General features: G+C 46.6%; 48 protein-coding genes (2 of these 48 cut by a window edge). 17 read left to right on the top strand and 31 right to left on the bottom strand.

What is annotated here, in order from left to right; all coding sequences use genetic code 11:
• The 4 genes in view from MTR11_RS16155 to MTR11_RS16140 are tightly spaced (at most 12 nt apart) and all read right to left on the bottom strand, a layout consistent with a single transcriptional unit that may run on beyond the window.
• On the bottom strand, positions 1–675 hold the 5' portion of the coding sequence (locus tag MTR11_RS16155) for an ABC transporter permease (protein WP_074189833.1). It extends 114 nt beyond the left edge of the window; the window shows 675 of its 789 coding nt (coding positions 1–675); it begins with the start codon at positions 673–675; the stop codon falls past the left edge of the window.
• Between the two features lie 2 nt (positions 676–677).
• Positions 678–1,568, bottom strand: coding sequence for an ABC transporter permease (locus MTR11_RS16150; protein ID WP_085343277.1), 891 nt, complete (start codon positions 1,566–1,568; stop codon positions 678–680).
• Positions 1,565–2,389: an alkaline phosphatase family protein gene (locus MTR11_RS16145; protein ID WP_046873802.1), complete on the bottom strand. Its 825-nt coding sequence runs from the start codon at positions 2,387–2,389 to the stop codon at positions 1,565–1,567. Before MTR11_RS16145 ends, MTR11_RS16150 begins: the two co-directional genes overlap by 4 nt.
• Positions 2,390–2,401: 12 nt before the next feature.
• On the bottom strand, positions 2,402–3,469 hold the full coding sequence (locus MTR11_RS16140) for an ABC transporter substrate-binding protein (RefSeq protein WP_005392695.1): 1,068 nt from the start codon (positions 3,467–3,469) through the stop codon (positions 2,402–2,404).
• A 210-nt stretch (positions 3,470–3,679) separates the two neighbouring features.
• On the opposite strand from MTR11_RS16140, the gene MTR11_RS16135 reads away from it, so the two are divergent.
• Complete coding sequence (locus MTR11_RS16135; protein WP_167427276.1) at positions 3,680–4,408, top strand: UTRA domain-containing protein; 729 nt, start codon at positions 3,680–3,682, stop codon at positions 4,406–4,408.
• A 62-nt stretch (positions 4,409–4,470) separates the two neighbouring features.
• On the opposite strand, the gene MTR11_RS16130 is transcribed toward MTR11_RS16135, so the two are convergent.
• Positions 4,471–6,057: a BCCT family transporter gene (locus MTR11_RS16130; RefSeq protein WP_005392697.1), complete on the bottom strand. Its 1,587-nt coding sequence runs from the start codon at positions 6,055–6,057 to the stop codon at positions 4,471–4,473.
• A 304-nt stretch (positions 6,058–6,361) separates the two neighbouring features.
• Between MTR11_RS16130 and MTR11_RS16125 the strand changes: the two genes are divergently transcribed.
• Complete coding sequence (locus MTR11_RS16125; protein WP_243328040.1) at positions 6,362–8,770, top strand: beta-mannosidase; 2,409 nt, start codon at positions 6,362–6,364, stop codon at positions 8,768–8,770.
• Between the two features lie 101 nt (positions 8,771–8,871).
• Here MTR11_RS16125 and MTR11_RS16120 read toward each other — a convergent pair whose 3' ends face one another.
• From MTR11_RS16120 to MTR11_RS16100, 5 genes are all read right to left on the bottom strand, one after another.
• Positions 8,872–9,126: a hypothetical protein gene (locus tag MTR11_RS16120; RefSeq protein ID WP_046875806.1), complete on the bottom strand. Its 255-nt coding sequence runs from the start codon at positions 9,124–9,126 to the stop codon at positions 8,872–8,874.
• A 185-nt stretch (positions 9,127–9,311) separates the two neighbouring features.
• On the bottom strand, positions 9,312–10,814 hold the full coding sequence (locus MTR11_RS16115; protein WP_243328039.1) for an efflux transporter outer membrane subunit: 1,503 nt from the start codon (positions 10,812–10,814) through the stop codon (positions 9,312–9,314).
• The gene (locus tag MTR11_RS16110) at positions 10,811–13,873 is read right to left on the bottom strand and encodes an efflux RND transporter permease subunit (protein ID WP_243328038.1); all 3,063 of its coding nucleotides are present in this window, start codon (positions 13,871–13,873) and stop codon (positions 10,811–10,813) included. The genes MTR11_RS16115 and MTR11_RS16110 overlap by 4 nt, the downstream gene beginning before the upstream one ends.
• Before the next feature lie 10 nt (positions 13,874–13,883).
• Positions 13,884–14,966, bottom strand: a complete 1,083-nt coding sequence (locus MTR11_RS16105; RefSeq protein WP_193447421.1) for an efflux RND transporter periplasmic adaptor subunit — start codon at positions 14,964–14,966, stop codon at positions 13,884–13,886.
• Between the two features lie 104 nt (positions 14,967–15,070).
• Positions 15,071–15,952, bottom strand: a complete 882-nt coding sequence (locus MTR11_RS16100) for a LysR family transcriptional regulator (protein ID WP_005392703.1) — start codon at positions 15,950–15,952, stop codon at positions 15,071–15,073.
• Between the two features lie 112 nt (positions 15,953–16,064).
• Between MTR11_RS16100 and MTR11_RS16095 the strand changes: the two genes are divergently transcribed.
• Positions 16,065–16,424, top strand: coding sequence for a DUF6559 family protein (locus MTR11_RS16095; RefSeq protein ID WP_193447420.1), 360 nt, complete (start codon positions 16,065–16,067; stop codon positions 16,422–16,424).
• A gap of 78 nt (positions 16,425–16,502) precedes the next feature.
• On the opposite strand, the gene tyrS is transcribed toward MTR11_RS16095, so the two are convergent.
• From tyrS to ppsA, 4 genes are all read right to left on the bottom strand, one after another.
• On the bottom strand, positions 16,503–17,762 hold the full coding sequence (tyrS, locus tag MTR11_RS16090; protein ID WP_193447419.1) for a tyrosine--tRNA ligase: 1,260 nt from the start codon (positions 17,760–17,762) through the stop codon (positions 16,503–16,505).
• An 82-nt stretch (positions 17,763–17,844) separates the two neighbouring features.
• The gene (locus tag MTR11_RS16085) at positions 17,845–18,651 is read right to left on the bottom strand and encodes a response regulator transcription factor (RefSeq protein ID WP_041853148.1); all 807 of its coding nucleotides are present in this window, start codon (positions 18,649–18,651) and stop codon (positions 17,845–17,847) included.
• A gap of 193 nt (positions 18,652–18,844) precedes the next feature.
• On the bottom strand, positions 18,845–19,624 hold the full coding sequence (locus MTR11_RS16080; protein WP_006741381.1) for a hypothetical protein: 780 nt from the start codon (positions 19,622–19,624) through the stop codon (positions 18,845–18,847).
• A gap of 169 nt (positions 19,625–19,793) precedes the next feature.
• Positions 19,794–22,166: a phosphoenolpyruvate synthase gene (gene ppsA / locus MTR11_RS16075; RefSeq protein ID WP_006741382.1), complete on the bottom strand. Its 2,373-nt coding sequence runs from the start codon at positions 22,164–22,166 to the stop codon at positions 19,794–19,796.
• Positions 22,167–22,417: 251 nt separating this feature from the next.
• Here ppsA and MTR11_RS16070 point away from each other — a divergent pair, with 251 nt between their 5' ends.
• Entirely contained in the window at positions 22,418–23,254 is an 837-nt protein-coding gene (locus MTR11_RS16070) for a pyruvate, water dikinase regulatory protein (protein WP_005392709.1), read from the top strand.
• A gap of 76 nt (positions 23,255–23,330) precedes the next feature.
• Here MTR11_RS16070 and ansB read toward each other — a convergent pair whose 3' ends face one another.
• Positions 23,331–24,395 (bottom strand): L-asparaginase 2, encoded by a 1,065-nt coding sequence (ansB, locus tag MTR11_RS16065; RefSeq protein ID WP_005392710.1) that lies wholly within the window; start codon positions 24,393–24,395, stop codon positions 23,331–23,333.
• A 371-nt stretch (positions 24,396–24,766) separates the two neighbouring features.
• Positions 24,767–26,023: an adenylosuccinate synthase gene (locus MTR11_RS16060; protein ID WP_005392711.1), complete on the bottom strand. Its 1,257-nt coding sequence runs from the start codon at positions 26,021–26,023 to the stop codon at positions 24,767–24,769.
• Positions 26,024–26,128: 105 nt separating this feature from the next.
• On the opposite strand from MTR11_RS16060, the gene MTR11_RS16055 reads away from it, so the two are divergent.
• The 3 genes from MTR11_RS16055 (at position 26,129) to MTR11_RS16045 (ending at position 28,088) form a co-directional block, all read left to right on the top strand.
• On the top strand, positions 26,129–26,998 hold the full coding sequence (locus MTR11_RS16055) for a LysR family transcriptional regulator (protein WP_243328037.1): 870 nt from the start codon (positions 26,129–26,131) through the stop codon (positions 26,996–26,998).
• 3 nt (positions 26,999–27,001) lie between these two features.
• Positions 27,002–27,394 carry a ribosome recycling factor family protein gene (locus MTR11_RS16050; protein WP_237284856.1) on the top strand — a complete coding sequence of 131 codons (393 nt, stop codon included), beginning with the start codon at positions 27,002–27,004 and terminating at the stop codon, positions 27,392–27,394.
• Between the two features lie 79 nt (positions 27,395–27,473).
• Positions 27,474–28,088, top strand: a complete 615-nt coding sequence (locus MTR11_RS16045) for a LysE family translocator (protein WP_243328036.1) — start codon at positions 27,474–27,476, stop codon at positions 28,086–28,088.
• 95 nt (positions 28,089–28,183) lie between these two features.
• On the opposite strand, the gene MTR11_RS16040 is transcribed toward MTR11_RS16045, so the two are convergent.
• From MTR11_RS16040 to doeA, 10 genes are all read right to left on the bottom strand, one after another.
• Positions 28,184–28,705, bottom strand: a complete 522-nt coding sequence (locus MTR11_RS16040; RefSeq protein ID WP_006741387.1) for a DUF2058 domain-containing protein — start codon at positions 28,703–28,705, stop codon at positions 28,184–28,186.
• A gap of 47 nt (positions 28,706–28,752) precedes the next feature.
• On the bottom strand, positions 28,753–29,529 hold the full coding sequence (locus tag MTR11_RS16035; RefSeq protein ID WP_048624768.1) for an Asp/Glu racemase: 777 nt from the start codon (positions 29,527–29,529) through the stop codon (positions 28,753–28,755).
• A 56-nt stretch (positions 29,530–29,585) separates the two neighbouring features.
• Entirely contained in the window at positions 29,586–30,545 is a 960-nt protein-coding gene (locus MTR11_RS16030; protein ID WP_182037090.1) for a cyclodeaminase, read from the bottom strand.
• 14 nt (positions 30,546–30,559) lie between these two features.
• Positions 30,560–31,534: a hydroxyectoine utilization dehydratase EutB gene (eutB, locus tag MTR11_RS16025; RefSeq protein WP_114323416.1), complete on the bottom strand. Its 975-nt coding sequence runs from the start codon at positions 31,532–31,534 to the stop codon at positions 30,560–30,562.
• Positions 31,535–31,620: 86 nt separating this feature from the next.
• The gene (locus MTR11_RS16020; protein ID WP_199804230.1) at positions 31,621–33,027 is read right to left on the bottom strand and encodes an aspartate aminotransferase family protein; all 1,407 of its coding nucleotides are present in this window, start codon (positions 33,025–33,027) and stop codon (positions 31,621–31,623) included.
• A gap of 41 nt (positions 33,028–33,068) precedes the next feature.
• Positions 33,069–34,589, bottom strand: coding sequence for an NAD-dependent succinate-semialdehyde dehydrogenase (locus MTR11_RS16015; protein WP_243328035.1), 1,521 nt, complete (start codon positions 34,587–34,589; stop codon positions 33,069–33,071).
• A gap of 155 nt (positions 34,590–34,744) precedes the next feature.
• Positions 34,745–35,224, bottom strand: a complete 480-nt coding sequence (locus MTR11_RS16010; protein ID WP_006741393.1) for an Lrp/AsnC family transcriptional regulator — start codon at positions 35,222–35,224, stop codon at positions 34,745–34,747.
• A gap of 91 nt (positions 35,225–35,315) precedes the next feature.
• Complete coding sequence (dctP, locus tag MTR11_RS16005; RefSeq protein ID WP_243328034.1) at positions 35,316–36,329, bottom strand: TRAP transporter substrate-binding protein DctP; 1,014 nt, start codon at positions 36,327–36,329, stop codon at positions 35,316–35,318.
• A 332-nt stretch (positions 36,330–36,661) separates the two neighbouring features.
• On the bottom strand, positions 36,662–37,669 hold the full coding sequence (gene doeB / locus MTR11_RS16000; protein WP_243328033.1) for a N(2)-acetyl-L-2,4-diaminobutanoate deacetylase DoeB: 1,008 nt from the start codon (positions 37,667–37,669) through the stop codon (positions 36,662–36,664).
• 54 nt (positions 37,670–37,723) lie between these two features.
• Positions 37,724–38,911: an ectoine hydrolase DoeA gene (gene doeA / locus MTR11_RS15995; protein ID WP_005392731.1), complete on the bottom strand. Its 1,188-nt coding sequence runs from the start codon at positions 38,909–38,911 to the stop codon at positions 37,724–37,726.
• Between the two features lie 273 nt (positions 38,912–39,184).
• Here doeA and MTR11_RS15990 point away from each other — a divergent pair, with 273 nt between their 5' ends.
• The 3 genes from MTR11_RS15990 to MTR11_RS15980 all read left to right on the top strand — a co-directional run bounded on the left by MTR11_RS15990 (position 39,185) and on the right by MTR11_RS15980 (position 42,582).
• A complete protein-coding gene (locus MTR11_RS15990) occupies positions 39,185–40,618 on the top strand; it encodes a PLP-dependent aminotransferase family protein (RefSeq protein WP_243328032.1) in 1,434 nt (477 codons plus the stop codon).
• A 132-nt stretch (positions 40,619–40,750) separates the two neighbouring features.
• Positions 40,751–41,308 carry a TRAP transporter small permease gene (locus MTR11_RS15985; RefSeq protein WP_243328031.1) on the top strand — a complete coding sequence of 186 codons (558 nt, stop codon included), beginning with the start codon at positions 40,751–40,753 and terminating at the stop codon, positions 41,306–41,308.
• The gene (locus MTR11_RS15980; RefSeq protein WP_005392736.1) at positions 41,305–42,582 is read left to right on the top strand and encodes a TRAP transporter large permease; all 1,278 of its coding nucleotides are present in this window, start codon (positions 41,305–41,307) and stop codon (positions 42,580–42,582) included. Before MTR11_RS15985 ends, MTR11_RS15980 begins: the two co-directional genes overlap by 4 nt.
• A gap of 63 nt (positions 42,583–42,645) precedes the next feature.
• Here the strand turns inward: MTR11_RS15980 and MTR11_RS15975 are convergent, their stop codons facing one another.
• Positions 42,646–43,647: an AraC family transcriptional regulator gene (locus tag MTR11_RS15975; RefSeq protein WP_243328030.1), complete on the bottom strand. Its 1,002-nt coding sequence runs from the start codon at positions 43,645–43,647 to the stop codon at positions 42,646–42,648.
• A gap of 131 nt (positions 43,648–43,778) precedes the next feature.
• Here MTR11_RS15975 and MTR11_RS15970 point away from each other — a divergent pair, with 131 nt between their 5' ends.
• Genes MTR11_RS15970 through MTR11_RS15960 form a run of 3 tightly spaced genes read left to right on the top strand, consistent with a single transcriptional unit; the run spans position 43,779 to position 46,165 of the window.
• Positions 43,779–44,540, top strand: coding sequence for an SDR family NAD(P)-dependent oxidoreductase (locus tag MTR11_RS15970; RefSeq protein ID WP_243328029.1), 762 nt, complete (start codon positions 43,779–43,781; stop codon positions 44,538–44,540).
• 49 nt (positions 44,541–44,589) lie between these two features.
• Entirely contained in the window at positions 44,590–45,102 is a 513-nt protein-coding gene (locus MTR11_RS15965; protein WP_085343257.1) for a 2,4'-dihydroxyacetophenone dioxygenase family protein, read from the top strand.
• A 4-nt stretch (positions 45,103–45,106) separates the two neighbouring features.
• Positions 45,107–46,165 (top strand): zinc-binding dehydrogenase, encoded by a 1,059-nt coding sequence (locus MTR11_RS15960; protein WP_085343256.1) that lies wholly within the window; start codon positions 45,107–45,109, stop codon positions 46,163–46,165.
• Between the two features lie 83 nt (positions 46,166–46,248).
• Here the strand turns inward: MTR11_RS15960 and MTR11_RS15955 are convergent, their stop codons facing one another.
• The gene (locus MTR11_RS15955; protein WP_243328028.1) at positions 46,249–47,373 is read right to left on the bottom strand and encodes an alkene reductase; all 1,125 of its coding nucleotides are present in this window, start codon (positions 47,371–47,373) and stop codon (positions 46,249–46,251) included.
• 10 nt (positions 47,374–47,383) lie between these two features.
• Positions 47,384–48,013 (bottom strand): glutaredoxin 2, encoded by a 630-nt coding sequence (gene grxB / locus MTR11_RS15950; protein ID WP_085343255.1) that lies wholly within the window; start codon positions 48,011–48,013, stop codon positions 47,384–47,386.
• 198 nt (positions 48,014–48,211) lie between these two features.
• Between grxB and MTR11_RS15945 the strand changes: the two genes are divergently transcribed.
• A complete protein-coding gene (locus tag MTR11_RS15945) occupies positions 48,212–49,147 on the top strand; it encodes a LysR family transcriptional regulator (protein ID WP_085343254.1) in 936 nt (311 codons plus the stop codon).
• Here the strand turns inward: MTR11_RS15945 and MTR11_RS15940 are convergent.
• Positions 49,100–50,011 (bottom strand): LysR family transcriptional regulator, encoded by a 912-nt coding sequence (locus MTR11_RS15940; protein WP_005392753.1) that lies wholly within the window; start codon positions 50,009–50,011, stop codon positions 49,100–49,102. The genes MTR11_RS15945 and MTR11_RS15940 overlap by 48 nt on opposite strands.
• A gap of 220 nt (positions 50,012–50,231) precedes the next feature.
• On the opposite strand from MTR11_RS15940, the gene MTR11_RS15935 reads away from it, so the two are divergent.
• The gene (locus tag MTR11_RS15935; protein WP_085343253.1) at positions 50,232–53,111 is read left to right on the top strand and encodes an MGH1-like glycoside hydrolase domain-containing protein; all 2,880 of its coding nucleotides are present in this window, start codon (positions 50,232–50,234) and stop codon (positions 53,109–53,111) included.
• Positions 53,112–53,216: 105 nt separating this feature from the next.
• Here MTR11_RS15935 and MTR11_RS15930 read toward each other — a convergent pair whose 3' ends face one another.
• Positions 53,217–54,785 (bottom strand): DEAD/DEAH box helicase, encoded by a 1,569-nt coding sequence (locus tag MTR11_RS15930; protein ID WP_085343252.1) that lies wholly within the window; start codon positions 54,783–54,785, stop codon positions 53,217–53,219.
• 717 nt (positions 54,786–55,502) lie between these two features.
• Between MTR11_RS15930 and MTR11_RS15925 the strand changes: the two genes are divergently transcribed.
• A complete protein-coding gene (locus MTR11_RS15925; protein ID WP_167427295.1) occupies positions 55,503–56,858 on the top strand; it encodes a diguanylate cyclase domain-containing protein in 1,356 nt (451 codons plus the stop codon).
• Positions 56,845–57,671: the 5' portion of a glycosyltransferase family 2 protein gene (locus MTR11_RS15920; RefSeq protein WP_167427296.1), read on the top strand. It continues 490 nt past the right edge of the window; the window shows 827 of its 1,317 coding nt (coding positions 1–827); its start codon is at positions 56,845–56,847; its stop codon lies off the right edge, out of view. Before MTR11_RS15925 ends, MTR11_RS15920 begins: the two co-directional genes overlap by 14 nt.

The raw sequence follows: 57,671 nt of genomic DNA, 5'->3' as shown, positions 1-57,671 counted from the left end.
ATACAAGTAGATTTGCAAGGTTTCATAACGTGTGCCGACCAAAATATTGGCGAACACAAACTCTCCCAGTAGAAATGAAAATGAAAGGAAAAGCGATGCCATCAGCCCTTTCTTGAGGTTGGGTAAAATGACCATCAAGAACGCTTTGGTTGTGCTTGCCCCTAGTAAGTGTGCCGCGTCCATTAAATCATTGAGGTTAATTGCTTCGAAGCTATTGGAAATCGCACGATACATGAACGGTAACGCGATGGTGAAGTAAGTGCCTATTAAAATCCAAGGGGTACCGATAAGAGATATTTCACTGTCAGCATAAAGTTGAAGCAAGCCGACGGACGACACGACTGGTGGTACAGCGAATGGTAGCAAAATCAATACGTTCATGAGCTTATCGAGCTTCGGAAAGTAGTAAAACACCACGAATATCGCTGGCAGAACCAGAAGCACACTGAGGGTTAGCGAAGCAATACAAATAAACAGCGAACGCCCAAACGCTTGCAAAAAACGTGGGTCGGTCAGCAATTTAACGTACCAATCAAAAGTGAAACCATCCGGAAGCACCGTGGCGCCCCAGCGTGATGAAAGCGAATAGACAAAGGTCGCTAAAATCGGGATGAGCATGATCCCAACAATGGAATAAACCACTGTTTTATGGAATCGAGTATTAACGTTGTGCATGACTACTTCCTACCTGCATAGCTTTTCGAAATGAGCCATTGGTTAATCACTGTGATAAAGGCAAGTAACGCCATTAGAATCACCGAAATCGCAGCGGCGAGATTCGGTTCAAGGAACAGGTCTCCCGATACCAGACTCGCGATTCGAATTGTGATGACGTTATAGTTACCGGAGGTCAACGCATAAACACTCGCATATGCGCCAATCGCGTTGGCTATTAAGATAATAAAGGTACCGAATAAGGCTGGTGAGAGCACTGGCAGAGCGATTTTCGCCCAATACTGCGATGTTTTGGCTCCCAGTAGCGCAGCAGCGGCTTGCCAATCATCACTCAACGCGTCGAACGCAGGGTAGAGCAACAACACCGCCAGCGGGATTTGGAAGTAGATGTAAATGGCCAGCAGGCCCCATTTACCATAAAGGTCGAAATCACCGAGTAAGCCATACTGTTTGAGCAAAAGGGTAATTGCCCCGTTGGTGCCTAAAATAATAATAAAAGCGAATGACAGAGGTACGCCTGCAAAGTTGCTGCTCATGTTCGTAAACGCAATCACACCGTCGCGGACTTTAGAATCGACTCTGCGTAGAGAAGAGACCAACAAAGTCGCAATGGCTAAGCCAAAAATGCTCGACCACACCGCTAACCACAAGCTATTGCCAAACGCCTGCATCATAAAGGCAGAGTCGAGCACTTCAATGTAGTTATCTAAGGCAAACTCGCCATCGTAGATAAAGCTGTTTAACAGTACCCAAATCATCGGTGCGAGTTGAAATAGGTAGAAAAACAGCGCGAAAGGCACTAACCAAATGGCTGGCTTAAAGCGCTTTAACCAAGTACTTGCCAAATTTGAGCGAGATTCGCTAGAGCTTGGGGAGAGGACAGAACTGCTCATAGTGCTAACAATTCCTGAGTGTATGGCTTCGTGTGGTCAAGGTTTAGCAATTGACAAACGGTGCCACAAATATCAGTTTGCTTAATATGACAATCCTGATGGGTAAACTTATCGCCAATGACAAACAGAGGAACTTCTCGCTCTTCAGGTAAAATCCCACCGTGAGAAAGATCGTTGTTCATGCCATGATCGCTGGTCACAATGATTTGATACCCATCAGCAAGCCATTGTTCGATGTAGTTGGAAAGAATAATGTCTGCACCTCGCGCACAATTGCGGTATTGGCGAGAGTCTAGGCCAAACTTATGTCCTGTATCGTCGATATTCATCGGGTGGATCAGTAAGAAATCAGGTTGATAGTTTCGACGTAAATACTCTGCGTCCAGGAACAAGGCTTCATCAGGATAATGATCCCAATGGTAAAAGCAGCCGTGCTGGATATTCAGGGTTTCATCATGCGTGAAACGATCGCGAACAGGTTCAAATGGCGCGCGATTATAAAGCTCACTTACCCAGTGGTAGGCAGCCGCAGCGGTAACTTTGCCTTGGGCTTTTGCCAAACTGAAAATGGAATCGTGTTTGGATAGACGAACGATATTGTTGTTTACGATGCCGCTTTCTACAGGGCGAACGCCCGTTAAAATGCACTCATAAAGTGGGCGAGACATAGAGGGCAGCTCACATTGCACAGGATAAAGCGTTGCGCGAGTTTCTTGTTGGGAACGACTTTGTTCTAGAAGACCATTGAGGTAGCCCATACAATCACGGGCTACCTGATAGTTCAGTCCATCTAGAACAACAAGGATGACCTTATTGCTCATAACGACTTACTCTTATTGCTGGTGGATTAAGACACTTTCTTGCCATTGACGTGGCAGCTTACGCGCGGACTTTTCCCAAGCTGAGAAGTCAGTCACTGGGTGAACATTGCTGTATTGGTCGTTAGCAATTAGCTTGTCTTGCACTGCTTGAGGCAGTGTGATGTTGGTGCGGATTGGACGCGCATAACCTTCTGCTAAGTTGATTTGCCCTTGATCGCTGAAGATGTACTCACGAGCAAGTTTTGCTGCATTAGGGTTCTTCGCATATTTATTGATTATGGTTGTATAACCAGAAATCACAGAGCCATCTTGAGGAATGCTCACTGTAAAGCGATCGCGGTCAATTTTGTCGCGATAGTTCAACGCATTGAAGTCCCACATGATCGCCACTTCCACTTCGCCTTTTTCTAGGTTGGCGATGTTCGGATCAGTAAATGAAAGACGACCTTGCTTCGCGAGTTCAGAAAAGAACTTGAGCGCAGGCTTGAGGTTGGATTCGTCCCCACCGTTGGCGAACGCTGCGGCGAGAACCGCGTTGTTTGCCTGTGCTGCTACGCCGACGTCACCTACGGTCACTTTGTAGTCGCCTTTTAATAGGTCATCCCACGTTTTTGGCGCGTCTTTTACGAGGTTATTGTTGGAGATAAAAGAAATAGTGCCAGTGTAAGCAAGTGCCCAATGACCATCTTCGTCTTTTGCCCAATCTGGAATGTCATTCCAAGTTGTTGGTTTGTATGGCTGAGTGACGCCTTTTTTAACCGCTACACGTGCGAAGGCAAAGCCTACGTCACCAATGTCTGCGGTCGCGTTTTTCTTCTCAGCTTCGAATTTTGCGATTTCTTGAGCCGAGCTCATATCCGTGTCTTGGTGCTTAAGGTTGTAGTTTGACTTTAAATCAGCCCAAGTGTCTTTCCAGTTCGCCCAACTATCGGGCATACCTACACTGTAAACCGCCCCTTCTTTTTGTGCTGCGGTAACCAATGACTCAATATCGGCTTCTTTCGCTACTGTTGGTGCTGCAAGCGTTACCGCGATGATTGCCGCTGGTGCGGTAATTGAACGACTTAGCAAAGTTTTCATTGTCTCCATCCTTCTGGACTAGGTCAGTAAGTTCGCTTTGTATGCTATGGATGGAATGTGACGATTTAGCGCAAGTAATTTGACAGTTTTTATGAATTTCTATGGCACTTATATTTCATACGCTCAATATGTGTTCTGTTGATTAATGTCATATTTTTGTTACGTACACGCCTTATGTTGTTCATCAAATTATCGTTGGACTAGATCAGAATGAGAGCGACAGGCACCAGCCAATTTGGTACCCAATTAGGAAAAATTAGAAGCAGCTTAAAGCAGCAGATTCTTTCCGGCATCATGTCGGAAGGACAAAAATTGCCATCAGAAAGAGAGCTCAGTGAACTATTTTCTACGACTCGAATCACTATCAAAGATGCGTTGGTGTCTTTGGAAACCGAAGGCCTGATTTACCGAGAAGAGCGTCGTGGCTGGTACGTATCTCCGGGGCGTATCTGTTACAACCCGTTGTCTCGTTCTCACTTCCATCAAATGATTCGAGAGCAGCATCGTATTGCGGAAACCAAATTACTCAACGTACGAAGTGAAATGGCCGCAGGTGAGTATGCAAAATCGTTAGAGGTTGAGCGAATTACCCCAATTTATGTGATTGAACGGTTACGTTTTATTGATGGGCGAGCGGTATTGTTTGTTGAAAATATACTCAAAGCAGCACTGTTTGAAGGTATATTGTCCGAGAACCTCACCATGTCACTGACAGGTATTTATCGTGAGAAGTATGGCTACGAGACAAAGCGCTCTCGTTTTGATGTGATTCCAACGTCAGCGCCTGCTCATGTCGCTAAGGCGTTGAACCTAGCTGAAGGACAACCCGTCCTGAAAATTCGTCGAGTAAACTACAAACAAGATGGCAAATTAATGGACTGCGAATTCGAGTATTGGCGTCCAGATGCAGTGATGATTCGCATTGATAGCGTAGGATAAAGCGCAGAATTAAAAAGAGCCCAATGAAGGGCTCTTTTTCGCATATTGGTTAGAGAGGCGGTTTAAACGAGGCCTTGCTCTTTTGCCATTTTACTTGCTATGCCAGGCGCTTTCCAAATGCTTGGCAGCAAAATGAAAGACACAGGTACGGCGGTAATTACAATGAAAGACTGCAATGCAGAAATACCACCAGAGCCCATTGAGATAAGCGCAATAGCGACAATACCCATCATCAAGCCCCAGAATGAGCGAATCACTGCGTTTGGTTCCGTAGAGCCCGTCATTACCACACTGATTGTGTAAGTCATCGAGTCACCTGTCGTCACGATAAATGTTGTCGTTAAGATCAGGAACAGAACCGAAATGATCATTGGGTAAGGTAATTCACCGGTAATCGCTAGCAGTGCTGCAGGCAAGTTAAAGCCTTCAAACGCAGATGAAATCAAGCCAGGGTTATCAAGCTCAAACGCAAGGCCACTGCCGCCAACAATACTAAACCAGAAGCAAGTAATCAGCGGTGCTGCGATGCTAATAGACATGATCAGCTGGCGAATTGTACGACCACGAGAGATACGAGCAATAAAGATCGCCATCATTGGGCCATAACCGATAAACCAACCCCAGAAGAATACTGTCCACCAGCTTAGCCAGCCCGTATCACCACGGTAAAGCGCCATTGGGAAGAAGTTATCTACCATGCGACCAACGCCTTGTACATAGCCATCAACAATAAAGCTTGTCGGTCCAAAGAACAGGATGTAACCAATTAACAGCACAGACAAAATAATGTTGTAACGACTGACGATTTGAATACCTTTGCTTAAACCGCTTAGTGCGGAAAGGGTATACATCAGGATCGCTGCCATGATAACCATGCTTTGCGTTACGAACGTATCTGGCAGGCCAAACAATGAATTTAGCGCGTAGCTAATTTGTAAACCTAAGAAGCCTATAGGGCCGATTGTTCCTGCTGCTACGGCAATAATGCTACATGCGTCAGCAACATCACCAATCCAGCCTTTAATGGCTTTATCGCCAAACACAGGGTAAAGCAGAGTACGCGGCTTAAGAGGCAGGCCTTTATCGTAATGCAAGTGCATTAAGACAATGGAAGATAGACCACCAAGGATCGCCCAAGCTAAGAAGCCCCAGTGCATAAAAGACTGAGATAGAGCATTGATTGCGGCAGTTTTCGGTGAAGCTTCACCGTATAAAGGTGGGGCAGTCACAAAGTGCGCGATAGGCTCAGCAGCGGCCCAGAAAACACCACCACCTGCAAGTAGGGTACAGAGTACAATTGACAACCACTTAAAGTTATCAATATCAGGTTTCGCTAGACCACCTAGACGCACATAACCAGTGCGACCAAACGCAAGAGCCAAACCAATAAGGAAATTCAGAAGAAGCAGTACTTGCCAGTAAGCTCCGAAATATTTAGTAGCAAAGCCGAAGCCGGTGTTAACCATTGCGGTTAGAGAGTCGGTATTCGTTAGGGCAAGTAAAACGAATAGAGTGAGGAAGCTACCACTTAACCAAAAGACAGGATTGGTGAGTTCGAGGCGCTTGAGCAGAGATGGGGGATGAATAGCAGAATAGTCAGCATCCTGAATAGGCGCTGTGTGGGAGGCGGCATTCGTCATATTTGACATAATTACTTCGCTTTTTAGGGCTATGAAGCCGTGCATTTCCCCTCACATCGTTTCGACGAAAAGTGTGAGGATGTTCAAAAAGCCGATGATGTTAACATGTCGAAGTTGCAAATATAACCTTAGATTTCGATTAATTTTTAACAGGTTAGCCAAGTTGCTGATTTTTGGGTAGAGATCAAAGGAAAGTGTTTTTACGTGAAGTGCACCGCATTTCGTATGTAAATAACATTTCCCTTGTTTTTGCATGGATTACTCAGGATTACATTGAGCAAACATGTTTCTTCTCCAAACTGAGGTTTACTCAATGGCTCACTTCGAACTTAATGGACAGTGGTTACTTACCTCGCCACAGCGTCCCGATATTGAAATTCCAATGTCTATTCCGGGCGATAATATTTCGGCGCTTTTACAAGCAGAGCGCATTCCGGATCCTTATTTTGCCGATAATGAAAACAAAGTTCGTTGGATTGAAGAGTGTGAGTGGCATATCTCGCGTGAGTTTGAAGTCGACGCGTTTACGTTGTCTGCCAAGCAAGTTTGGATGACGCTAACTCGTGTCGATACCTTGGCAACCTTCTATATTAATGGTGAGTTAGCACTAACTTGCAGCAACATGTTTACTCAACAACGAGTTGATATCAAACCTTATTTAAAACAGGGCATAAATACTGTTCTTGTTCAATTCGCAAGAGTCGATATAGAAGGTGTGGAACGTGCTAAAAAATTGCCTTTCCCAATCCCTTCCGCAATGGGAAATAATCAAATTCCGCACATGAATTTGATCCGAAAAACGCAATGTCATTCCGGATGGGACTGGGGCATTTGCTTGATGGTATCGGGTATTTACGACCCCATTCAAATCGACATTGTGAATGAGCTTTGGCTCAAAGGCTTCTCGACAGAGCAGCAATGGCAAGCCGATGAGAGTGTGTTTCTTGATGTAGTAGTTGAAGTGGAAACGGACAGTCAACGCCATGAACTGATTGTTGAATTTAATGGTGAGCGTCAATGTATTCAAACAAAAGGAAGTGGCCACTATCACTGCCAGTTCCACATTTCGGAGCCTCAACGCTGGTGGCCATCAGGTTATGGCGAAGCTTATCTTTACCCCATTACCATTTCTTGCAGAGAGCAAAAGTTAACGCGCAACGTTGGTTTGCGTCAGTTAACCCTAAATAACCAAGCTGATGAACATGGCTCTGCGATGGAGTTTATCGTTAATGGCGTACCAATTAATGCCAAAGGTGCCAACTGGATCCCTGTTGACGCAATGCCGGGGCGAGAATGCGAAACACGTTATCGCAACCTTTTGCAAAGTGCGGTTGATGCTAACATGAATATGATACGTGTGTGGGGTGGAGGTCAGTACGAGAGCGAGAGCTTTTACAATCTGTGTGATGAGCTCGGCTTGTTAGTGTGGCAAGACATGATGTTCGCATGTTCACTGTACCCATCTGATAATGACTTCTTAAAAGAGGTCGAAGATGAGCTTCGATACCAAATTCCGAGACTTAAGGAGCACCCATCAATAGCACTTTGGTGTGGTGATAATGAAGTGATTGGAGCTATTGGTTGGTACGAAGAATCTAAGCACAATAAAGTCAAATACACGGTTAACTACGATCGCCTCAACCGCATGATTGAGCAGGTGATTACTGAGCACGATAGCGCTCGTCGTTTCTGGCCAGGTTCCCCGTGTAATGGTGAACTGGATTTCGGTGACGCGTGGCATGATGATAGTAAAGGCGATATGCACTTTTGGGACGTTTGGCATTCAGGAAAATCATTCAATGCCTACCTTGACGTGAATCCTCGCTTTTGCTCTGAGTTTGGTTTTCAATCTTGGCCATCTTTTGCTGAAGTTAAGCAGTTTGTCCCGGAGCAAGATTGGAATATCACGTCCCTAACCTTTGAACAACATCAGAAGAATCCTCGTGGTAACAGTATCATCACAGAGATGTTCACGCGTTATTTCCGTTTTCCCTCTGGATTCGAGAACATGCTGTATTTAAGCCAAGTTCAGCAGGCAATCGCGATCAAAACTGCGTGCGATCATTGGCGTGCCATTTCTCCAGTTTGTCGCGGCATGCTGTATTGGCAACTCAACGACAACTGGCCTGTCAGTTCTTGGTCTAGCTTGGAATACAGTGGTCGTTGGAAGCAGTTGCACTACCATGCAAAACGCTTTTTTGCGCCGCAGTATTTGGTATTTTCCGAGCATACAGGCAAGTTGAGCCTGCATTTGCTCAATGATGCCAAAGAGCCCGCAAGCGTCAACGCACTGCTCAAGTGGGTAGATTGGCAAGGGGAAGAAAAGCAATGTTGGAGCTTAGAACAAACGGTCATAGCAGACAGCAATACGATTTTGTGGCAATTGGATGAATCGGTTGAGAAGGATGAGCTTACGTCAGGCTTCTTCTATGTTGAAGCGCAAATCGGTGAAGACAGAATAAGCAACACATGGTTTTGCACTCATGAGCTGAAAACTTTGCCTATGGCAAAAGCCAATATTGATGTCTCTATTGAAGGAAGCCAAATTACATTGATTGCTGACAAGCCTGCGTTTTTTGTTCATTTGGAAAGTGATGTTGATGGAAGGTTCAGTGACTCCAGTTTTACTCTGCTGACCAACGTTCCAATGACGGTTGAGTATTTAGGTGATGATGTTTTCGGCATGCAACAGTCGTTGAGGGTATACCACCTTAATGATTAACACGGGCATAGAGCATCTATATGCTGATATCTGAGAAGGGGGCCTTTGCTCCCTTTTTAGTTATCAAGTATCCGTTATTAAGCTCAGGTTGAGACAGAAGGTTATTTAAGTTTCTGATGAATACGGTAGCCAACAACAAAACCTATGTAGAATAGCGCTGCGAGAGTAAGCATTGCCGTCGCGTACGCCAGTAGGCTGTTTAACCCTAAACCAAAAGCCAGAGTGAAGGCGATACCATGAATGGCTTCCGCAGGGATTCGGTACCAAGCAGCGTGGACGGAAGATCCGAAGAGGATAAAGGTACTAAGTAAGACAATCGTGCCGCCTATAAAGCCGACCCATCTGCTGTTGTTCATGTTGTAATCTCAGGTGTTACCGAGGTAACGTAACAAAATATTTCAGAGCATGCATTATACAACCTAGAGAGGGTATAGGTGGTAGAAATATTTGCCTCACAAACTAAGAGGCCATCTAAGTGGCCTCTTTTTAACCGATTTAACGGCATCCGTTATGACGCAAAGGTGTGAGGCTTGTAAGAAACCTAACCTTTGGCATTCGTGTCGGGTTGTGCTTCTGGTTGTAGCGTCCAATCACCACCAAGCGATTTGTAGAGCGCAATCGTAGCGTGTGCGGTTTGTAACTTTGCTGCGACTCGCTGATCTTGCATCATGCGTTGCTGACGTTGCGCATCTAAAACCGATAAGTGATCAATCAAGCCAGCTCGATACAGTGACTTGGCTTTGTTGACGGCGTTATTGGTGGCTTTCAATGCCTCATCGATTCGACGCTGATTTTCTTGGCTGCGACCATAAGTAAACAGCGTGGATTCGGTTTCCGCCAAAGCCGCCTCTACCGTATGTTGATAAGACAATGTCGCCGAATCAAAACGCGCTTGGTTGATGGCTTCAATCGCTTCGCCACGACCCCCATCGAACAAGTTCCAGCTTACGCCAGCCGCACCCATCCAACCGAAAGAATCGCTACTGAAGAGATCGTCAAAGCTTGACGCCGACAACCCCGGAGCGCCCGTCAAAAAGAACTTCGGATATTGATCAGCAACGCTTGCGGCCAACTCTTCATTGAGCGCGGCCATTTCGCGCTCGGCTAAGCGAATATCGGTACGACGCTTCAACAGATCGGAAGGTAAACCGACCGGCACCATGTCTTGCATGACAGGTACACTATGTTGCTTAGACAGACGGATTTCGACTTGCGTTAGCGGCTCGCCAAGCAGCACCGCTAAACGATGTTTGTGCGCTTGTTGTGCAATCTCTAACTGCGGAACGAGCGATTCCATCGCCGCAAGCGTGGCCTTCGCTTGGGCTAAATCGAGATCAGAACCGTAGCCGCTGCGCACGACTTTCTCGACGAGATCAAGTGTGCGTCGTTGATCTTCTAAGTTCGACTTTGCCAATTCAAGGCGCTCACTCGCGCCTTGGTATTGCAAGTAGTTGTGAATCAAATCCGCCGTGATCACCGTGTTCAAGCCGCTTTGATAGATCTGAGCTTGTTCGAGACGAATTTGCGCCGCGTTCGCTTGGCGGTCGATGCGCCCAAACAGATCAGCCTCCCAAGCGACATTCGCGCCTGCAAATACGCCATCGTGCTGATTATCCATTAGGGTGATGTTACCAATTTGAGGTGGCAGACCCGACGCAGAATCACTGAGTGGATTCAATATCGGAGCGAGCGAAGAGTCATTTTTACTGAACTGATAGTTCATGTAACCCGCACCAAGATTAATTGTCGGTACCTTGAATGACTCCACCATGATTTTATAGTTGTTGGCCATTTTCACCCGTTCGGCCGCCACTTTCAGCGGAATGTTTTGGCTCTGCATGTCTTGAACCATTTGATTCAACACCGGATCGTGAAACTTAGTCCACCAAAACTCAACGTGTTGTGAATCGGTACTCAACCCTGCATTTTCGGCGTTCAAGTAGGTTTCTGCCATGCTGGTGGTCGGTGCTTGGTAGTCTGGCCCCACTGCACAGCCCGCTAAACTTAGGGCTAGAACGACAGGCGTTAGAATGAATTTTTTCACGATGACGCCTCCTCTAGCTCAGCGTTGGTTTGTATGGATGGTGCTTTTTCTTTATAAGCAAGGCGATACAGTGCCGGCATGACAAACAGTGACAATATGGTTGCGGCCGCCAAGCCTCCGATGATGGTTGCCGCCATTTGGTCAAACAGCAGATCTGACAGCAGCGGGATCATGCCGAGCGCGGTCGTTAACGCACCCATAGAAATGGCCATAGTACGGTTGACCGTGGCTTCTTTGATCGCGTCAGACAAGCTCTTGCCATTTGTGCGTTCGAGCTCAATTTGATCCATTAGTACGATGCCATTTTTGATGATCATCCCGGTCAGTGTGATAGCTCCGATCAGCGCCATAAAGCCAAATGGTTTATCGAATCCAAGCAGAGCAAACACAGCCCCTGATGCTGCCAGTGGTAGCGTTGCGAGGATGATGATTGGCTGCTTAAAGCCGTTGAACATCGCAACTAGGATGATCACCATGATCAGCATTGCTTTTGGTTGCTGCTTCATGATGTCGGTGACCGCTTTGTCTTCATCGTAATATTCGCCGCCCCATTCCATGCTATAACCCGCCGGAAGTTGGATAGATTCAACCTGATCTTTAATGGCATTTCTAACGTTCGCTGGTGTGGAGTCTCGGCTCACACCCGCTTGAACCGTGATGGTTTTCACGCGGTCTCGTCGCCAAATCATGCTCTCTTCGGTGACCAGTTCGAATCCATCCACCACTTGACCAAGTGGAACGCTGTTAAAGCCAAGTAGCGAGCGCACAGGTAGCGTTTCTAGTGACGCCATGTTTTGCGATGTGCCACGTAACTGAATTGGAATCAACTCATCATTCAGGTTCATTTGTCCGAGCGGCATGCCGTCTGATGCGCGTTTTAGCGCGAAAGCGACATCGGCGCGGTTAATTCCTGCTTGACGCATTTTGTCTTGGTTTAGAATCGGCTTGAGCACTTTGCTTTCTTGGCGCCAATCATCGCGAATGTATTTTGCATCAGGGTTTGAAGCAAAAATCATTTTCGCTTCCGCCGCTAGTTGATGCAATACGGTTTCATCCGGACCAGAAAAACGCACCTCAACCGCGAACTTATCTTTGGTTGCCAACTTCAGTGCTCGGAAGCGAGGTTCGGCATCCGGAAACGCCTCTTTCAGCCAATCATCACCACGCGTTACCAAGTGACTGATGCTCTCGTAGTCTTTAGTGTTGATCAGAATCTGGCCGTAGGCAGGGTCGAGCGGCTCAGGCTCTACCGTTACCGAGAAGCGAGGTGCACTGGTGCCGACATAGCTAGAGATACTTTCCACTTCTGGTTGTGCGACCAACCATTCTTCAACTTTACGCATGTCTGCCGAGGTTTGTTCAATCTTGGCTCCATTGGGTAGCCAGTAATCGAGAAACACAATTGAACGATCCGACTGAGGAATAAAGTTCACGGCCACATACGGGATTGCCACGGCGGTGACTAAAATTAACGGAACCAAAGCGGCTAATGCTTTACGCGGGTTGTCCACCGTCCAGAATACCAACTGTTTATAACGGCTCGGTTTGGTCTCTTCTCTGTTAGCTTTTGGCTTGATGAACATCCACGCCATTAATACCGTAAACGTCATCGCGACGATCCATGAAAGCAACAGTGACGATGCCACAATGTAGAACACAGAGCTTGCAAACTCGGCGGAGTCGGTTTTGGAGAACAATACTGGGCTTGCGCCCATAATCGCGATGACAGTTGCGCCTAAAAGTGGCACGGCGGTTTCTTTGACGGAATCAATCGCGGCGCGAGTTCGCTCGATACCTTTGTTGAGCTTGGCGATCATCATATCGGTGATCACAATGGCGTTATCCACCAACATGCCCAGTGCGAGAATAAACGTACCTAGCGAGACACGGTGCAAATCGATGCTGGCGATGTTCATGTATACAAGCGTGAGCAAAATCGTCAGGAGCAAGCTTGCGCCAACGATGGTCGCACTCTTAAAACCCATGAAGACCAACAACACCACAAAAACAATCGCGACACTTTCAAGCAGGTTGCCAACAAAGTCGTCGATAGACTTTTGTACTTCTTCAGGTTGATAAGCAACGGTCGAGATGTCGACACCCAGCGGCAGTGTTGCTTGGTAGTTAGAGATGATGTCTTGAATCGTATCGCCAAGTGACACCACGTTAATGCCTTGAACTGGGCTCACCGCCAAAGTGACAGCGGGCTCTCCGTTGTAGCGGTTTTCTGCCAATGCTGGTGTTTGATAACCCATGGTGATATCGGCGATGTCACCAAGACGAATCAATCCCGAGCCAAACTCTCCGGTGCCACCATTGATGATTAAATTGCGAATGTCTTCTAGAGACTGAAACTCACTGGTTTGCGCAATACGAATACGCTCTGTACCTGCATCGAATTTTCCCGCTTCGAACGTGCTGTTTTGTGTGCTCAGTTGGTTCCAAACTTGTGCGATCGACAAACCATATTGAGCCAGGCGCTCATCTGGCATATCGATATGTACAACGCGAGGTTGAACGCCGTGTAGCTCGATCTTTTTGATGCCGTCGACGGCTTTGATTTGGCGTTGCAGCTCTTCGGCGTAGCGACGTAACTCTTCTGGTGCAGCATCTGTGCTGTGGATAGAGAAAAGCATGCCGTAGACTTCAGAGAACTCGTCTTGCACTACGCTGATCTGCGCGCTGGAAGGCAACTGCAGTTTTACATCGTCTACTTTGCGTCTCAATAAGTCCCATTCCTGCGGAAGTGCTTTGGAATTAAGGCTCTCTTTGAGGTCAACAAAGACCACAGATAAACCGGGGCGAGACAATGAGCGCAAGCGATCCAACTCCGCCATTTCCTGCAATTTGGTTTCAACGGTATCGGTGACTTGGTGTTCGACTTCTTCGGCAGACGCCCCCGGATAAAGGGTCACGACTACCGCAGTTTTTACCGTAAAGCTCGGGTCTTCCAACTTGCCTAAGTCGAAGTAAGAATAGATGCCAGCGATCACGCTCAATACGATAAAGAACAGAACGAACTTACGTTGGCGAATCGCGAATTCAGCTAAATTGATCATGGATTCGCACCTACAACGTCTTGATGGTCAGGTTTGGGGCGGCATCGCCCTCGCTCAGATAATGGCTACCGCTGATCACCACATAATCGCCTTGCTCAAAACTTCCGGTCACACACGCTTGGTATGCGTCGATAGAGTCAAGATTGACCGGCTCTGAATGAATAACCGCATCACGAACCACATTCACGTGCAGAGTTTGTTTCTCACCCAAAATAGCAGAGTAAGGAAAGCAATGGCTTGAGTGGCTGGTGTTGAGAGCGGTATTTACCGTGACTGCTTTACCGTTGAATAGCGCACTGGAAATCGAATCGATGTCTAGCGTGATGGTATAGGTTTGTTTGAGCAGGTGCTTTTTCGGCGCGATTTCTGCCACGGTTGCTCGGTAGGATTGCTCCGAATCATACCAAGTCAACGATGCTGGCTGACCTAGTGCGAATTGCGCAATCATATTTTCCGGCACGTCGATGTCGACTTCCCAGTTGCCTTCTTGCTGAATTGACACAACACTGCCGCCCGGCAAGGTTTGCTCATGTGGATCAATAGAAACGTCGGCAACAATGCCAGTGAATGGCGCACGTAGAGTGGTGTAACGTAGGGCATCTTTTGCACGTTGGATGTTTTTCTCAACCACTTTGACGGCTGAGAGGCTACGTTCGTAGCTGCTGATGGCTCGGTCTAAGTTTACGCTGGCAATGGCATCATCAGAAGTTGCTTGTTTTACGCGCTTTAACTCGGCTTTCGCGAGTTTGTGTGCTGATTGTGCTTCTAACATACGTGCTTGTAATTCTTCTAGTGAGACTTGGTAATCGTGCTTGTCCAGCGTGGCAATGACTTGGCCTTTTTCTACCAAGCTGCCTTTATTTACGAACACGCTTTCCACGGTGCCAGGTACACGAAAAGAGAGTGAGGCGGTTTCTTTTGCTTTTACGATCCCGCTGAATGATTTGTTGAGTTCTTCATTCCTTTCGTTGACTTCAATTACTTGAACGGGTCTGGATGCGCTTGGCTCCTCAATCTGAGGTTGAGCTTGATTACAGCCGAGTAGAGAGAGCGCGATAGTGCTCAGCGCGGCGGTTTTGATTTGATGATTCATAAGATGGCTCCATAATTTCGGCGCCATCTTATAATTCACAGATGTTCAGATAATCATGCGTGTGCATGATTCAATGTCACGAATTTTATGACAATAAATGTAAATTACAAAAGTTTTGGAATTTTATTGCACAAATGTTCAATAAGTAACCGGCTAGCTTGATTCAGCGTTTTCGGCTTAGGGTAGAGTAACCACCCCGTTTCTTCTGTGACGGCATATTGAGACAATACTTGCACCAATGCACCGGATTCGAGCTCATTTTTTACCAACAGTTTTGGGATATAACTGATGCCGCGGTCTAGCACTGTGGAGCTTTTGATAAAGCCGATGTTGTTGGAAATGAGTTTCGGTTTGAGCGCTACGTTTTGTTCCTGAAAGTGCCAAAGGTTGTCGACATTGCCATTTGGCCAACGAAAACAAATGCACTGATGATCGCTCAACTCTTCTAATGTGGCTGGTGTGCCGTGAGTTTGAAGATAGTTCGGTGAGGCAACGACACATCGGTCTAGCGTTAAGATCTTTCTGGCGACAATGTCTGAATCAAACAGCATGCCGCCGTGCAGCGCGATGTCCAACCCCTGCTGAAACATATCAATAAAGCCATTGTTGATATTGCGAATGTCGAGCTCAACCTGCGGATATTGATCCTGAAATTCAAACAAAATGGGTTGAAGAGGTTCATAGGTTTCTGGCAGAAGGCCAAGTTTGATTTTGCCTCTGACCTCGATGCTTTCGTTACTGGCTTGCTGGTTTGCCGAATCAAGTAAGGTGAGCACTTTTTGCAGATCTTGGTAGTAGGCATCGCCTTTGTTTGTCAGCGAAAGGCTGCGAGTGGTGCGGTGAAAAAGTTGCGTTCCGAGGTAACGTTCCAGTTCTCCAATGCGTCGGCTAACATTTGCTCGTGGCAAGTCCAAAGCATTGGCTGCCGCTGTAAAGCTGCCAAGTTGGACGACTTTGGTGAACAGTTTTAGATCGTCAATTTTCACTCTTGAACTCCATACTCTTTGAGCGCCGTGCTAAACCCTGACACTCTAGAGTATTGATGTGTGGTATACAAAACTTATTATTAATTATCGAAATATAAATAAGGACTTCAACATGTTGAGATTTATACAACGTCGCCGCATTAAGAAAGTGATTAAGCTAATGAGTACCAGATTGATGGTGGGATACGGCAGTCGTGAGTACTTTTCCGTCGGTCAGGTAAAGACGAGCACCAGTGAGTTAAGCACGTGCCAACAAAAAATTGCGTTGGCGTTGTACGCGAATCCGCAAGAGCTTGATTTGGAAAACCAACCAGAGTTGCAAGCCATCCGCTCTGATGTGGCGAATGACTTCTTTGCTGGTGCCGATTATACCGCTCAAGATGTGCTTAATTTATTCGGTGCTGGTGGCTGGAAAGGCGGCCGAATGGAAGATGGAATGTCTCATCATTTTGGTATGCACAGCCGATACTAGAGCGAGCTAACCTTATAAAGTCTTGTCAGTTAACTCGCTATATCACTTTGCCTTGTGAGGTGTCACTACGATGCTTTGTTAAGCGGTACGCTTTACGAGGCAGAAGTGCTTTTTACCGCGTTGCAGTAACCAGTATTGGTCAAACAGTGGGAAGCTTAAACTCGGGTTATCAGCCGACACTTTTTCACCGTTTACACTGATGGCGTTGTTGCTGATGTGTTCGCGTGCAACACGTTTCGAGCTTGCTAAGCCCGACTCAATCAATAGCTCAACCAAATCTTGTTGTGTGCTCTCAATGCTTGGTAAACCATCTAACTCCAACTGTTTTAATTCACCCAAACTCAGTTGTTGCACATTACCGCTGAACAGTGCTTGAGTGATGCGCTCGGCACTAGATAGGCCGTCTTCGCCATGAACAAATCGCGTCATTTCTTCAGCGAGAATACGTTGTGCTTGTGGCTTGCCTTGGCTTGCTTGGTCTTGCGCTTCAATGCTGGCAATTTCTTCGCAGCTCAAGAACGTGTAGTAACGCAAGAAGTGGTAAACGTCGGCGTCTTCTGCGCCAAGCCAGAACTGGTAGAAGGCGTAAGGTGAGGTTTTGCTAGGGTCTAGCCACACTGCGCCGCCTTCGGTTTTGCCAAATTTGGTGCCATCGGATTTGGTGATCAGCGGCAGAGTTAAGCCAAATACTTGCTCACCATTTTGGCGACGAGTTAAATCGATCCCACTGACGATGTTTCCCCATTGGTCATTGCCACCGATTTGCAAACGACAATCGTATTGACGGTTTAGCTCGGCAAAATCGTACGATTGCAGCAGGGCGTAGCTAAATTCGGTAAAAGAGATGCCTTGATCAGGGCGTTGCAAGCGTTGCTTTACCGACTCTCGGTTGATCATGGTATTGATTGAGAAGTGCTTACCCACATCACGGAAGAAGTCGATGACGTTGATCGCTTTCATCCAGTCAGCATTGTTCACCATGATCATTGGCTTGGCCAGTTGGTGATTCATCAACTGCTGAATTTGATTAGAAAGATCGTTAACCCAACCTGAGACGATTTTTGAAGAATTCAGACTGCGCTCGGTCGCTTTAAAGCTTGGGTCGCCAATCATGCCCGTTGCACCGCCAATCAAGGCTATAGCCTGGTGTCCGGCATCTTGAAAGCGCTTAAGCATAATCAAAGGCACGAGGTGGCCGATGTGCAAGCTGCCTGCTGTAGGATCGAAGCCGCAGTAAACGGTTTGTGGCTGTGAGAGAAGTGTCTGAATTTCTTCCAAATCGCTGGCTTGTGCAATCAAGCCACGATCTTGTAAATCTTGCAGTAATGGTGTCGTCATTCTTTTTGTCTGTCTTAGTGGTTGTTGTATTCAGACTAAAACGCGACACCTTTTCTCCATATATCCCTTAAGGGACAGTTTTTTATCTTGAATGGAGAATGAGGTGATTGAGGAAAAGCTGGAATAACTCACTCAATGAAGACACATTTAACTGCGAGTAAATGCGTTTTCGATGATTTTTGACTGTGCCTTGAACTAAGTGTAACCGCGCGGCAATTTCTTTGGTGTCAAACCCTTGAGCGAGAAGTGAAGCCACCTCTTGCTCGCGACGAGTGAGTGATTCTACGCCAAATGTTGCTAAAGCTTGCTCAATGGCTAATCGCATACTGCCAGAATAAGCACTCTGGGCAAAAACAGGCTCAGAAAAGGTAAACTCCGTTTGTTTCCAGTGCTGCTGACAAAGCGATTGAATTATCGGGAAGTAGGGCTTTAATTTATTGATTTGCTGTTGAGAAAAGTATTTTCCATCATTCATATACCCGAAGTACAGCATGACCCAACGGCCAGGTTCGACTTCGACTAGCATGCTCAGTTCGTCTTTCCACCCTGTCTGATGGTAGAACTGCTCGCAGTATGAGGTGAAGTCAACGCCTTTACGCGCCACGTCTTTGAGCGTAAATATGCCTTGTTGTTTTGTCTCGTTTAGTTTGAGAAAAAAAGGGTCATTTTGAAATGAGTCAGTAAGGTAGCGTTGAAAAAGTAATTCTCGCTCGTTCTCAATAGAGTCGTAGAGATAAATAGGATGTTTACCTTCTCGATAACCTAAAATAACCGCGCAATCAAAATGAAAAAGAGTGCGAATGACACGCATAAGCTTAGGAGTAAAGTTAGGCGTATTAAGAGCAGAAATTGCTTCTGCCAGCAGATTATTAAAGTTATTGTCAGGCATGGGATACCGAATCGCAGATGGTTTTGGGCAAGCATAACGAAAAGCCATCCAACGAGAAAGGGAAGTCACCATCTTCTGGTGACTTCCCATGAGAAAGTTGCACAAGTACTCAGTTTTGAGGAGTCATAGCTGCGTTAACTTATTGATAAGGGTGCATAACAACCGTTCTGTTTAAGCAATTAGTTGCTATGCGTTACTGCGAGTTGGTGAGCTCTTCGTTAACCCAATATTTAGAACCAGACACGTTGGCATCGATGAGCAAGCCTTTTGCATTCAACTGATAAACGGCGACGCCACTGTTAAATTGCTTTGAAAGTTGCTCTGAGTCTTCGCCAGCTACAGCAGAGGCTTCACTGGTCGCTTCCCATCCTTCGTTGACGAACGTATCAAAGTCTTCTTTGCTCTCAAACAGAATCACTTGTTGGTAAAACTTGCCGCCAGCCCCAAGTGCGACGCCCAAACCAAACATATTCATATAAGTGCGTTTTTCTGTTTCCTTATTGACTGCGACACCTGACCCTGAGTTGGTGTGAAACAACAAAGACAATTTACGAGAATCAAAGACCGCGTAGCCGTAAGCGTTGTCGTAAATGGCTTTGGCCTCCGGCTTTTCATTAAACAACTTGAGCAAAGCACTATCCGCCATTAAGTCTACGGCTTGGCGAGCTTCTTCTGGCGTGTCGCCTTCCATCAGTTCATCAATTTTCTTGTCGGCTGCATCTATCCATTCTTTGCTTTTCTCGATACTAGCTTCTGTCCACTCGCCTGCGGTATTGATTGCTTCCTCGGACCAATTAGTGAAATCTTGCCACGCTTGCTTTGAAAAGGCTTTGGTATCGTCCCAAGCATCTTGCGCAGTATCAGAAACCGCTTCGCCTAGCTCAGACATTTTGTTGGAAATATCATCCCAATCTGCGTAAGCGGGAGATGCTAGGAGCATCAATGTGGTAATGAGTGCGATAGACTTTTTCATCAAATTCTCTCTGGAGTTGTCGATACATCTTCATTCTAGGTCATCAGACTTTGATAATGAAATTGACTAAATGGCGATCTTGAGAGAGGAATCACGAACTGATTGCGAAATGACGTATGAATAACAAAGCCCTCACAAGGGGAGTGTGAGGGCTTGAGTTTTTAGCGCGTTACTTGCTGCTAACTTTACCGAGCTGTAACCAAGTATCGATAACGGTGTCTGGGTTTAGTGAAACAGAGCTGATGCCTTGCTCCATCAACCATTCCGCCAAATCTTCATGATCTGATGGGCCCTGACCACAAATACCCACGTACTTGCCAGCTTTGGTTGCTGCGTCAATTGCCATTTTCAGCATGATTTTCACCGCCGCGTTACGCTCATCAAATAGGTGAGCAACGTCGCCAGAGTCACGGTCCAGACCAAGCGTTAGCTGAGTCATGTCGTTTGAACCAATCGAGAAGCCATCAAAGTACTTCAAGAACTCATCGGCAAGTACCGCGTTGGATGGCAGTTCACACATCATGATGACTTTAAGACCTTGGTCGCCACGGCGCAGATCAAACTTAGCTAGCAAATCAATCACTGATGCAGCTTCGCTTGGTGTACGCACGAATGGAATCATGATTTCAACGTTTTTCAGACCCATTTCGTTACGAACGCGCTTGATAGCTTGAGTTTCTAACTCGAAGCAATCTTCAAACACTGGAGAAATGTAACGAGACGCACCACGGAAGCCAAGCATTGGGTTTTCTTCATGCGGTTCGTAGGCTTTACCACCAACCAAGTTGCTGTATTCGTTTGACTTAAAGTCAGACATACGAACGATGACGCGTTTTGGCCAGAAAGCAGAAGCGATAGTCGCGATGCCTTCAGTCAGTTTGCTTACGTAGAAATCGATAGGATCTTTGTAACCACGAATGCGCTGTTTGATTTCTGCTTTTAGCTCATCGCTTTGCGCATCAAAGTTAAGTAATGCTTTCGGGTGAATACCGATCATCTTGTTGATGATGAACTCTAGACGAGCAAGACCAACACCTTCGTTTGGAATCTGAGCAAAGTCGAATGCGCGATCTGGGTTGCCCACATTCATCATCACTTTGGTCGGCAGTAGTGGCAGTTCATCAACAGAAGAGCGTTTTACATCAAACTCAAGTTCACCTTGGTAAACGTAACCCGTTTCGCCTTCTGCACAAGATACTGTCACTGTTGCGCCATCAGTCAGTTTGCTTGTCGCATCGCCACAGCCAACGATTGCAGGAATACCAAGTTCACGAGCAATGATTGCTGCGTGACAAGTACGTCCGCCACGGTTGGTAACAATAGCAGAAGCTTTCTTCATCACTGGTTCCCAGTCTGGGTCAGTCATGTCTGTAACTAACACATCACCTTCTTGAACCAATGACATTTGGTCCAGAGAGTCAACCAAACGTACTGCACCTTTACCGATACGTTGACCGATGGCACGACCTTCAATCAAAACATCTGCTTTGTTCTGTAGCTCGTAGCGCTCAATCACGTTTTGTTCCGTTTGTGAACATACGGTTTCAGGACGCGCTTGAACAATGTACAGCTTGCCGTCGATGCCATCTTTTGCCCACTCAATGTCCATTGGACGCTGGTAGTGCTTCTCGATGATCATCGCTTGTTTGGCGAGCTCTTTGATCTCTTCGTCGTTCAGTGAGAACGTGTTGCGCTCTTCATCAGAAGTATCAACGATATCAACTTGTTTGCCGATCTCTTGGTTGTCAGAGTAGATCATTTTGATCAACTTAGAACCAAATGTTTTCTTAACGATCGGGTGCTCACCTGCTTCAAGCATTGGCTTATGAACGTAGAATTCATCAGGGTTTACTGCGCCTTGAACGACCATTTCACCTAGGCCCCATGAAGAGGTGATGAAGACAACTTGGTCGAAACCAGACTCAGTATCAAGCGTAAACATTACACCCGAAGAAGCTTTGTCTGAACGCACCATACGTTGGATACCCGCAGATAGTGAGATACCACGATGGTCGAAACCTTGGTGTACACGGTAAGAGATCGCACGGTCGTTAAATAGAGAAGCGTAAACGTGCTTAGTTGCTTCTAGTACTGCATCGATGCCTTTCACGTTCAAAAACGTTTCTTGCTGACCAGCAAAAGAAGCATCAGGCAGGTCTTCTGCCGTAGCAGACGAACGAACTGCGACTGAAAGCTCAGGGTTGCCTTCAATCAGTTCTTGGTAGTTTTCACGGATTTCTTGTTCAAGGTCCGCAGGGAAAGGGGCCTCTAATACCCATTGACGGATGGTTGCACCTGTCTTACGCAGAGCTTCCACATCCTCAACGTCTAGTTCATCAAGTAATTGGTGAATACGCTCATCCAAACCTTCGTGGTCAAGGAATTGGTTAAACGCGTATGAGGTTGTCGCAAAACCATTTGGTACAGAAACGCCTGCGTTCGCTAGGTTAGAAACCATTTCGCCAAGTGAAGCATTCTTACCGCCGACTTTGTCGACATCATCCATGGATAGGCCATTGAACCAGAGGGTGTTCTTTTGCATGTCTTTCTCCAGAAACATTGCAGCTTAGTAGGGGGACTTAAATCGCTCTAAACAATCGCATGTTGGCTGTTATTACACTTTGACCATACATTGCTTCATTTAGATTGATATCAAAGGCAAACGATTACGTTCTGGCTGAAAAAAATTCAAAAGAATTTTTAAAGCTGTGGTGAACCTAACTGAAAGCCAAACTGATTTATTAATATTATGTTTACCATCCTACTCAAAAGATTTTGAAAAATTAAACAGAAATGCAAATAAATAACCAAAGTCGTGATGTGTTCTATGTTTCTGACGGTACGGCGATAACATGTGAGACATTAGGGCATGTTGTTCTCGGTCAATTTCCGTTCATTCCTAACGAAAAAACCTTTCCGTTCGTAGAAAGCCAGGACAAAGTTGCTGACGTTGTAAAAGAAATTGAAACTTCCTACCAACGCAATGGCGTCAAACCTCTGGTGTTTTTCTCTATCGTGGTGCCAGACGTACGTGAAATGCTGCTGGAAGCGCCTGCATACAGCTACGATGTGTTGGAAAGCATTGTACAGAAAGTGCAAGATGACATTCAGATGGCGCCAAAACCCAAGTTGCAACGTTCTCGCAGTGTGGGGAAAGATTCCGATACCTATTTCGACCGTATCGCGGCCATTGAATATACATTGGCGCATGATGATGGCATCACGCTAAAAGGGTTGGAGCAAGCCGATATCATCCTGCTGGGAGTATCGCGCAGCGGAAAAACCCCCACCAGCCTATATATGGCGATGCAGTTTGGTTTGCGTGTCGTGAACTACCCATTTATCGCGGAAGACGTGAAGATGATGCGCTTGTTGCCTGAGTTTGAGATCCATCGTCATAAATTATTCGGGCTTACTATCGACCCTGAACGTTTGACTGAAATCCGTGAGAATCGTTTATCCGGAAGTGATTACGCCAGTACCGAGCAGTGTAAGCTGGAGCTAGACACCGTAGAGGCGTTGTTTAGAAGAGAGGCGATCCCATATATCAATACGTCCTCTCTGTCTGTTGAGGAAATTACTACGCGTATTCTGGAAAAAGCAGGAATGAAGCGTCGCTTGTTTGGCTAACAAGACAAGCTCATGTCGCTATGTGTAAGAGGAGGTAAGGTGTGTACCTCCTCTATCGAATGAACCTTAGACAGAATTAATAGTATTGGAACATCTTTTGGATGTCTTGATAGTTTTTGGTCTGAGTCAGTGACAGCATCAGTAAGATACGTGCTTTTTGTGGGTTTAGTGTGCCTGAGGCAACAAAGCCATATTTGTCGTCATCAATTTCAGCATCCAAAGTGGTTGAGCCGGTTGGTGTGCGAGAGCTTCTTACAACAACAACGCCATCTTTGCTCGCTTTTTCTAGCTCATCAAAGACCGTGTGGTACAAGTTACCATTACCCACACCAGCACTTACAATACCGTCAAACTTCGCATCCACAAAGGCTTTGACTGGTAAGCTCGACGCATTTGCATAGTTATAAACAATGCCTACTTTAGGTAGTGTGTTGAGTTTTGATACATCGAATGGTGTTTCTGTGGTGTGTTTACGCTCTGGGCTTCGTTGATATTTGGCATCGCTATTATGAATGTAGCCGATAGGGCCAAAGTTAGGTGACTGGAAAGTACTGACGGAAGTGGTGCTTGTTTTAGTTACGTCTCGCGCGTCGAAAATCGTGTCATTCATCGCGACTAACACGCCGCGCCCTTCAGAATCTTCATCGGTGGCTGTCACGACGGCGTTGTATAAATTAACTGGGCCATCAGCACTCATTGCGGTGGAAGGACGCATTGCACCGACGATCACGACTGGCTTTTTGCTCTTGACGGTCAGATCAAGGAAGTAAGCGGTTTCTTCTAACGTATCTGTACCATGCGTGATGACGATACCGTCAACATCATCTTGAGCGAGCAGTTCGTTGACGCGTTTGGCTAATTTAAGCCATACCTCATCATTCATGTCTTGTGAACCAATGCTGACTACTTGCTCTCCGGAAATATCGGCAATGTTGGTCATGCTAGGTACCGCAGAAATCAATGATTCAACGCCGACTTTACCTGCTGTGTAGTTTGACTCTGTCGCAGATTGACCTGCGCCTGCTATGGTGCCGCCAGTGGCAAGAATTTTAATGTTCGGAAGATCGGATTGCGCAAAAGAGAACGAACTGATGCATAAACCGAGAGTTATCGTACTGAGGCGGAAAAGATTTTTCGTCATGGGAATCACCTGCTGTTAGGTTGGATGTTGGGGAACTCATCTATCCTAAAAACAGCGGGTTAGATTTTTTGAGCACTAGTTCAACAAATTGCAGATGAAGATCGTGATCAAGCAATCAGTTAAAGAACATTAATTCAAACAATTAACTTAAATAACGTGCTTCTTTAACAAGTGAGATGTACTAATAACGTGCATAATGCGTTATATGCTCTAATCTATTGATTGGGAAATAAAGAGGGAAGGGAGGCGCGATTAGGTTACTAAACACGAATTGAGAAGTGCAATTTCTTCAAAGTTTACAGTGTAAAAAAAAAGCGGCTTTACCCCGGAACAGATAAAAGCCGCTTGCCAATGATGTGTTAATTCACATCTTATCGCATAATCATTTGTTCACGACCAGGACCCACAGACACCATTTTTACTGGTACGCCCATGAGTTCCTCAATGCGTAGAACGTATTTCTGTGCTGCTACTGGTAGTTCTTCAAACTGACGACAACCTGTGATGTCTTCGCTCCAGCTTTCCATCTTCTCGTAGATTGGCGCAAGAGATGCAGTTTGAGGCCAGATTGGGTTTTCGCTGTGGTCGCCTTCGTAGCCAACACAGATTTTCAGATCGTTAAGACCAGTCAAACAGTCTACTTTCGTTAGTGCAATTTCAGTTGCGGCTTGCAGTTCAACGCCATTCTTCGTAGCGACTGCGTCGAAGTAACCCATATCGCGCGGACGACCTGTAGTTGCACCGAACTCGCCTGCAAGTTCTCGGAAAGCATCTTGCTCTTCCATTGCTGTGATCAACGTACCAGTACCTACTGATGAGCTGAATGCTTTTGCAACCGCAATAACGCGTTCAGGACGAAGTGCTGGAAGACCACTGCCGATACCCGCGTACATTGATACAACGTTAGAAGATGTTGTCCAAGGGTACTCACCGTAAACAAGGTCACGACCCGCGCCAAGCTGCGCTTCGAACAATAGAGTTTTGTCTTTCGCTTGTAGTTCTTTTAGAGGAAGCGTTACGTTGCAAATTGAATCGCGCCAAGGTGCAGAGACTTCTAGCAGCCAGTTCGCCAGTTCTTCAGCGGTTTGTTCAAACTCGAACGTCGGGTAAAGCGCACGCAGTTGTGGCAGTTTCCAATCCATCATGAATTGAAGGCGTTCAACCAATACTTCTGGTTGCTTCAACCAACCAACTAGGATGCCTTTCTTCATTACGCGGTCACCGTACGCAGGTGCAATACCTTGACGAGTTGAGCCATATGCTTTGTCGCCTAAACGTTGTTCTTCTAGCGTATCTTCTAGTGCGTGTAGAGGTAGACACAGTGTTGCGCGATCAGAGATGCACATATTCACTTTTACGCCCGCTTCTTCAACTTCCGCAATCTCCTGAGACAGCAACGCAGGGCTGATAACCATACCCGGACCTAATACTGCCAAACAGTCTGGGTTGAAAACGCCACTTGGTAGCTGGTGCAGCTTGAACGTACCTAGGTCGTTAACCACGGTGTGACCCGCGTTGTTACCACCTTGGAAACGAATGCTTGCAGAAGCTTGCTCTGCCAAAAAGTCAACGATGCGGCCTTTGCCTTCATCACCCCAGTTTGCACCCACAACAACGATAGACGACATAATTTAATCTCCAAAAACAGATGCAAAAATCTTAAGATGTTCGCCATAATAAGAGAAATTAATTATACTCATTAACTTGATAAGAATCTCATATCGGAATTGGCAATGTTAGATTTGAACTGGCTGCGAACCTTCGTAACTCTTGCAGAGGTAAAGCATTTCGGCAAAACAGCGACGGAACTGCACATGACGCAACCGAACGTCAGCTTGCATATCAAGCAGTTGGAGCAGGCCACGCGCACGAAATTGATTGAGAGAAATCCTGTGCAGTTGACGCAAGCGGGGAAGCGTTTGTTAGATACGGCGCAGCGAATGCTCAATGAGCTGCAAATTTGTCAGTCGGATCTCAATGCCATCAACGATCTTACGCAAGGAACGCTTTCTATTGCGGCGAGCGATATCGTTTCACGTTTACTGCTTATCAAACCATTTCAGCAATTCAAAAGTGAATACCCGGGTATCGACTTGGCATTGTTCAATACCACGTCTTCTCAAGCAGTGGAGTTGGTGAAAAGTGCGCGTGCCGATATCGGCTTTGTTATCGCACAAAAAGAGAGTCAACCGCTGCATTTTACGCCCCTCACGCAGATTCACTGGTGTGCGTTTGGCGATAACATTTTTGAGTGGCAGGACAATCGAAAAGAGAGCCAAACGCTGATTCTGCTAGGGCACGACACGCGAACCCGTGAGCTGATAGATGCGTCTTTACCTGAGTTAAATCTGCCTAAGCATCGCGTGATGGAAGTGGGCAGTGTGGAAGCACAAATCGACTGGGCAGAAGCAGGATTTGGGACCGCCATTGTGCCGGATTTCTCTCTTGATCCGAGGTTAATGCTTTCCCGAGAAGTCACGCCTTTGCCTAGTTTTCCAAACACCGATTTCGGCTACATTGTGCGCCAAAATCAGGTGCTCTCCAAAGCCGCCAAACAGCTACTCACTTGGGTTGGAGAGAATGTGTCAGTGGTGGGAGAGTAACGGATGAAAGATGACGACATTATTGTTTCGCTGCCCTCTCTGATTCATCGCATTGGCGGTGAGAATGCTAAACGCATTAAAGTCATTGCGGCGGATTGCGGGTGTGACGTTAAGCGAGTTAGGCGCTCTCGTCATTGGCAAGTTTCTGGAGAAGCTTTGAACTTAAAAGCGTTACTTGATCAGCTAAAAGCAGGGCAGTGTGAAGAGCTAAGGTTTGTGATGAATAAGTTGGAGAAAGGGTTATCCGTTCATCAGGACAAACTGGAACCGTTGGAAGAAAAACTGATTCGGTTGGTGGTGCAAAACCCAAATATCACCTTGGCGGAGTTAATGACAGAAACGCACTGTACGATTGCGCAAGCCAGAGCAGCTCGGTTTGAAGAGGAAATGCTCTAGCGTAGAATTTTTATTTACTCATTCTAGCAGCCAATGTTACGGTGCTGGCTATTACTAAAAATTAAGGCCATTTTTTATCATGGATATTTGGAAGCTCCTCCTTTTTATTCCCGCTTGCTTTGCTCTGAATATGACTCCAGGCCCAAACAACTTATTGGCAATGAATAATGCGCGTTGTTACGGTTTTCGTGCCGCGTTTGTCGCTAGTTTAGGGCGTATTACGGCATTTTCTGGCATGATCGCGTTGTCTGCCTCTGGGCTCGCCGTGATTTTGTACACATCAGAAATGCTGTTTTTAGCGTTAAAGCTGGTGGGTGCGTTGTACCTATTGTGGATTGCATTCAACCTTTGGCGTTCTGAATCGAGCCCGATCTCTGAGTTAACTAACTCACGCAACTATGCAGGGCTTGCGAAACAAGAGTTTACGCTTGCCGCCGGTAACCCGAAGGCGATTCTTATTTTTACTGCGTTTTTGCCGCAGTTTGTTGATGTGGACGCCAACGTTCAAGAGCAGTTTTTTGCCCTTGGCTCCACGTTTTTGATTTTAGAAATGGTCGCCATTTCAATTTACGCGATTTTTGGTTTGTACCTTAGACATTGGTTTTCAAATCCAAAAATGGCGAAACGTTTCAATCGCGGATGTTCGCTGTTTTTAGCCGCATCTGGTGTGAATTTACTACTAAGTAAGCAATAACGCACATCATTTCTGTAGCGTATTTTTTCTATTAAAAAAAGAGCCGCTGATGTTATATCAGCGGCTCTTTTCGTTGATGCATCTATTGTTTGTTGTTACCACATCAAGTCATCTGGCACGACGAAATCTGCGTATGGGTCGTCTTCTGCTGGAATGTCCGATTCTGGTTCTTTCTGTTCGATGATGACGGATTCATCACGTTGAGCAATTTTATTTGCTACTCCGCGTGGAATGACAACGTAGCTTTCACCGACAATAGCAATGGCTAGAATGCCTTTAATCAACTGTTCACGGATGAGAGCATCAACATACAGTGACTTAACCAAGGTGCCATGGGTGAAGTTGTACTTAATATCGCCATCTTTTAAGTCGATCTTGTTCATCTCAATCAATTGATTGATTTGCGCTTTGATCTCTTTATTCAAACGCTCGGCATTTTGCTGTTCGCTCAATTGTTTATCACGCTCTAACTGTTGGCGTTTATTCTCTTCAACCGCCGCTTTTACTTCGCGTGCTTGAACGCGTGATTTTTTAGAGCCTTTCTTCGCTTTCTTTAGTTTCTTTTCATTAACTAAGCCAGCTTTCAGCATTTGTTCTTGAAGGGTAAGTTTTGCCATGTTTCATCCAGTTAGTGCGCAATTTTGTGCATTTTAGCGAGTCCTTATCAGCAAGGAAAGGGCGATGATGACACGTCGGAGAAATTATCAGACTCAAGCAAACGCAATGCGTCCCAAAGCATCACTTGGTTGGAGCTTAGTACAGGAATACCAAAGCGGCTTGAGAAATAAGGCAGTAGATGCATGACTCGCATGTTCGTGCATGAAATAAATACCGCGTCCACAGTGCAATCAATCGACTCAAGCAGCTGCGCTAAGGCATTTTCTACGTCTTGTCCTCCAATGGTTGGGATATGGGGATCGTAGTCGAGATTGAAATACCCAAAGGCCAGAACGTCAATGCCATGTTCGGTCATGGACTCATAAAGTGGGTGATTGACGTCATTGGTATACGGCGTCAGCATAACGATTCTTTGAGCTTGATGGTGTTCAAGCGCTCTCAGTGCGGCTTGCCAAGGGTTAGTTGTTATGGCTTCGGGTCTCTCTTGACGAATTAAATCAGTGATTTTATCGGAGCCAATGAGCACACTAGCTGACGTACAGCCAAACGCCATGACGTTGATTGGCCACATTGGCACGATGGTGCGTACACACTCGCGGATACTGTTTTGCATGTCTGTTAAGTGCAGAGGATCGACAGTACCTGTAGTGAGAAAGCGTGAAGTGTATAAGCGAACATCTGCGGGTAAATGCTCGCGCCATTCGTTTTCTAGCACATAGTCGGTCGCGAGTTGAATGAGTCCGATTGAACGTTGATAAGCGGATACATCCGCCGAAAACTCAAACTGAGTGGTTAAAGATTGAAACGTACAGAGCTCTGGCATGTTACGGCCCTCAAAAAGTGCGGTGGTTGCCCACCGCCAAAGTCACAGGGAATAAGTTACATCGTGGATTGAATGCTGGTGAGTTGTTGAGCGGTATAGTCAGCGATTGCGGTGTCTTGAACGCCAGTTCCCGTTAAATCACATACCGAAACATCGTCAACACGCCTTGAGTAGGGGAGCTTGCCGCAAATGATGTCGCCAAGTTCGACTAGGCTACGGGTGAGCGGTTTGTCTACACCACGTAATTCGCCAAGTGATTCTGACTGACTGATTCGATCAACCACCAGATGCTCAGCGTTTAGGATGACTGAGGTGGCAAGCTCACGTTTATGAGGGCTGTCTGAACCCATAGCGATCACGTGTGCTCCGGATGGGATATCTTCCCAATTCAGCAAAGGTTCTTTTGACGGTGTTGTCGTGACAATAATGTCGGCTTCTTGGCATGCTTGCTGGATAGAGGAGTGTACGGATACGGATAGATCGTATCGTTGCTCCATACGTTGTTTGTAAGCCTGCGATTTTGTGTTGTCTCTTGCCCAGATGTTCACTTGGGAGATTGGCCTAACTAATTTTATTGCAGCGACTTGTAGTTCTGCTTGAAGCCCACTGCCAATAACCGTAATTTTGGATGCTTCTGAGTTCGACAGGTATTTCGCGGAGATAGCGCCGGCGAGAGCAGTACGAATGTCGGTTAGATACCCTTCGTCAAACAATACGCTATCAACCAGCCCTGTTTTCGCGCTAAAGAGCACCATCAAACCATTTAGGCTGGGTAGTCCCAGTTTTGGGTTATCAAAAAAACCTGGGCTGATTTTTATCGCGAAGCGCTCATTGCCTTTGATATGCGCCGTTTTTACATCCACTTCGCCGTTATGTTCTTCGATTGCCATACTAAGAATCGGAGGCATGGTGACGTTGCCTTGCCCAAGTGCTTTGAAGCCATTTTCCACGGCCGCTAACGCATTAAGATCTAACTGAGTCACTTGCTCTATCTGAGATTTATTATAGATTTTCATTCGCACGACCTCGGTTATTCTTTGACTTGGCGGCCAATTTTTAATGCCGTCTCAAAAGTGTCTGAAGAGACGTTTTTTCCACTGAGCACCAAAACGACTTTCTTACCGCGTAAGTCCAGTTGATGCTGGTGAATGGCGGCAAGCCCCACTGCGGCTGCGCCTTCTACGGCAAATTTTTCTGCATCGAAAATATCTGCCATGCCTTTGGCGATGTTGTGTTCACTGACTAAAAACGCTTTATCCATGACTTCTTGCACGAGTTTGAAGGTATAGCGATTGTCTAAACCTATGCCGCCACCTAAGCTGTCAGCAAACGATTCGTGCTCTTCAACTTGTACTGGTTTTCCTGCTTTAATGCTTTCTACCATCGCAGCGCCTTTGTCCATGGAAACGCCATACACGTTCACTTTGCTGCTGTTTGATTTTGCGGCTAAGCCAATACCACCAATCAATCCGCCGCCAGATAGCCCGGCGAAAATGACGTCGACATCAGGAAGATCTTCAATGATTTCTAGCCCAATGGTCCCTTGTCCGGCGATGATGTCTGGGTGTTCGAATGGTGAGAGATAGGTCATCGACTCTTCTTCTGTTAGCCTCAATGCTTCTCGCTCCGCGTCGTCTTGAGCTTGACCAACTATTCGAACTTCTGCGCCTAATGCTTTAATTGCGTCGACTTTGTTTTGTGGCACTAAATTGGACATACAAATCACGGTGCGGACTCCTAGTCGTTGCCCTGCATAAGCCACGGCACGGCCGTGGTTACCAGTAGAGCAAGTGACGACGCCATGTCGTTTTTGTTCCTCACTCAGTTTGTTCATGGCATGAGTCGCTCCACGCAATTTAAAAGCACCAATAGGTTGTAGTGTTTCCAGTTTTAACCAAATTTCACATTGATATTGTTGCGATAACAGTGGTGAGTGAAGTAATGGTGTGCGACTGACTAATCCGTTAATCGCTTTCTTTGCGGCAAAGATTGCTTGTGTTTCCATGTAGTACGTCTCTTAGGACCGCCCCCTCTAATTTGGTCAGAGGGGGCGGTAATCATTGGTAGGTTTGTGAGTTGGTTAATTCGCGGCTATTTTGGCTGCCACTGTTTAGACGTGACGAGGTTATCCATCACTTTATTGACCGCTTGGTGCGCTTTGTCGACAATAGTGTCGATGTCATTACGGTTCGCGATAAGCGGTGGAGCAAAGCCGAGGATGTCACCATGTGGCATGGCACGAGCGATTAAGCCTTGCTCTAAACAGGCCGCCGCGATTTGCGGACCCACTTTCAAGTTTGGATCAAAGTGTGCTCGGCGGAGTTTGTCTGAAGAAAACTCCAACGCATGCAACAAGCCAACGCCACGAGTATCACCGACCAATGGATGATCGTTAAACGTCTCCGCCATACGTTGCTGCAAGTAAGCGCCGACTTCGGCTGCGTTTTGCACCAAGCCTTCACGTTCAATGATATCGAGGTTGCAGTTCGCGGCTGCCGCTCCCATTGGGTGACCGGAGTAGGTATAACCGTGTCCGATAGCGCCCCATTGGTCGGTGCCGTTTTCTAGCACACTCCAAACTCGTTCACCGACGATCACGCCAGACAGCGGTTGATACGCTGAGGTTAACCCTTTCGCTACCGTGATGAGATCCGGTTTCATGTCGTAGTGCAGTGAGCCAAAATCGGAGCCGAGGCGACCAAAGCCACACACCACTTCATCCGCAATCAAGAGTACATCGTATTTGTCGAGTACTTTACGAATCGCCTGCCAGTACCCTTCTGGTGGTGGCACAATACCGCCAGTACCAAGCACTGGTTCCGCAATCATCGCTGCCACCGTTTCAGGGCCTTCTTCCAAGATCATCGCTTCGAGTTGATCCGCACAATATTGAGAGAATTCAAGCTCAGACATACTCTCGTCTTCACGGCGATAGTAATACGGCGCCATGGTGTGCTTGATGCGCTCAAGCGGTAAATCAAAATGTGCGTGGAACAGAGGTAGCCCTGTCATTGAACCCGAAGCGATACTTGAGCCATGGTAGCCGCGATCACGGGAGATAATTTTTTTCTTCTCTGGTAGACCACGAGCATTGTTGTAATACCATACCAACTTAAGTTGAGTTTCGTTCGCATCGCTGCCTGACATGCCGTAGTAGACTTTACTCATGCCTTCAGGCGCCATTTTGATGATGCGATCTGACAGTGTCACTAGTGCTTCGTTCGTGTGACCGACGTAAGTGTGGTAGTACGCCAGCTCTTTGGCTTGTTCATAAATAGCATCGGCCATTTCAGTCCTGCCATAGCCAATGTTCACACAATACAACCCGGCAAAGCCGTCTATCAGCTCGATGCCTTCTGAATCGGTGATGCGTATTCCGCTTCCGCTCGAGATAATTCTTCCCGAAAGCTCCCCAGCCGCATACTGCTTCAGGTGGGTTGAGGCATGAAATACTCTCTGACGGTCGATCTCTAAAAGTTGTTTGGTTTTGTTGCTCATGATCCTTCTCCTCGAATAATTGGATATCCATATTTCGTGCCTTAACTGCCACTGACGGTTGGTAAAGCGCCTAAGCAGCAGTATTTGATTTCACTGTATTCTTCAAAGCCGTGGCGACTGCCTTCTCGTCCAAGCCCAGACTGTTTCACACCGCCAAATGGGATAGGGTGGCCAGTCATCTTGACGGAGTTCACGCTCACCATGCCAAATTCCAAACCACGCATGCAGCGCCAAATTTGGTGAATATCGTGACCATAAACATAGGCAGCTAAGCCGTACTCAGTGTCGTTGCTCATTTCAATCACGGTATCTAAGTCTTGGTAAGGCAATACGCCTGCCACAGGACAAAAATTCTCTTCGCGATACACCGCCATATCAGGGGTGACATCGGCTAGCAATGTCGGCGCGAAGAAGTTTTCGCCTGGTACGGGCTGGTGGTATCCCGCTACCAATCGCGCGCCTTTGTCGAGTGCGTCACGCACCAAATCATGCGCTTTATCCACAGCAGCGCGATTGATCAGCGGCCCCATGGTGGTTTTTTCATCTAAACCATTGCCCAAAACAATGTGGTTCATTTCTTTGGCAAACGCTTCCAAAAACGCTTCGTACTTATCTTCGGGGACGAAAATACGGTTTGCGGCCAAGCAGTCTTGTCCTGCGGTTTGAAACTTGGCATCCACGGCGGCTTTGGCTGCTTGCTCGACATCCATATCTGGCAGCACGATGAAAGGGGCATTACCGCCGAGCTCCATACTGCACTTCTTCACGGTTTGTGCCGCGTCGCGCAGCAGCAACTTACCCACTCGAGTAGAACCTGTGAATGAGAGCGCTTTGACTTTATCGGAGTGACACAAGGTTTGTGACACCATCACCGCATCGCCAGTGATCACGTTAAATACACCAGGTGGAAAGCCAGCTCGGTCTGCTAACTCTGCCAAGGCCAATGCGGAGAAAGGCGTTTCGCTGGCAGGTTTGATGAGCACCGGACAGCCTATCGCTAGTGCTGCGGCGGCTTTACGGGTGACCATTGCATTAGGAAAATTCCATGGTGTAATCAGAGCTGCGACACCAATCGGCTCGCGTACCGTCGATAGCTGCGCATTCGGAATATGACTTGGGATGGTTTCGCCATAGCTACGGCGTGCTTCCTCTGCAAACCAACGAACAAAGGATGCGCCGTAGTCGATTTCACCCAAAGCATCACCTAATGTTTTGCCTTGCTCCATAACCATCAAACGAGCAAGATCTTGTTTTGATTCTAAAATCAGATCGTGCCAACGCATGAGAATTTCAGCGCGTTCTTCTGCTTGCATTTTTCGCCATTGACGAAAGGCTTGGTCGGCTTCATCAATCGCTTGATAGAGTTGTTGCTGAGATAGTTTGGTAATGTAGCCGATGACCGTACCATCCGCTGGATTATCCACCGGATGAAATTGGTCACCAGTTACCCATTTGCCATTTACGTACGCTAAACCTCTCACCAAACGTACGTCTTTCATTATCGCCATCATGTCGTGCGAGGCTTTTAATTCCTCAGCATGTAAGCTGTGCAGTGCTGTCATGAGTCCTTCTCCCAGCGTCGTTGTCCATAGTTAAACTGTAATGGAGAAGTGACCGAAATAATTTCTGATGCCGAGGTTTAAACCATCAAAACTTTCTTTTCCACACCGTTAGATATGGTGATTTTTCTGGTTGTCTTTTAAGCGTGTTTTCCCTTTTAGAACAAGGCGTTTTGGTTCACTTCTAATGTGCCTGCATCACGTTTGATTGTTTTCGTCACGATGTAAGTAAAGTAGCGCTCAATGCCCACTTCTGACTCTAACCAGTTGTCGATAAGTCGCTGATATTGATCAATATCTTCCGACTGAATTTTGAGTATGTAATCGACACCGCCGCCTGTGGCATAACAATCAGTGACTTCTGGTGAGTGTTGAACCAGTTGCTCGAAACGTTTGAACGCTTGGGCGCTGTGCTCTTTGAGCGTAACTTCAACCATGACCGACGTTCGTTTGAACAAAACATCGGTATTTACTTTTGCCCCGTAGCCTTCAATGATGCCTGCTTCTTCCAGTTTTTTGACACGCTCCCAGCAAGGGCTCACGGATAGGTTAATGGCCTCGGCTAGGTGAGATTTGGTAATACGGCCATTGTCATGAAGTATTTGTAGAATTTTTACGTCGTAGCGATCGAGGCGCATAATTGGTCTCCCTGTAAAATACCAATCAGTTCAGAATAGTTGATGACTGGTCAACCGCTATAAGGTGGCCCGAAGGCCACTCCTTTTTCTGTTATTGATTGAACTCTTGTTCCAGTGAGCTCAGCACCGCTTTACCGCTGTCGCCTGTAAGCTCGATGTATTTGTCCCGCATTGGCATAGAGGCTTGTTCAAATGCTGCACGTTCGTCACTGTCGAGTTTGATCATCTGCATATCTGGTTTTGCTTGCTTAATTTGCTCAAGACGTTTTTGGTTAAACTCATCCTGTTTTTCAAATATAAAGTCAGTCATACCAGCGATGACTTTATTGACCTGATCTTGGCGGTCTTGTGGAAGGGTTTCGAACCAACTGTTGTTGGTAATGACAGTAGTAGTAAATTGTTGTTGTCCTGCCCAGATCATGTAGTCGTTCACTTCGTAGAACTTCATTTCTTCGATAGCAAAAACGGGGTTTACTTGACCATCGATCATTTTAAGTTGCAGAGCACCATAGACTTCTGAGTAGGGTAAAGGCGTAGGGTCGGCTCCAAACGATTTATAAGCCTCAACCAGCATTGGCGATGCCATCACGCGTATTTTGAAGTTATCAAAATCTTTTGGAGAACGAATCTCACGGTTGGTCGTCCACACCATTTCACCTTCTGGATACATAGTGAGAAGTTTGAGGTTTTTCTGTTCTAGCTTTTTGCCGAGTGTGTCATAGATAGTAGGGCTTGAACTCAGCACTTTTTTATTCACATCATTGTCTTGCGACAAAAGGTAAGGGATGGAGAAAACCTGCATTTCGGGCACGAATGAACCAAAAATACCTGGCGATGCGTTGGTAAATTGGATAATACCGTTCGCAGTAAGCTCGGTAAGATCTTCTGACTGACCTAATGTGCCGTATGGATAGACTTCCACTGTGACGTCGCCATCGGTTGCATTTTCGATGCGCTTTTTAAACTCTTGCGCATAAGCATCTTGCACCGAGCCTTTGACTTCTTCTAGAGCGAATTTCCACGTTTCTGCATAAACATTGCTGGTGGCAAAGCTGGCTGCGATCAGTACGGCACTCGTTAGGTAGCTGTGTTTCATCGGATTCATCCATTTCTTCCTTAATCAGTTTGTGAGTCAATTCACCAACGGCAGGTGATACACCAGACCCGATGTTGTGTCGTGTTTAGGGTGTGTTGACCTTTCGAGCTGATTTTTGCAGCGCTTTGTGGGTGGCCTACATAAAAAGCCGATAACGCAGTAGAAATGAACCACAAAGGCAGCCCGAAGGGTTCGAGCTAGGCGCCCCCGCAAAAATCGTTTTATGCTTTGTTGAAGACCATTTGCTTAGAATGACTAGGCTGCATAGTCTTTGCCGCGCCTAAAACGATTTTACCTCGAACAAAATTTAACCGCGAAAGGTCAATACGCCCTAATAAGAGTTAGTTTAATTCGCCACAGTCTTCGGCAATTACGGCGACAGTGTCACCAATGTTGACCATGGCAGGGAAACGACGCGCAGCAAAAATCCCACTGCGCTGCGCTTTGTATTCGATTGGGTCGCTCCCTGTACGCTCGGTTGAATAGATTCTTGCCAGTACATCGTCTTGTTTGATGGTATCGCCAAGCTCAAATAAGTATTCGGTGATACCTTTGTGCTGGCTTTGCACGTAGCAACTTGCATCGGGCATATCAAGCAACCTAGTTGGTAGGGTTGGTTTTTCGTAATCACCTGATAAGTTGCCCGAAAAACGCAAGAAGTTACGAATACCTCGGTCGGCATAAGCGATGGTTTCTGGAGTGCTGGTTCCGCCACCTCTGAGCTCTGTGGTGACGAAAATTTTGCCTTGAGATTCCACTGCGGTGTCGTACAGGCTGGTGGCGTCCATTTCGAGCAAGATCATGGTGTAAGGTGCGCCAAACAGTTTCGCACCTAAGATGCATGCTTCTTCTTGATCGAGGTTGTCGAGACGATGGGCTGCGGCGAAAGGTACGATGTCTAACGTTTTTCCACCTGAATGAATGTCTAACGCAAAATCGCACATGGGTACTAAGTAACGAGTAAAGTAATCCGCGATTTTTTCGGTCACTGAGCCTACAGGGTTTCCGGGAAAGCTGCGATTTAAATTCCCTTTATCGATAGACGATGTGCGCGAGGCATTTTGTACCGCAGGTAAGTTCATCATTGGCACAATAATGACGCGACCTTGGATTTGCTCTGCTTGCAGCGAGTTTGCCAATTTAAGCAGGCTGGTAATACCTTCGTATTCATCACCGTGATTACCGCCAGTAAGCAGCGCCGTTGGCCCGTGACCATTTTTGATCACGGTGATAGGTATCATGATGCTTCCCCAAGCGGAGTCATCATGGGAATAGGGCAGCGCTAAAAAGCCGTGCTGCACGCCTTCTCGGTCAAAGTCTACGGTGGCTGTGATCGAGCTCTTTTGCATATCGAGTCCTTTTTGTTCTTAAGCCTAGTTCAACAGAACTTACGGTTTGAAAAATTAGTGTTTAACAAATAAGTGGCGTGGGAAATCACACAGTGTTTTTGCACCATCACGGGTGATCACAATGCTTTCGGTGGTTTCTAACCCCCAATCTTCAAACCATAGCCCTGGCATAAAGTGGAATGTCATGCCTTCTTTTAATACGGTTTTATCGGTGTCTCGCAAGCTCATGGTTCGTTCGCCCCAGTCAGGAGGGTAGCTCAGACCAATTGGGTAACCACAGCGGGCGCCTTCACGTGAGAATCCTGCTTTATCGAGGACTTGGTTCAATGCGTTGGCGATGTCGGCGCAAGTATTGCCTGGTCTTGCGACTTCTAAGCCTGCTTCGAGACCTAAAGTTAATGCTTCATCTGCACGTTTGAATTTGTCGTCTGGTTCCCCAAGAAAAATAGTGCGAGAGAGTGGGCAATGGTAACGGCGATGCGCGCCAGCGATTTCGAAAAAAGTGCCCTCGCCTTTTTTGAAAGGCCTATCATCCCACGTTAGGTGAGGTGCAGAAGCATCAGAACCAGATGGCAAAAGCGGTACGATCGCGGTGTAATCGCCAAAGTGATCTTCATGCCCAAGTACTGCTTGGCGGTTAATCTCGGCGACAAGGTGATGTTTCGGCAATCCTGGCTCGATCATATCGAACGCGACACGATGCATGTTTTCAACAATGCGAGCTGCGCGGTACATATAAGCCAGTTCTTGATCAGATTTAACGGCGCGACACCAATTGACTAGCCCGGTTGCATCGAGAAGTTGAGCATTCGGTAAGTGCGTGGTGAGTGACTCGTAAGCGGTGGCACTAAAGTAATAGTTATCTTTTTCCACACCGATACGGCCGCGATCCCAAAGACGCGGGGCGAGTACCGCTTCTACCAGAAAGTCCATTGGGTGCAATGGTGGGTTCATTACATAATGGTCTGGGTAGTAGGTGATATTTTCTGCCGACATATACGCAGTTCTGTATGCCCCATTGGCATCTTGGCAGCGCCCAAACCAAACAGGCTCGCCAGATGATCCTACAACGACACATTGTGGGACATAAAAAGACCAACCGTCATAACCTGTCAGCCATGCCATGTTAGAAGGATCGTGAATGATAAGGACATCCAACTCTCGTTCTTCCATCGACTGCCGAACTTTTGTTAATCGGTCCTGGAATTCATCCAGTGTAAAATGCAAAGCAACGCCTCTCATATTTTCTCCTTGTTAAAAATCCGACGCCTTATGGGCCTTCGGAGACGTTGAGGTATTTCTACCTTCCACCAGGTCAGCCAGACCTGCGTTTAAAAACTATTGCAACTCACCACTGCGGCTGGGTTTGGATTAAACGATGCCATATGACATGTTTGTTGAATCTATATTTCTCATGTCAATCATTACAATTGTGGCTCATTTTTGTGCATTACACCGCATTTGATGGCTAAAAACTCGCCATTTGTTAAATTGAAGTTACAATGAGCATTAAAAATGAATCAATTAAAATATTGTGTCATGACAATTTCTTTGAACCCGATCATTCGCCCAGGCACCGCTAAGTACATCTCCATTGGCAATTATCTTGTCGAATGTGTCCGCAGTGGTTACCTAAAACCCGGTACTCGACTACCCACACATCGTGAATTTGCGGAGCAAATTGGCGTGAGCGTACAAACCGTCAGTCATGCATATGGTTATGCAGAGAAAAAAGGTGCGCTCGAGTCTTGGGTGGGAAACGGTACGTTTGTAAAATCAGGCTTTGTGGATGAAAGCACGGACACGGAGTTCATGCTGACGCAAGAGATGAAAGAAACGCCGGATGAAATTGATATGTCGATCGCTCATCCGGTAGTAACCGATCGGCACATTACGCTTTTTAATCAGGCGTTAATGGAAATTGCTGGGCAAACAAACAATCGCAGTTTGATCAGTAAAGCAAAGCCAGTAACAGGTCAGCCTCATCATATTGAGTCCGGAGCGCGATTTCTCAGTAGCCAAGGGTTAGACGTTGGTACCGATCAAATATTACTCACAAACGGTGCATGCCATGGCTTGACCTTGGCTTTAAGCACCGTTGTTGAACACGGTGATTTAGTCGCTTGTGGCCACTTAGTCGATCATGGCTTGATCTCTCGCTCGAGAATGCTTGGATTTAAGTTACAGCCGCTTGAGATGGATGAGTTTGGTATCACGCCGGATGCATTTGAATGGGCATGTAAACACAAACCAATCAAGGCGCTGTGTTGCACACCGAGCATGGCCAATCCGAATAGTGCGCATATGGACATTTCGCGCCGAGAGGCGATAGCAAATATTGCGAAGCAGTATGAGATCTACGTGATTGAAGATGACGTGTATGGGGCACTAGAGCCCAATCGTGTCCCACCTCTCGCCGCACTGTTACCCGAGCAGGCTTTTTATGTCACCAGTTTAACCAAAGTCGTAGCGCCAGGTATGCGTACGGGCTATTTAACGGTCCCACGTCATTTTTTGCAGCATGCGATTGGCCGTTTAGCAGCGACGAGTTGGTCTGCGACCCCGCTACCGTTTGAAGTCGCTCATTTGTGGATCGAGAACGATACATTAAATCGACTTATTCGATTTCAAGTCAATGAATTTGCCAAGCGCCAGCGAATAGCAAAAGCCACCTTAGAAGGGCATGTTTATAGCTCACACCCTAATGGTCAGCACATTTGGTTGAGGTTACCCGAGCAGTGGAGCAGTGATGATCTGGTCGCTTCGGCTAAGCGTTCTGGGGTGCAGATAACGGGGTATAAACCTTTTGTTCTCGATACTAATCAGCCAATGCCCCACGTGCGAATCAGTTTGGGAGCAGAGACTAATCGAGGCTACATCAAGCATGGGTTGTCTGTTATTGCAGAAATTCTCGATACAAACCCTCCAACCTCTCACTTTTTGGTCTGAGCAGTATGCTCTGACCAATTTTTTCTGCGAAAGCGCCAAGTTCAGAAAATCTTTCTTATTCACCTGATTGACTTGATTGTCATGAAAAAGATAACGTTTCATTAACATTTTTGTTGATCAGGAGCAGCGCGGATGAAAGGGATTTTTCAGTGGCTAGATAAATATATACAGAAAGCGGAGGCGGCACTGCTCATTGGCTCGGTGCTTCTCATTGCGTTGAACTCAATTGCTAACGTGTTAGGGCGCTACCTCTTTAGCCAAAGCATCTACTTTTCAGAAGAACTCAATTATTTCCTCATTATCGCCGTCACGTTTATTGGTTGCAGTTATGCTGCCCGCCAATCTCGCCATATCCGTATGACGGCATTTACCGATATGCTTCCAAAGCGTATACAAACTTTAGCCAACGGCATTATTTATTTACTCACCGCCGCATTGGTGGCGGTACTAACTTGGTATTCGTGGCAATACATTGGCAAGGTGAGCCAAATGGGGCGTCTTTCTCCTGCAATGCAAGTACCTTTGAGTTGGGTGTACTTAATCGCACCGGTTGGCCTTTTCTTTAGCACGGTTCAGTTCGCGCGTGTGGGTAGTCGCCATATCAAACGTTTCATAACGCTGACAAAGCTTTCACGCTCATCTCGACCAGATGGCGTCGGCTCTGCCACTAAGCAGGAGAAAGCGCTATGACGACCGCTCTTGTTGCAACGATGATCACGTTGTTGGCTTTTGGCTTTCCGATGTTGGTACCGCTATTAGCGGCGACCATGTTGGGATTTATTGTTTTTCTTGGCTTGGGGCCAGATTTTATGATCCAGCAAATGCTTGCTGGCATCAAACCCGCTGCGTTGATCGCTGTGCCTATGTTTATTCTCGCGGCAGAAATTATTACCCGAGGCGTGGCAGCAACGCGCTTGCTAGATGTCGCAATGGCGTTTGTTGGGCACGTTCGTGGCGGTCTGGCGATCACCTCATCGCTTAGCTGTGCGATGTTTGGTGCGGTATCTGGGTCTACACAAGCCACCGTTGTTTCTGTTGGCTCTATTATGCGACCGAAAATGTTGGAGTATGGTTACAAAGACAGTTTTGCTCTGGCTTTGATTATTAACGCCTCTGACTTAGCGCTCCTTATTCCACCGAGTATCGGTATGATCATCTATGGTGTGGTGTCTGGAACATCGGTTGCTGAGCTGTTTATTGCTGGTATTGGACCGGCGATCGTGATTTTATTGATGTTTTCTGCCTACTGTTATTTTTATGCAGGTAAAAGCTCTGTAGAAAATGCCCCGCGAGCCAGCTGGAAAGAACGTTGGACCACAATACGTAAAGCGGTTTTACCATTTGGTTTTCCGATCATTACTGTTGGCGGTATTTATGCTGGAGTATTTAGCCCTACCGAAGCGGCGTCGGTTTCGGTGTTGTACGCTGTGTTATTAGAAATGGTTATCTTCCGTAAAGTGAAATGGAAGGAGCTTGGCGAAATCGCGCTTTCTACGGGCATGGTTACCGCGGTGGTATTTATCTTAGTCGCAGCAGGGGCTGCTTTTTCTTGGGTAATTTCATTTGCCCAGATCCCGCAAGAATTGTTGGGTATGATCGGGATTAATGATCTTTCGCAGACCGAGTTACTGGTCGTTATCTCAATTGCGTTCTTTATTGGTTGTATGTTCGTTGATCCAATCGTAGTGATGCTGATTTTGATCCCTATCTTTGCACCTGTGATTAAGTCCTCTGGCATTGACCCAGTACTGGTCGGCACCATCGTGACCTTGCAAGCAGCGATAGGTTCTGCAACGCCGCCATTCGGTTGTGATATTTTTACCGCGATTGCCGTGTTTAAACGTCCTTATGTGGAAGTGATTCGCGGGACACCACCGTTTGTGTTCATCTTGCTTTTGGTCTCCGTGATGCTGATTTTCTTCCCTTCGATTTCACTTTTCTTACGTGATCTAGCGTTTCGATAGTATCGACTAAACGCTTAAAGCCGCTGAATATCAGCGGCTTTTTATCTATGCTCTCAAACTGGTTCAACTTATCCTGTTCTCCAGTCTCCATTGGCTGGGCGACTTTCCTGTCCAACTGCGAAAGTGGCGGCTGAATACCGCAGTTTCTGCATAGCCCAGTTGCAATGCGATATCGGTAATACTCTGAATATTCTCACTTAAACGCTGCTCGGCGAAATCCTGTCGTACTTGTTGTAACAACTGTCGATAACTTGTTTCCTGCTGTTTCAACTTGTTTTGCAGCATTCTCGGATGCAGGTCTAATGCTCTTGCAACGCGCTCCACGCTGCATTCTCCGGTCGACAACAAACGACCAATCATATTCGCTGCTTGATCACTCAGATTGTTAGGATAGCGGGTTTGCAAATACTTGAGGTGCTGTTGAAAGTGGCGATCCAGTGCGTCTTCGTCTTGGTGATTCTTAGCGTTGAGCAGGTTGGCTTTGAGCAATACACCGTCAAACTTATCACCAAAACGCAGTTTGTTCTGTTGGGCAAACTTGCTTTGCTCTACTTCCAATGTTGCGTTTTGAGTCAAATGTAGCGCGAAGTGGCTTGCTTCAATATCGAGCAAACTGGCGATAAACATGGCTAAGTGTGACACACTTAGCTGCATCAACTGCGCAATACCGCGGTCACTATTCACATCAATATTGAGCGACAATCGTACCCAATCATCTTGTGGCGTCATGTTGAGAGTAACGCCTGACGAATGCAGATAGAGATAATCATTCACCCGCGCCAATGCATCACCGACCGTTTCAGCACGAGAAACCAGCATCGGCAAATCGCCTAAACTTTGCAGGTTTTGGCGCTCGGCGAGTAACGCACCAAACAACGGTTGCTTACAACGAGCAGCTGCTTCCTCCAGCAATTCAGCCAATCTTGGATAAGCGAGATAGGTATCGGGATCGCGAAACTGCGCGGCAGACAGGCCAGCAGCGGCCATTATCTCTTGCGGATTCTGACCTAATTCTGAAACCAAGCTATCAAACTTATCGGCAGCGCCACTTCGTACGATATACATGTCTCGATTTTTAAATGTTAACAGGTTGTAAATCGCAATATATCAAATTTACTTCGTAAAAGGTCAAGTGAGTGCCAGTGAGTTGATCTAAGTTACATTTCGATAACAACAACGCATGGATGAGAAGCTGTATGGAACTTATCAATAAAACTGCCATCGTGACTGGCGCTGCGGGTGGAATTGGGCAAGCTATTATTGCAAAGCTAAGAGAGCAAGGAGCCAAAGTGCTTGCTGTCGATATTTCAGAGCAATCACTGCAAATGTACACAAGTTTTGGCTCTAAGCAGTTGGAAACCTTTGTTGCGGACGTCACCGATTACCAACAAGTCGAAGCCATGGTGAAGTACGCGGTCGAACAATTTGGCTCACTTGACATCATGGTCAACAATGCAGGCATCGGCGCACCGAAACCTCTGCTTGAACATGATCCTATCGCCGACTTTGAGCCTATCTCTAAAGTCAACCAAAACGGCGTTTACTATGGAATTCTCGCCGCTGGACGACAATTCCAAGCGCAAGGGACACCGGGCGTGATCCTCAATACCTCTTCCGTTTACGCCCAAATGGCCTCCGAGATGACGTTTACCTACAACGTCAGTAAAGCCGCAGTCGATATGATGACCAAATGCGCCGCTTTAGAGTTAGCGCCTCTGGATATTCGTGTGTGCGCGGTCGCTCCGGGACGCGTTGATACTCCGATGTTAAGGCAATACGAAGAGATTGGCTTGTGGAACCACATCCGCAAAGAACAGATGCGTCAAAACTTCACGCAACCAGAAGAGATTGCCAACGTGGTGGCGTTTCTTGTCAGCGAAAAAGCAAACTGTATCAACGGCTGCACCATTAGCGCATCTGACGGTTTCGAGAATTTTAAGTACCCACTCATGGGGTAGATGGAATAGGCGAGCACGCCAAATTACAGCAATAGTGAGGATGTAAGTTATGTCATTACCAGAAGTTATTCAGCATCAAGATTTCCTATTAACTTTTAATACGAATGAAGAGTCGATCATCAAAGACGCGCTACCGGGCGTTGATGTTTACCCGCTGTTTCTTGACCCAGAAAATGGTACGTGGGTGATTCGCGCCAAGTTCAAACCGGGTATCACTCTGCCTAAGCACTTCCATACTGGTGTGGTGCATTTCTATACACTGAGTGGCGCGTGGCACTACATCGAGTATCCAGACCAAGTCCAAACCGCTGGTAGCTACTTATATGAGCCGGGCGGTTCGATTCATACCTTTCACTGTCCAGAAGAGTCGGGTGGCGCAGATGGCTTTATGGTGATCCAAGGTGCGAACATTAACTTTGACGAAGAGGGTAACTTTATCAACATCATGGATGCAGGTTGGATTGAGCAAGTGGTGGTTGCCGCTGCCAAAGCGCAAGGCTTCACTGCGCGCTATATCAAACCGGGTGCGATTGCTGCCCTGAGTGATGAGCTAGCGGAGTAACCCCATGCAACAGATGAACAGTATCGTAATGCAGGATGGTAGTGTCCGCCTGAAGCAAGTCGAAATCCCCAAACCCGCAGCGGGACAAGTCTTGGTTCGTAGTCTCGCCTGTGGGATTTGTGGCTCCGACCTACACATTACTCGACACGCGGATGAGGTGTTTGATGTATTCCACCAGCTCGGGTTGATGCCTGATGAAGTAGGTGAGCACGCTCAAGTGATGTTGGGACATGAATTCTGTGCGGAAATTGTCGAATACGGTGCCGATACGCAGCAAACGTTGCCTGTCGGTAGCCGAGTCACCTCTGTGCCGATGTTGCTCAGCCAAAATGGCGCAGGCGTTGGTGTCACTCCGGGTACTTACGGCGCTTACTCTGAGTATTTCCTACTTGATGAAGCGCTCCTACTGCCAGTGCCCGACGAAATGCCGTCTGAAGCGGCAGCGTTAACCGAGCCGCTGGCGGTCGGTTTGCATGCGGTCAATCGCAGTGAAATCGAAACGGAAGAAACAGCGCTGGTTGTCGGTTGTGGCCCTATAGGGCTGGCGGTGATTGCAGCGCTCAAACAACGCGGCGTGAGTAACATTCTTGCGGTTGATCTTCAGGAAGAGAAGCTGCAACTTGCCAGCGAGTTTGGCGCAGATCGGTTGATCAACCCGAACAAGGAAGACGAGATCGCCGTTGCTGAGCGGTACGCGATGAACTCACGTCTGGTCATTTATGAGTGTGTGGGCAAACATACTTTAATTGATGACTTCATGCGCCGTGCTCCTGCCCGATCTCGAATCGTTGTATCAGGCATTCATACGGCTCCAGCGACCATTAACTACGCGTACGCGACGGTAAAAGAGCTCGATTTGAGATTCTCTTACTACTATCAACCGCACGAGTTTGAGCAATGCCTACAAGCGATTGCCGAACACAAGTTGCCTTGGCAGAAAATGCTTACCGCCAAAGTGGGAATCGATGGTGTGGAAGATGCGTTTAGACAGTTAATGACGCCAAATGATCACATCAAAGTCGTTATCGAACCTTGGCGCAGCGGCGCGTTAGAAGTGATTTAACTCTTAGCCAGATTAAGCTAGCTAAAACCAATTCTAGTTTGGTGACAGCCCCAACCGTAGCAGCTAGGTTGGGGCTTTTTTTGTTAGGCCTGTTCTGCGTATTCCTGTTGCAGAGCAGGGTAATCGGTGTAGCCTCGTTCGTTTCCACCGAACAACGTTGAGCCATCGAGTTCTGCCAACGGATGGTGATGTTGCAAGCGAGAGACTAAGTCTGGGTTTGCTACGAATGGCCGTCCGAATGCGACAAGATCCGCGTAGCCTTTCTCTAACACTTCGTTTGCTCGTTGAGGATCGTAGCGACCTGCAACAATAATAGCGTTGCGAAAGCGCTTTCTAAGTTCGATTCGAAACGTCTCGGGAATCGTTGGTGCATCGGCCCAATCGGCCTCGGACAAGTGCAAGTAGGCAATGTCGCGCTCCTGTAGCTGTTTTGATGCCTCTAAGATTGTTGGCACGATATCTGGGCAGTCCATATCTTTAAACGTAATGAATGGTGCCAATCTCACTCCAACTCGATGCGCACCAACAGCGGCGATAACTGCATCCACTACTTCGATAAGAAAACGAATACGATTTTCTCGTGAACCGCCGTAGTTGTCTGTTCGATAGTTTGAGTTGGTTCTTAAGAACTGATCGATCAGATACCCATTCCCGCCGTGGATTTCTACACCATCAAAACCCGATTCAATGGCGCGTTTGGCTGCGTTCGCGAAATCACCGACAACTCGGTTGATATCCGCTTGTGTCATTGCGCGTGGCTCAACACAATCGACCATATTGCCGTTGCCTTGTTCGTCCGCAATCCAAACTTGCGTCTCTACCGGAGCGAGCGCAGATGGCGCGATAGGCTGTTCACCATTTTGGAATGTTGGATGAGACACTCTGCCCACATGCCATAGCTGACAAAACATCGCTGCGCCTTGTGATTTGACCGCTTGGGTCACACCCTGCCAGCCCGCCACTTGCGCATCGGTGTAAACGCCAGGGGTGAACGAATAACCTTGAGAATCGTCCGAAATTTGTGTGGCTTCGGAAATGATCAGCCCGGCAGAAGCGCGCTGTTGATAATACGTTGCCATCATCTCATTCGGGATGTTGCCCGGCTGAGTGGTGCGTGCGCGAGTCATTGGTGCCATGACAATACGGTTTTGTAGTGACAACGCTTTCAGTTGAGCTGGTTCAAACAGCTTATTTGTTCTTTGTTTCATGTTGCGCTCCTCAGATAAGTACTGGCACGTTGGTCGCTTTACGAGCGGTTGCCATCCAGTGAAGTACGGCTGGATCCCATTGCACTTCGGGCGCACTGAAAAAACCGCGTAGAATGGAGAACATAATGGCCTGATCAACCAGTGATGTTTGCTTTTCTGAACTTAGGTTGAGCAAGGGTTTGGTTTGTTCTATCAAAGCGGCGACTTCTTTCGCAATCGCAGGTGTATCGTTAATCAAAGCTTCAAAATTTAACGCTTCGGTTTCTTTTTTTTCACGCCATGCTTGTTTAGCGGTTTCTGTTGCAAATTCCGGTAATGTCATGTTTGACCAACGCGGATACCCGACTTTTTGTAGCGGTAAAAACGCTTGTTTTTGCCAGTCTAAAACCGGTGTTGAGGGTTGGCTGCTTTCGTTGGAAGATGCCAATTCAAGGAAGTAGTTGATGATGTCTAAGCTTTCCGCCATGGCTTCACCATTGTCTTTGATCAAAAGAGGAACTTGTTTTGCGCCGATGATGTTTGTGGTGGTGCTCTCGTCGTCATAAGCAATGTTGATGACGTCGAGCTGAATATTCAGCATGCCTGCAACAAAACGGACGCGGGCGCTAAAGGGGCAATGTTCATAAATGTACAGTTTCATTTTTGTTTCCTATCTCTTGGCTGGGCAGGGCGTGTTGTTGTGCGTTGAACAGCGTTACGGCGTTTAACTTTGCCCTGTCACATAACGTTCTGGGTCTAAACAATGTCGATAGGGTCAGTATATGGATTCGATTTAATTTGATAATTGGGTAATATCTGAATTGATTATTCAGTTTTTCCAAATAATAAGGGCGCGAAGATGGATAAGTTTTCGGATATGACGTTGTTTGTCAGCATCGTTAAACATCAAGGTCTGGCAGCGGCGGGAAGGGAGTTAGGTTTGTCTCCGGCGTCGGTAACGGCAAGGCTGCAAGCGATAGAAGAACGCTATGGCGTAAAGCTGCTCAACCGAAGCACACGCCACGTATCACTTACGGACGCAGGGGCAATGTACCATCAAGCTTGTCTGAACATCATTGATAGCGTGAAAGAGACGGAAAACTTACTGCAAACGGGTATTTCGGAAGTGCGCGGAACGTTGAAAATTTCAGCTCCACGAGATATTGGCAAACAAATTATTTCGCCGATGGTGTCGGCTTTTTCTGAGCAATATCCGGATGTGACGCCTTATCTTTATCTTAATGACAATTTGTCGAACTTGGCTGAATCGGGGCTCGATTTAGTGATTCGTTACGGCGAGTTAGCGGACAGCAATCTCATTTCGCGCAAGCTGGCATCGAGTCAACGCGTACTGTGTGCGTCACCTGATTATTTGTTGAAGCAAGGTATCCCCAACTGTCCTCAAGATCTCGCGGATCATCGCTGCTTAGCCATGGTGCGCAGCAATGAAGAATTAAAAACGTGGCACTTTAAAGATGAAGAGTCTCACCAAACGATCACGGTCACGCCAAAGCGCTTTTCTGATGATGGTGAAGTGATTCGACAATGGGCGTTGGACGGTGCGGGGATTGCGTTGAAATCGATTTTAGATATTCAGCAAGACCTAAAACAACAACGTTTAGTAACGGTTTTGGATGGGTATATGAAAAACTTCAGCGCCTTTTCGCAAGGCGCTGAAGCGGATCTGCATGTCATTTATCAAAGCCGTCAATATCAACCGAAAAGAGTTCGCCTGTTTTTGGACTTTCTAGTTGAGCAATTTAGCGCGCTGAGTGATGCCAGCAATCAGATCTAGATGCGATTCCGAGGTTTCTCGGCGGTGGCGATAAATCCCGACGGTGCCAGGGTTTGGTTCGTTTTCCATGGTTAAGCATCGTAAGCCAAAAGATTCCAAATATGGTTTCAGGTGGCCGGTATAAGACATCACCGCGACGCTTTCTTTCAGTACATCAATACTGGCGAGCAGAGAATCCACTTCGTAAGTCGGTCTGTCATCCAGTTGCTGCCTTTCGCGTTCATTTTGTTTCGGGATTGGGTTATCGATGACGTGAGCGAATTTCTTAGCGTCATAAGTGACCGAAAGAGCGGGGTATTCGTGCAGCATCTCTTCGGTGACGGTTTTCCCTAGAAGTGGGTGGTTTGGGGAAACAAAATAGGCATCAACCGTTTGAAATAGCGGAATAAACGTAACATCGCATTTAGACGACAAGCCGACAATCTCGTGGCCGATGAAGAATTCAATCTGTTCGTTGATTAATGAATCCATCAAGCCTAAGTGGTTACCAAATTCGACGTGCGTAGATGCCGATGGCTGCTTGGTCAGATGTTCATTGAGAGCTTGTTTGACGAACAGCGGCCACCACGCATCGCCAGTACCCATTTTAATTTTTCCGACTTGGTACTGTTTCCGTTCATCAATGCTTTGCATCATTTGGTTGTATTCATGCTGCATCGCGTTGCTATGGCGATAGAGGATGCGTCCGTATTCGGTCAACACCATGCCATTAGGATGACGTTCAAACAGCGTCACGCCGAGATTCTCTTCTAGCTTCTTTAAATTGCTTGTTACCGTTGGCTGGCTTAACCCTGCCATTCTTGCCGCAGCACTGATGCTTTGGCAGCGTGCAACCAGTAAAAATTGCTGCAGAGATTTGTCCATTTTCTTTCCCCTCTAATAACGAGGGGTATTTTGCACAATTTCATTTATAAATCACAAATCTGTAATCTCATTTGATTGAAATTATGCGCATTTCATAGATCTACATCACTGTTGGGGTTTGACGTATAGATGTTATCTATAGCTCGCTCCTGACTTCCTATTTTCCCCTCAAAAGGGTGTTCTTTAGACTGTCGCTAAAACAACAATCTAAGGGATGAACATGAAACCGAGTTTTATTGCGCTTGCTGTCGCGTCTTGTATTGGTCTTGCTGGGTGTGGGTCAGATTCCTCTGATGCGCCTGTGCAGGTCGACAAACCAATTATTTCAGCCGACTTATATTTACGTGGTTTAAATGGGGATTGGGGCACGGCAGAGCATGCCAAGCTAAACTATTTGGGTAATAACGAGTACGAAACCGTACTGCGCGTCGCTCGAGGTAGCAATCAGTTCAAGATTGCTGATCCGGGTTGGCAGATCCAATACACCTATTTTGAGGAGCCCGCGGCGTTCGATAAAGCTCAGGAGTACCTGCCAAAACCAGACACAAATGAAGCGTGTATGAACGATGATTGCAACTCTGAGATCACGTTTGAAGACAAAGGGTATTACAAGTTTTCTGTGAGCTTTGCCGATGAAAGTCGCGCGACAATGACTGTGACAAAAGCAACGCAAGAAGAAGCGGAAAAATACTACTCTGATGCGATTCTCGACCCTGCAATGGTGCATGAAGGGCATCAGAGTAAAGAAGTGAAACTGTTCGCCAATTACGATGACTCGAGTGATACCGTGATTTTCTCGGTGAAAGACCCAAAAGCCAAGCAGCGTGAATTTGGTATTTCAACGACGACAGAATTGCGTGATGCGCTCGACCAAGGCTTAGTGATTAATGAACAAACAGGGCCGCGAGTGGTGTCGGGTGATGTCGCGTTTGACGCGTTGTTTGCGTTGACGATGAAAGAGCTAGACCAGCTTGCTGTTTCTGAAATCAAAGATGGCAATTACAACTACAACAACCCAATCAAAGCGGAAGTTTTTGAGACGGGCGCGAAATGGCATTACGTGTGGACGCGTGATTTGGCGTACGCAGCAGACCTTTCGCTTGCTTTGATGAATCCAACTCGCGTGCAAAATGGTCTTAACTTTAAATTGTCTGCTTTCCGCGACACGACTGATCAGCAATATGATGGCGAGCAGATTGTGCAAGACACGGGCACTGGCGGCAGCTGGCCAATCAGTACCGACCGCACGACTTGGGCGCTTGGTGCAGAACGCTTACTTTCGGCATTGGATGGAGAAGAGTACAACCAGTTTGCTGAGCGCGCATATAAAGCCATCAGTAATACACTTGAAGCCGATCGCCTGGCGGCTTTTGATGCGAAATCTGGTTTATACACTGGTGAGCAATCATTCCTCGATTGGCGTGAGCAAACGTATTCAACGTGGACGCCAAACGATGTCAATGCGATTGGTAGCAGCAAAGCGTTATCGACAAACGTGGTTCACTACCGCGCGATTCAGCTCGCGGCTAAGTTGGCAGAGAAGTACGATTCAACCAACGCGGTCAAATACACCGATTGGGCTGAGCAGTTAAAAACCGCTATCAACGAGCAGTTTTGGAATGCCGAACGCGGTATGTACGTAAGCTATTTGTTTGATAATGGCAAAGACATCGCGGTCGACAAATACGACATGTTGGGCGAAGCACTTGCGATCATCAGTGGCGTGGCAAGTGATGCGCAGGCGAAACAAATCATGGCCAATTACCCACACAGTGAGTTTGGCGTGCCGGTTTATTTCCCTCAACAACCGGATGTGCCTGTGTACCATAACCGCGCAATTTGGCCATTTGTTACCGCGTACAGCTTGCGCGCCGCGCATCAAACACAAAACGTGGCTGCGGCGAACAATGCCATTCAATCGTTGGTTCGTGGTACAGCGACCAATTTATCCAACATGGAAAACTTAGAGTGGCTTTCTGGTAAGTCATTCATCATCCATAGTGATCATGGCGAAGATCCGAGCTTGGATGGCCCAGTGATTAACTCTCAGCGTCAGCTTTGGTCTGTGGGTGGCTACTTGAACATGGTGGTAGAGACCCTATTTGGCATCCATACCGAAACAGGTAAGTTGGAAGTGAAGCCATTTATCACAAGTTGGGTGCGCAATAACTTGTTGGCTAAGTCTGAACAAATCACGTTGGAAAACTTTGCCTTCAAAGGAAAGAACTACTCGGTAACGATTGACTTGCCTGAAGTAAGCAAAGATGAAACAGGCTACTACCCAGTTGAAAATGTCACGATGGACGAAGAGGGGCATTTCCACGTGACACTGGGCGCGCTTGTGAATGTAGATAGCAGCATTACTTTAGTTTCTGGTGTGAAACCGTATGTGAGTGAAGACAGCCGCGTTTATTCTCCGCAAGAGCCAAAACTGGTAGTAAAAAGCGTTGATAATTCGGTTTCGATTGACGTGACGAGCAAGTACAACGTGAACTTGTATCGCAATGGCGAGCTGATTCAAAAGAACGTGATTGCTCAATCTTATTCCGATACGCCAACAGGTTTTGCTTGTTATTTGGCTGAAAGCATTAACGATAAAGGCTTCCGTTCTAACCCAAGCCAACCAGTTTGTGTCGGTGAAGAGAGCCGCATCAAACTTGCTGGCGAATATCAGCCACTCAAAGACAATGTCTCAGTGGTTACGGTGAGCAAAGACAGCGGCATCGTAAAAGGTGTAGAGTCGTTTACAGCTCCTGTAACGGGCACTTACCAGTTCGATGCTTGGTACAACAATAACCTAGGACAACTTAATACCGGTATCACGAACACCGTGAAACTGTTAGAGGTATTGGATGATGCAGGTAAAGTGGTTGGTCAAGGTTACTTGCAGATGGGCCATATTGGTGAAAACCAAGGTATGCGTTACTCAACGCCAATTGAAGTGACGTTGGAGCAGGGGAAAACCTATCAGATCGCGCTGAAGGACCACTTCAATATGAGTTACCTCACATCGAATGAAACCTACATCTACGCTGGTGGTATTGAGGGTGAAAAGAACGAAGCGCAAATCGCAGATATTCGAATCACACCTTTAATGTAGGCTGTTTTAACAAAGCTTTGTTCTAAAAATTGTGTTCTAAGAAAGACAAAGCCGCTGAGATTATCAGCGGCTTTGTTGTATTTGCTATCAGTGGCCGTTTACAGATTAGTTTGCAGCCTGCGGACGAGGTTTACGGCGCTGACCTGATGGTTTGTTTCCTGCAGGCTTAGCATTGTTTGGCTTGCGGTTACCAGACGGTTTACCAGCGTTGCCACTCTTATTACCGTTTGGTTTATTTCCATTCGGTTTATTGCCATTTGGCTTGTTGCCGTTAGGTTTACGGTCATCTGGTTTACTGTTTGCACGACCTTGGCCTTCACGGTTGCCTTTAGGCTTGCCCTCACCGCCTTGGTTGGTGCTGTTTTTGTTGCCGTTGTTACCACTGTTGAAGCGACGTTTAGGTTTGTTTGCACCATTGCCTGCTTTCTTTTCGGTTGCTGGAGCGTTTTCACCCGCAGCATTTGGCGCTTTTGGTTTCTTCGGCTTCTTAGGTTTTTTCGGTTTGATTGGACGAGTATCCAGTTTAGATTCTGGTACCACATTGGTTGGCGCAAAACCTTCCAACTCTTTACGTGGTAGCACTTCTTGAATCAAACGTTCAATCGCAAACAACTCAGATGCTTCTAGCGCACATACAAGTGAAATCGCTTTACCTACTTCGCCCGCGCGGCCAGTACGACCAATACGGTGAACGTAGTCTTCTGCCACTTTAGGTAGCTCAAAGTTCACCACTTGTGGTAATTGAGGAATATCGATACCGCGCGCAGCAATATCCGTCGCGACCAATACACGAATTTCACCCGATTTAAAATCCGCCAGTGCTTTGGTACGCGCGCCTTGGCTCTTGTTGCCGTGGATGGCAGCAGCCGGTAGGTTTTGTTCGATAAGGAACTTCGCCAGACGGTTTGCGCCGTGTTTCGTTTTCGTAAACACCAGCACTTGCTTCCAATCACCGTCTTTGATCAATTTAACCAACATCGGTGCTTTCTTCTTCACGTCTGCTGGGTAGATGCTTTGCTCAACCGTTCTCGCCGTCGAGTTTGCCGGGTTTACGGAAATCTCAACCGGGTTGTTCACCAAGCCTTTCGCAAGGTCGCGGATTTCATCCGAGAAAGTTGCAGAGAAAAGTAGGTTCTGACGCTGTTTTGGTAGCAGAGCTAGGATCTTACGAATGTCACGGATAAAGCCCATATCCAGCATGCGGTCTGCTTCGTCCAGTACTAGCACTTCCAGTTGGTCGAACTTCACTGCATTTTGGTTGTACAAATCCATCAGGCGGCCTGGTGTCGCGACCAACACATCCGCACCTTTGCGAAGACGCTGCATTTGCGGGTTGATCTTCACACCACCAAAAACAACCGCACTGCTTAGTGGAAGATGACGGCCGTACATAAATACGTTTTCTTGTACCTGAGCTGCAAGCTCACGTGTTGGCGTTAGGATCAGTGCACGAACTTGGTTAGCACGAACGCGAGGGCCGTTCGATAAACGCTCAAGAATCGGTAGCGTAAAGCCTGCAGTTTTACCTGTACCAGTCTGCGCTGCTGCCATTACGTCTTTCCCTTCCAAAATAGCAGGAATTGCTTTTGCCTGAATTGGCGAAGGGGTGTCGTAGCCTTTTTCTTGAATAGCTTTAAGGATTGGAGCAGATAGACCTAAAGAGGTAAAACCCATATGTATGATTCTCAATTGTAGAGTTAGATAACAACGCGCCGAAACAAATCGGTACGAAAAGTGCGACATTCTGAGGCTTTTACGCGCTGGCTTCAACTAATTCTGTTATGGATAAATATTTGAACTGGATCTCATTTCTTTTTTGAACAAAAAAGAGCATAGAAAAGTGACGTAGATTCATTCTGTAGTTTGAATGTGTTACGTGTTCTTTCGGAAAAAACAGCGAGACAAATGGTGATTATTAATCACTCAAACGGCTTAAAAATACTTGTTTGATAAATAATCAGAATGATTGAATGTTATTCAGTGTTTTGCCACTCAATTTTAATGGAAATTAGTTAGTAAAGTATTACCAAGTCTCAGATTTGACACATGACGGTATGGTTAAATGCTGAGCAGAAAGGAATCGACTGATATAAAACAATGAGCTTGATGTGAATGCAAGGATCTCATTCAGCATCAAATCGCACTATTATCCCAGCTTGCTAACAAAAGGTTGTACTATGCGCTTTGCTATCCGATTTCTCTACTCACGGCCTCCTTCACACTTTATTCAGAGATCTTTCTGCTTTTACTGCCTGAGTTAAAGCTCTCTAAATATTTGTTCTATTGTTGTATTTAACGGTGGCAAGGCTTGTCTACCTAGAGTGCTTTGTTACTGCAAGTTCTATATTTCTGATGTTATGAATTAATTTTGTGGTTGTGAGAACTAATAAAATGTCGTCAATAAATAACAATTTCTACTGGGTTGGTGAACAGCCTGTCAGTGAGTTAGCTGAAGATATGGTTTTGGTTAATCATATTGATGAGGTGGCAACGGGACTCGGTGGCATGGTGTGTATTGCTTATCAAGATCCACACCAAATAGATACTGCTCTGAAAGCGTTTTATCAGGAGAAAGGGCGTTGGTCTTGGGCGGTTTATGTCTCCGTGGAAACCCCTTATTCTCGATGCGTTACCGACGGTGTATTTGAAGTTAGAGAATCAATAAAAATTTGGCGATCTATTCAAAATAAGCTCGATGCCATTGATGAACCGGAAGTGTTAGACCCTTTGATTGGTTGGCTTGGGGTCAATCGTCAGCGAAGAGTGACTGCTTTAAAAAGCTTAGAGTCTATGTCGGTTTATTCGTACCCAATCATCGATATGTTGTTTCCTGATATTTATTCGACTTATCGATACGTGCTCTCAGAGCAAGGTCGCGGAGTATTAGAAGCGGAAGTACTGATCGATAGAATTCGTGTTTGTTCTCATTGCAACAGCGGACACTTGAATTATGTAGAGGTGTGCCCGGATTGCAGCAGCATCGATATCGATTCTCAAAGCTCTTTGCACTGTTTCACTTGTGGCCATGTTGGTGAACAACACAGCTTTCAGCGCCGTGGAAAGCTTGAGTGCCCTAAATGTTTGACCCAGCTGCGCCATATCGGCGTTGATTATGATCGCCCGCTTGAAAACCACGTTTGTAATAGTTGCTCCAGTTTATTTGTTGAAGCTGCGACGATCAGTCAATGTTTAAGTTGTGGCTCAAAGATCAAAGTCGAAGAGCTTGTTGTCCGGAAAATTTACCAATATCGACTTGGTGAAGTGGGTGAATACATTTTCCAACACGGCAAGTCCATTCAAGCTCCTGAGCTCTCGATCAAAGGCAAAGTGGAAGTCAGCTTTTTCCAAAATTTGCTTGCATGGTTAAATAAAGTCGCGCTGAGACACAAAGAACAGCACCTTCTACTTGGACTGCATTTACCGACGATCGATGAATACGGTAAGCAATATGGCGATGCAAAATTATTCTCATTGATGGATCAACTGACGCGTCGTCTTAGCGGCTTGTTTAGAGATACCGATATCTGTTGTCAGTACAAACAGGATGTTTTGCTTGTCCTAATGCCAAATACGACCAACGCGAGCCTGTCCATTTTACAGCAAAAATTATCGGATCTGGGTGAACTTGTTGAAGACGAAGAGTTTGAGTTGGATGTCTTTGCTTGGGACCTGCCCGATCCGATCATTGAAGACGGTGTTTCTGTTTGGATGGAGTCGCTGATGGGTGAGATTTATGCTGCAAGATAGTCTCGTTCTGCTCGACTATCTTCGAGGCATGCTACTTCATAATGAAGAGTTATGGCTATTACTGTTTCCCGTCATGATCATTATCGAGCTACCTCTATATTTGCTGGTGCTAACAGGGATATTTCGTTGGTCATATGCGCAAGAAGACCGAGAATTAAAGCGGTTTCCTTCAGTGAGTTTCGTTATTACTTGTTATGGTGAAGGTGATGCGATTGGGATCACTATCGATACGTTAGTTGAGCAAGTTTACCCAGGTCATATTGAAGTACTTGCTGTGGTTGATGGGGCGGTACAAAACCAAGATACCTATCATGCCGCGTTAAATGGTGAGAAAAGGCATGCAGGCGTTCGTAATCGTAAAGTACGCGTGTTGCCAAAATGGCAACGAGGAGGCCGGGTTTCAACACTGAATGCCGGCTTATCAATGGCTAGCGGTGAAATCGTCATTAACGTGGATGGAGATACGTCTTTCGATAACGACATGGTCTTCACCATGATGAAACAGTTTGCGGATAAAAATGTGATTGCGAGCGGTGGTGCGTTAAGAGTTCGCAACCACAACGCCAACTTGTTGACCAAAATGCAATCCTTGGAGTACATGCTGTCGATGCAAGCCGGTAAAACGGGGATGGCGACATGGGGAGTGCTCAATAACATTTCTGGCGCCTTCGGAGCGTTTCGGAAGAACTTGCTTAAGCAAGTGGGGGGCTGGGATACGCATACCGCAGAAGATCTCGACTTAACCATGCGCTTGAAGCAATACAAACGTCGTTACCCTGATAATAAATTGGCTTTTTCGACGCACTCCATCGG

Source organism: Vibrio sp. CCB-PB317 (assembly GCF_022808245.1).
GTDB classification, from domain to species: domain Bacteria; phylum Pseudomonadota; class Gammaproteobacteria; order Enterobacterales; family Vibrionaceae; genus Vibrio; species Vibrio diabolicus.
The sequence above is the reverse complement of the archived record's forward strand: the minus strand, read 5'-3'. Positions and strand labels throughout refer to the sequence as shown.

Bases quoted from the DNA above. Each gene is read 5' to 3' on its own strand.
- MTR11_RS16150 (WP_085343277.1), bottom strand. From the start codon at position 1,568: ATGAGCAGTTCTGTCCTCTCCCCAAGCTCTAGCGAATCTCGCTCAAAT.
- MTR11_RS16145 (WP_046873802.1), bottom strand. From the start codon at position 2,389: ATGAGCAATAAGGTCATCCTTGTTGTTCTAGATGGACTGAACTATCAG.
- MTR11_RS16140 (WP_005392695.1), bottom strand. From the start codon at position 3,469: ATGAAAACTTTGCTAAGTCGTTCAATTACCGCACCAGCGGCAATCATC.
- MTR11_RS16135 (WP_167427276.1), top strand. From the start codon at position 3,680: ATGAGAGCGACAGGCACCAGCCAATTTGGTACCCAATTAGGAAAAATT.
- MTR11_RS16130 (WP_005392697.1), bottom strand. From the start codon at position 6,057: ATGTCAAATATGACGAATGCCGCCTCCCACACAGCGCCTATTCAGGAT.
- MTR11_RS16125 (WP_243328040.1), top strand. From the start codon at position 6,362: ATGGCTCACTTCGAACTTAATGGACAGTGGTTACTTACCTCGCCACAG.
- MTR11_RS16120 (WP_046875806.1), bottom strand. From the start codon at position 9,126: ATGAACAACAGCAGATGGGTCGGCTTTATAGGCGGCACGATTGTCTTA.
- MTR11_RS16110 (WP_243328038.1), bottom strand. From the start codon at position 13,873: ATGATCAATTTAGCTGAATTCGCGATTCGCCAACGTAAGTTCGTTCTG.
- MTR11_RS16105 (WP_193447421.1), bottom strand. From the start codon at position 14,966: ATGAATCATCAAATCAAAACCGCCGCGCTGAGCACTATCGCGCTCTCT.
- MTR11_RS16095 (WP_193447420.1), top strand. From the start codon at position 16,065: ATGTTGAGATTTATACAACGTCGCCGCATTAAGAAAGTGATTAAGCTA.
- tyrS (WP_193447419.1), bottom strand. From the start codon at position 17,762: ATGACGACACCATTACTGCAAGATTTACAAGATCGTGGCTTGATTGCA.
- MTR11_RS16085 (WP_041853148.1), bottom strand. From the start codon at position 18,651: ATGCCTGACAATAACTTTAATAATCTGCTGGCAGAAGCAATTTCTGCT.
- MTR11_RS16080 (WP_006741381.1), bottom strand. From the start codon at position 19,624: ATGAAAAAGTCTATCGCACTCATTACCACATTGATGCTCCTAGCATCT.
- ppsA (WP_006741382.1), bottom strand. From the start codon at position 22,166: ATGCAAAAGAACACCCTCTGGTTCAATGGCCTATCCATGGATGATGTC.
- MTR11_RS16070 (WP_005392709.1), top strand. From the start codon at position 22,418: ATGCAAATAAATAACCAAAGTCGTGATGTGTTCTATGTTTCTGACGGT.
- ansB (WP_005392710.1), bottom strand. From the start codon at position 24,395: ATGACGAAAAATCTTTTCCGCCTCAGTACGATAACTCTCGGTTTATGC.
- MTR11_RS16060 (WP_005392711.1), bottom strand. From the start codon at position 26,023: ATGTCGTCTATCGTTGTTGTGGGTGCAAACTGGGGTGATGAAGGCAAA.
- MTR11_RS16055 (WP_243328037.1), top strand. From the start codon at position 26,129: ATGTTAGATTTGAACTGGCTGCGAACCTTCGTAACTCTTGCAGAGGTA.
- MTR11_RS16050 (WP_237284856.1), top strand. From the start codon at position 27,002: ATGAAAGATGACGACATTATTGTTTCGCTGCCCTCTCTGATTCATCGC.
- MTR11_RS16045 (WP_243328036.1), top strand. From the start codon at position 27,474: ATGGATATTTGGAAGCTCCTCCTTTTTATTCCCGCTTGCTTTGCTCTG.
- MTR11_RS16040 (WP_006741387.1), bottom strand. From the start codon at position 28,705: ATGGCAAAACTTACCCTTCAAGAACAAATGCTGAAAGCTGGCTTAGTT.
- MTR11_RS16035 (WP_048624768.1), bottom strand. From the start codon at position 29,529: ATGCCAGAGCTCTGTACGTTTCAATCTTTAACCACTCAGTTTGAGTTT.
- MTR11_RS16030 (WP_182037090.1), bottom strand. From the start codon at position 30,545: ATGAAAATCTATAATAAATCTCAGATAGAGCAAGTGACTCAGTTAGAT.
- eutB (WP_114323416.1), bottom strand. From the start codon at position 31,534: ATGGAAACACAAGCAATCTTTGCCGCAAAGAAAGCGATTAACGGATTA.
- MTR11_RS16020 (WP_199804230.1), bottom strand. From the start codon at position 33,027: ATGAGCAACAAAACCAAACAACTTTTAGAGATCGACCGTCAGAGAGTA.
- MTR11_RS16015 (WP_243328035.1), bottom strand. From the start codon at position 34,589: ATGACAGCACTGCACAGCTTACATGCTGAGGAATTAAAAGCCTCGCAC.
- MTR11_RS16010 (WP_006741393.1), bottom strand. From the start codon at position 35,224: ATGCGCCTCGATCGCTACGACGTAAAAATTCTACAAATACTTCATGAC.
- dctP (WP_243328034.1), bottom strand. From the start codon at position 36,329: ATGAATCCGATGAAACACAGCTACCTAACGAGTGCCGTACTGATCGCA.
- doeB (WP_243328033.1), bottom strand. From the start codon at position 37,669: ATGCAAAAGAGCTCGATCACAGCCACCGTAGACTTTGACCGAGAAGGC.
- doeA (WP_005392731.1), bottom strand. From the start codon at position 38,911: ATGAGAGGCGTTGCTTTGCATTTTACACTGGATGAATTCCAGGACCGA.
- MTR11_RS15990 (WP_243328032.1), top strand. From the start codon at position 39,185: ATGAATCAATTAAAATATTGTGTCATGACAATTTCTTTGAACCCGATC.
- MTR11_RS15985 (WP_243328031.1), top strand. From the start codon at position 40,751: ATGAAAGGGATTTTTCAGTGGCTAGATAAATATATACAGAAAGCGGAG.
- MTR11_RS15980 (WP_005392736.1), top strand. From the start codon at position 41,305: ATGACGACCGCTCTTGTTGCAACGATGATCACGTTGTTGGCTTTTGGC.
- MTR11_RS15975 (WP_243328030.1), bottom strand. From the start codon at position 43,647: ATGTATATCGTACGAAGTGGCGCTGCCGATAAGTTTGATAGCTTGGTT.
- MTR11_RS15970 (WP_243328029.1), top strand. From the start codon at position 43,779: ATGGAACTTATCAATAAAACTGCCATCGTGACTGGCGCTGCGGGTGGA.
- MTR11_RS15965 (WP_085343257.1), top strand. From the start codon at position 44,590: ATGTCATTACCAGAAGTTATTCAGCATCAAGATTTCCTATTAACTTTT.
- MTR11_RS15960 (WP_085343256.1), top strand. From the start codon at position 45,107: ATGCAACAGATGAACAGTATCGTAATGCAGGATGGTAGTGTCCGCCTG.
- MTR11_RS15955 (WP_243328028.1), bottom strand. From the start codon at position 47,373: ATGAAACAAAGAACAAATAAGCTGTTTGAACCAGCTCAACTGAAAGCG.
- grxB (WP_085343255.1), bottom strand. From the start codon at position 48,013: ATGAAACTGTACATTTATGAACATTGCCCCTTTAGCGCCCGCGTCCGT.
- MTR11_RS15945 (WP_085343254.1), top strand. From the start codon at position 48,212: ATGGATAAGTTTTCGGATATGACGTTGTTTGTCAGCATCGTTAAACAT.
- MTR11_RS15940 (WP_005392753.1), bottom strand. From the start codon at position 50,011: ATGGACAAATCTCTGCAGCAATTTTTACTGGTTGCACGCTGCCAAAGC.
- MTR11_RS15935 (WP_085343253.1), top strand. From the start codon at position 50,232: ATGAAACCGAGTTTTATTGCGCTTGCTGTCGCGTCTTGTATTGGTCTT.
- MTR11_RS15930 (WP_085343252.1), bottom strand. From the start codon at position 54,785: ATGGGTTTTACCTCTTTAGGTCTATCTGCTCCAATCCTTAAAGCTATT.
- MTR11_RS15925 (WP_167427295.1), top strand. From the start codon at position 55,503: ATGTCGTCAATAAATAACAATTTCTACTGGGTTGGTGAACAGCCTGTC.